63 protein-coding genes, 1 tRNA gene and 1 pseudogene are annotated in these 43,650 nt (G+C 56.4%); 57 read left to right on the top strand and 8 right to left on the bottom strand.

Features of this window, described 5'->3' with window-relative positions; translation table 11 throughout:
• Positions 1-71: 71 nt before the first annotated feature.
• From BMOU_RS11690 to BMOU_RS03755, 49 genes and pseudogenes are all read left to right on the top strand, one after another.
• Positions 72-601, top strand: a pseudogene (locus BMOU_RS11690) (DNA cytosine methyltransferase).
• Complete coding sequence (locus tag BMOU_RS03975) at positions 501-1,079, top strand: hypothetical protein (RefSeq protein ID WP_268744939.1); 579 nt, start codon at positions 501-503, stop codon at positions 1,077-1,079. The pseudogene BMOU_RS11690 and the gene BMOU_RS03975 overlap by 101 nt, the downstream one beginning before the upstream one ends.
• A 67-nt stretch (positions 1,080-1,146) precedes the next feature.
• A complete protein-coding gene (locus BMOU_RS03970) occupies positions 1,147-1,425 on the top strand; it encodes a DNA cytosine methyltransferase (protein ID WP_051428899.1) in 279 nt (92 codons plus the stop codon).
• Entirely contained in the window at positions 1,422-1,712 is a 291-nt protein-coding gene (locus tag BMOU_RS03965) for a hypothetical protein (protein WP_034875128.1), read from the top strand. The genes BMOU_RS03970 and BMOU_RS03965 overlap by 4 nt, the downstream gene beginning before the upstream one ends.
• Complete coding sequence (locus BMOU_RS10955) at positions 1,709-2,515, top strand: phage antirepressor KilAC domain-containing protein (RefSeq protein ID WP_081738485.1); 807 nt, start codon at positions 1,709-1,711, stop codon at positions 2,513-2,515. The genes BMOU_RS03965 and BMOU_RS10955 overlap by 4 nt, the downstream gene beginning before the upstream one ends.
• Complete coding sequence (locus BMOU_RS10950; RefSeq protein ID WP_034875127.1) at positions 2,505-2,723, top strand: helix-turn-helix transcriptional regulator; 219 nt, start codon at positions 2,505-2,507, stop codon at positions 2,721-2,723. The genes BMOU_RS10955 and BMOU_RS10950 overlap by 11 nt, the downstream gene beginning before the upstream one ends.
• Before the next feature lie 178 nt (positions 2,724-2,901).
• A complete protein-coding gene (locus BMOU_RS03945; protein WP_137648190.1) occupies positions 2,902-3,723 on the top strand; it encodes a helix-turn-helix domain-containing protein in 822 nt (273 codons plus the stop codon).
• On the top strand, positions 3,716-4,234 hold the full coding sequence (locus tag BMOU_RS03940; RefSeq protein ID WP_034875124.1) for a hypothetical protein: 519 nt from the start codon (positions 3,716-3,718) through the stop codon (positions 4,232-4,234). The genes BMOU_RS03945 and BMOU_RS03940 overlap by 8 nt, the downstream gene beginning before the upstream one ends.
• On the top strand, positions 4,224-5,138 hold the full coding sequence (bet, locus tag BMOU_RS10690; RefSeq protein WP_051428898.1) for a phage recombination protein Bet: 915 nt from the start codon (positions 4,224-4,226) through the stop codon (positions 5,136-5,138). The genes BMOU_RS03940 and bet overlap by 11 nt, the downstream gene beginning before the upstream one ends.
• Before the next feature lie 53 nt (positions 5,139-5,191).
• The gene (gene ssb, locus BMOU_RS03930) at positions 5,192-5,617 is read left to right on the top strand and encodes a single-stranded DNA-binding protein (RefSeq protein WP_371851381.1); all 426 of its coding nucleotides are present in this window, start codon (positions 5,192-5,194) and stop codon (positions 5,615-5,617) included.
• Entirely contained in the window at positions 5,617-6,117 is a 501-nt protein-coding gene (locus BMOU_RS10685) for a hypothetical protein (RefSeq protein WP_051428897.1), read from the top strand. The genes ssb and BMOU_RS10685 overlap by 1 nt, the downstream gene beginning before the upstream one ends.
• Before the next feature lie 2 nt (positions 6,118-6,119).
• Complete coding sequence (locus BMOU_RS03920; RefSeq protein ID WP_034875122.1) at positions 6,120-6,491, top strand: hypothetical protein; 372 nt, start codon at positions 6,120-6,122, stop codon at positions 6,489-6,491.
• Between the two features lie 51 nt (positions 6,492-6,542).
• The gene (locus BMOU_RS03915) at positions 6,543-6,926 is read left to right on the top strand and encodes a hypothetical protein (protein WP_161631970.1); all 384 of its coding nucleotides are present in this window, start codon (positions 6,543-6,545) and stop codon (positions 6,924-6,926) included.
• Positions 6,904-7,146 (top strand): hypothetical protein, encoded by a 243-nt coding sequence (locus BMOU_RS03910; RefSeq protein WP_137648189.1) that lies wholly within the window; start codon positions 6,904-6,906, stop codon positions 7,144-7,146. Before BMOU_RS03915 ends, BMOU_RS03910 begins: the two co-directional genes overlap by 23 nt.
• Before the next feature lies 1 nt (position 7,147).
• Positions 7,148-7,537 carry a DUF3310 domain-containing protein gene (locus tag BMOU_RS03905; RefSeq protein WP_034875116.1) on the top strand — a complete coding sequence of 130 codons (390 nt, stop codon included), beginning with the start codon at positions 7,148-7,150 and terminating at the stop codon, positions 7,535-7,537.
• Positions 7,534-7,752 carry a hypothetical protein gene (locus BMOU_RS11205; protein WP_137648188.1) on the top strand — a complete coding sequence of 73 codons (219 nt, stop codon included), beginning with the start codon at positions 7,534-7,536 and terminating at the stop codon, positions 7,750-7,752. Before BMOU_RS03905 ends, BMOU_RS11205 begins: the two co-directional genes overlap by 4 nt.
• Positions 7,736-7,906, top strand: coding sequence for a hypothetical protein (locus BMOU_RS11340; protein ID WP_162848712.1), 171 nt, complete (start codon positions 7,736-7,738; stop codon positions 7,904-7,906). The genes BMOU_RS11205 and BMOU_RS11340 overlap by 17 nt, the downstream gene beginning before the upstream one ends.
• An 18-nt stretch (positions 7,907-7,924) precedes the next feature.
• A complete protein-coding gene (locus BMOU_RS03900; RefSeq protein ID WP_235143692.1) occupies positions 7,925-8,704 on the top strand; it encodes a hypothetical protein in 780 nt (259 codons plus the stop codon).
• On the top strand, positions 8,701-9,168 hold the full coding sequence (locus BMOU_RS11525; protein WP_235143691.1) for a hypothetical protein: 468 nt from the start codon (positions 8,701-8,703) through the stop codon (positions 9,166-9,168). Before BMOU_RS03900 ends, BMOU_RS11525 begins: the two co-directional genes overlap by 4 nt.
• Positions 9,165-9,362: a hypothetical protein gene (locus BMOU_RS03890; RefSeq protein ID WP_034875113.1), complete on the top strand. Its 198-nt coding sequence runs from the start codon at positions 9,165-9,167 to the stop codon at positions 9,360-9,362. Before BMOU_RS11525 ends, BMOU_RS03890 begins: the two co-directional genes overlap by 4 nt.
• A gap of 420 nt (positions 9,363-9,782) precedes the next feature.
• Positions 9,783-10,475 carry a PhnA protein gene (locus tag BMOU_RS03885; RefSeq protein WP_235143690.1) on the top strand — a complete coding sequence of 231 codons (693 nt, stop codon included), beginning with the start codon at positions 9,783-9,785 and terminating at the stop codon, positions 10,473-10,475.
• Positions 10,476-10,759: 284 nt separating this feature from the next.
• Positions 10,760-10,933, top strand: coding sequence for a hypothetical protein (locus BMOU_RS11300; protein ID WP_160118295.1), 174 nt, complete (start codon positions 10,760-10,762; stop codon positions 10,931-10,933).
• Positions 10,861-11,286 (top strand): HNH endonuclease, encoded by a 426-nt coding sequence (locus tag BMOU_RS11795; protein WP_081738484.1) that lies wholly within the window; start codon positions 10,861-10,863, stop codon positions 11,284-11,286. Before BMOU_RS11300 ends, BMOU_RS11795 begins: the two co-directional genes overlap by 73 nt.
• 27 nt (positions 11,287-11,313) lie before the next feature.
• Positions 11,314-11,871: a phage terminase small subunit P27 family gene (locus BMOU_RS11685; protein WP_081738483.1), complete on the top strand. Its 558-nt coding sequence runs from the start codon at positions 11,314-11,316 to the stop codon at positions 11,869-11,871.
• Complete coding sequence (locus BMOU_RS03875) at positions 11,846-13,606, top strand: terminase large subunit (protein WP_034875111.1); 1,761 nt, start codon at positions 11,846-11,848, stop codon at positions 13,604-13,606. The genes BMOU_RS11685 and BMOU_RS03875 overlap by 26 nt, the downstream gene beginning before the upstream one ends.
• Positions 13,581-13,739, top strand: a complete 159-nt coding sequence (locus BMOU_RS11295; protein ID WP_160118293.1) for a hypothetical protein — start codon at positions 13,581-13,583, stop codon at positions 13,737-13,739. Before BMOU_RS03875 ends, BMOU_RS11295 begins: the two co-directional genes overlap by 26 nt.
• Positions 13,736-15,010: a phage portal protein gene (locus tag BMOU_RS03870; RefSeq protein WP_081738482.1), complete on the top strand. Its 1,275-nt coding sequence runs from the start codon at positions 13,736-13,738 to the stop codon at positions 15,008-15,010. Before BMOU_RS11295 ends, BMOU_RS03870 begins: the two co-directional genes overlap by 4 nt.
• Positions 15,003-17,006: an HK97 family phage prohead protease gene (locus BMOU_RS10680; RefSeq protein ID WP_160118292.1), complete on the top strand. Its 2,004-nt coding sequence runs from the start codon at positions 15,003-15,005 to the stop codon at positions 17,004-17,006. Before BMOU_RS03870 ends, BMOU_RS10680 begins: the two co-directional genes overlap by 8 nt.
• 13 nt (positions 17,007-17,019) lie before the next feature.
• Entirely contained in the window at positions 17,020-17,550 is a 531-nt protein-coding gene (locus tag BMOU_RS03855) for a hypothetical protein (protein WP_034875103.1), read from the top strand.
• Between the two features lies 1 nt (position 17,551).
• Positions 17,552-17,905, top strand: a complete 354-nt coding sequence (locus tag BMOU_RS03850; protein WP_034875101.1) for a hypothetical protein — start codon at positions 17,552-17,554, stop codon at positions 17,903-17,905.
• Positions 17,902-18,228: a hypothetical protein gene (locus tag BMOU_RS03845; protein ID WP_034875099.1), complete on the top strand. Its 327-nt coding sequence runs from the start codon at positions 17,902-17,904 to the stop codon at positions 18,226-18,228. Before BMOU_RS03850 ends, BMOU_RS03845 begins: the two co-directional genes overlap by 4 nt.
• A complete protein-coding gene (locus BMOU_RS03840; RefSeq protein WP_034875098.1) occupies positions 18,229-18,633 on the top strand; it encodes a hypothetical protein in 405 nt (134 codons plus the stop codon). It abuts the gene before it with no gap.
• 15 nt (positions 18,634-18,648) lie between these two features.
• On the top strand, positions 18,649-19,275 hold the full coding sequence (locus BMOU_RS10675) for a phage tail tube protein (protein ID WP_137648185.1): 627 nt from the start codon (positions 18,649-18,651) through the stop codon (positions 19,273-19,275).
• A gap of 179 nt (positions 19,276-19,454) precedes the next feature.
• Positions 19,455-19,790 (top strand): hypothetical protein, encoded by a 336-nt coding sequence (locus BMOU_RS03830; protein WP_034875096.1) that lies wholly within the window; start codon positions 19,455-19,457, stop codon positions 19,788-19,790.
• Between the two features lie 44 nt (positions 19,791-19,834).
• Positions 19,835-20,209, top strand: a complete 375-nt coding sequence (locus tag BMOU_RS03825; RefSeq protein WP_137648184.1) for a hypothetical protein — start codon at positions 19,835-19,837, stop codon at positions 20,207-20,209.
• Positions 20,210-20,229: 20 nt separating this feature from the next.
• A complete protein-coding gene (locus BMOU_RS10670; RefSeq protein WP_160118291.1) occupies positions 20,230-24,384 on the top strand; it encodes a tape measure protein in 4,155 nt (1,384 codons plus the stop codon).
• A gap of 15 nt (positions 24,385-24,399) precedes the next feature.
• The gene (locus BMOU_RS03815; protein ID WP_034875092.1) at positions 24,400-25,284 is read left to right on the top strand and encodes a hypothetical protein; all 885 of its coding nucleotides are present in this window, start codon (positions 24,400-24,402) and stop codon (positions 25,282-25,284) included.
• Between the two features lie 12 nt (positions 25,285-25,296).
• Positions 25,297-26,247, top strand: coding sequence for a hypothetical protein (locus tag BMOU_RS03810; RefSeq protein WP_034875089.1), 951 nt, complete (start codon positions 25,297-25,299; stop codon positions 26,245-26,247).
• Between the two features lie 11 nt (positions 26,248-26,258).
• Complete coding sequence (locus BMOU_RS03805) at positions 26,259-27,476, top strand: hypothetical protein (protein WP_034875086.1); 1,218 nt, start codon at positions 26,259-26,261, stop codon at positions 27,474-27,476.
• Between the two features lie 43 nt (positions 27,477-27,519).
• A complete protein-coding gene (locus BMOU_RS03800) occupies positions 27,520-29,085 on the top strand; it encodes a hypothetical protein (RefSeq protein WP_034875083.1) in 1,566 nt (521 codons plus the stop codon).
• A gap of 114 nt (positions 29,086-29,199) precedes the next feature.
• The gene (locus BMOU_RS03795; protein WP_235143689.1) at positions 29,200-30,471 is read left to right on the top strand and encodes an InlB B-repeat-containing protein; all 1,272 of its coding nucleotides are present in this window, start codon (positions 29,200-29,202) and stop codon (positions 30,469-30,471) included.
• A gap of 10 nt (positions 30,472-30,481) precedes the next feature.
• Positions 30,482-30,883 (top strand): carbohydrate-binding protein, encoded by a 402-nt coding sequence (locus BMOU_RS03790; protein ID WP_034875079.1) that lies wholly within the window; start codon positions 30,482-30,484, stop codon positions 30,881-30,883.
• A complete protein-coding gene (locus tag BMOU_RS03785) occupies positions 30,883-31,326 on the top strand; it encodes a hypothetical protein (RefSeq protein ID WP_034875077.1) in 444 nt (147 codons plus the stop codon). Before BMOU_RS03790 ends, BMOU_RS03785 begins: the two co-directional genes overlap by 1 nt.
• Before the next feature lie 83 nt (positions 31,327-31,409).
• A complete protein-coding gene (locus tag BMOU_RS03780) occupies positions 31,410-32,465 on the top strand; it encodes a collagen-like domain-containing protein (protein WP_200864821.1) in 1,056 nt (351 codons plus the stop codon).
• Positions 32,453-32,959, top strand: coding sequence for a hypothetical protein (locus tag BMOU_RS03775; RefSeq protein WP_137648416.1), 507 nt, complete (start codon positions 32,453-32,455; stop codon positions 32,957-32,959). The genes BMOU_RS03780 and BMOU_RS03775 overlap by 13 nt, the downstream gene beginning before the upstream one ends.
• A gap of 60 nt (positions 32,960-33,019) precedes the next feature.
• Entirely contained in the window at positions 33,020-33,520 is a 501-nt protein-coding gene (locus BMOU_RS03770) for a phage holin (RefSeq protein ID WP_034875071.1), read from the top strand.
• A complete protein-coding gene (locus BMOU_RS03765) occupies positions 33,520-34,419 on the top strand; it encodes a peptidoglycan recognition protein family protein (RefSeq protein WP_034875069.1) in 900 nt (299 codons plus the stop codon). The genes BMOU_RS03770 and BMOU_RS03765 overlap by 1 nt, the downstream gene beginning before the upstream one ends.
• 170 nt (positions 34,420-34,589) lie before the next feature.
• Positions 34,590-35,294: a DUF4417 domain-containing protein gene (locus tag BMOU_RS03760; RefSeq protein ID WP_051428893.1), complete on the top strand. Its 705-nt coding sequence runs from the start codon at positions 34,590-34,592 to the stop codon at positions 35,292-35,294.
• Between the two features lie 101 nt (positions 35,295-35,395).
• Positions 35,396-35,755, top strand: coding sequence for a hypothetical protein (locus BMOU_RS03755; protein WP_034875067.1), 360 nt, complete (start codon positions 35,396-35,398; stop codon positions 35,753-35,755).
• A gap of 215 nt (positions 35,756-35,970) precedes the next feature.
• Here the strand turns inward: BMOU_RS03755 and BMOU_RS10665 are convergent, their stop codons facing one another.
• From BMOU_RS10665 to BMOU_RS03740, 3 genes are all read right to left on the bottom strand, one after another.
• Complete coding sequence (locus BMOU_RS10665) at positions 35,971-36,384, bottom strand: hypothetical protein (protein WP_051428892.1); 414 nt, start codon at positions 36,382-36,384, stop codon at positions 35,971-35,973.
• Positions 36,385-36,459: 75 nt separating this feature from the next.
• Positions 36,460-36,681, bottom strand: a complete 222-nt coding sequence (locus tag BMOU_RS03745) for a helix-turn-helix transcriptional regulator (protein ID WP_051428891.1) — start codon at positions 36,679-36,681, stop codon at positions 36,460-36,462.
• Positions 36,682-36,741: 60 nt separating this feature from the next.
• Positions 36,742-36,996 carry a hypothetical protein gene (locus BMOU_RS03740; RefSeq protein WP_034875064.1) on the bottom strand — a complete coding sequence of 85 codons (255 nt, stop codon included), beginning with the start codon at positions 36,994-36,996 and terminating at the stop codon, positions 36,742-36,744.
• Positions 36,997-37,177: 181 nt separating this feature from the next.
• Between BMOU_RS03740 and BMOU_RS03735 the strand changes: the two genes are divergently transcribed.
• A complete protein-coding gene (locus BMOU_RS03735; RefSeq protein WP_051428890.1) occupies positions 37,178-38,350 on the top strand; it encodes a tyrosine-type recombinase/integrase in 1,173 nt (390 codons plus the stop codon).
• A gap of 173 nt (positions 38,351-38,523) precedes the next feature.
• On the opposite strand, the gene BMOU_RS03730 is transcribed toward BMOU_RS03735, so the two are convergent.
• The 5 genes from BMOU_RS03730 to BMOU_RS03710 form a co-directional block, all read right to left on the bottom strand.
• Complete coding sequence (locus tag BMOU_RS03730) at positions 38,524-39,012, bottom strand: hypothetical protein (RefSeq protein ID WP_034875131.1); 489 nt, start codon at positions 39,010-39,012, stop codon at positions 38,524-38,526.
• Positions 39,013-39,319: 307 nt separating this feature from the next.
• On the bottom strand, positions 39,320-39,889 hold the full coding sequence (locus BMOU_RS03725) for a hypothetical protein (RefSeq protein WP_137648192.1): 570 nt from the start codon (positions 39,887-39,889) through the stop codon (positions 39,320-39,322).
• Between the two features lie 11 nt (positions 39,890-39,900).
• Positions 39,901-40,728, bottom strand: coding sequence for a hypothetical protein (locus BMOU_RS03720; RefSeq protein WP_034875060.1), 828 nt, complete (start codon positions 40,726-40,728; stop codon positions 39,901-39,903).
• Between the two features lie 23 nt (positions 40,729-40,751).
• Positions 40,752-41,204 carry a M78 family metallopeptidase domain-containing protein gene (locus BMOU_RS03715; protein ID WP_235143688.1) on the bottom strand — a complete coding sequence of 151 codons (453 nt, stop codon included), beginning with the start codon at positions 41,202-41,204 and terminating at the stop codon, positions 40,752-40,754.
• Complete coding sequence (locus tag BMOU_RS03710; protein ID WP_051428889.1) at positions 41,167-41,538, bottom strand: helix-turn-helix domain-containing protein; 372 nt, start codon at positions 41,536-41,538, stop codon at positions 41,167-41,169. The genes BMOU_RS03715 and BMOU_RS03710 overlap by 38 nt, the downstream gene beginning before the upstream one ends.
• Positions 41,539-41,626: 88 nt before the next feature.
• On the opposite strand from BMOU_RS03710, the gene BMOU_RS03705 reads away from it, so the two are divergent.
• The 7 genes from BMOU_RS03705 to BMOU_RS11740 all read left to right on the top strand — a co-directional run bounded on the left by BMOU_RS03705 (position 41,627) and on the right by BMOU_RS11740 (position 43,520).
• Positions 41,627-41,896 (top strand): helix-turn-helix domain-containing protein, encoded by a 270-nt coding sequence (locus BMOU_RS03705; RefSeq protein ID WP_034875056.1) that lies wholly within the window; start codon positions 41,627-41,629, stop codon positions 41,894-41,896.
• A complete protein-coding gene (locus BMOU_RS03700; protein ID WP_034875054.1) occupies positions 41,893-42,126 on the top strand; it encodes a hypothetical protein in 234 nt (77 codons plus the stop codon). Before BMOU_RS03705 ends, BMOU_RS03700 begins: the two co-directional genes overlap by 4 nt.
• On the top strand, positions 42,123-42,320 hold the full coding sequence (locus BMOU_RS03695; RefSeq protein WP_034875052.1) for a hypothetical protein: 198 nt from the start codon (positions 42,123-42,125) through the stop codon (positions 42,318-42,320). The genes BMOU_RS03700 and BMOU_RS03695 overlap by 4 nt, the downstream gene beginning before the upstream one ends.
• Complete coding sequence (locus BMOU_RS03690; RefSeq protein WP_034875050.1) at positions 42,317-42,505, top strand: hypothetical protein; 189 nt, start codon at positions 42,317-42,319, stop codon at positions 42,503-42,505. Before BMOU_RS03695 ends, BMOU_RS03690 begins: the two co-directional genes overlap by 4 nt.
• Positions 42,506-42,576: 71 nt before the next feature.
• Positions 42,577-42,677, top strand: a tRNA-Leu gene (locus tag BMOU_RS11200).
• A gap of 140 nt (positions 42,678-42,817) precedes the next feature.
• Positions 42,818-43,348 (top strand): DNA cytosine methyltransferase, encoded by a 531-nt coding sequence (locus tag BMOU_RS10940; protein ID WP_268744938.1) that lies wholly within the window; start codon positions 42,818-42,820, stop codon positions 43,346-43,348.
• Positions 43,248-43,520: a hypothetical protein gene (locus BMOU_RS11740; RefSeq protein WP_326928888.1), complete on the top strand. Its 273-nt coding sequence runs from the start codon at positions 43,248-43,250 to the stop codon at positions 43,518-43,520. The genes BMOU_RS10940 and BMOU_RS11740 overlap by 101 nt, the downstream gene beginning before the upstream one ends.
• The last annotated feature ends 130 nt before the right edge of the window (positions 43,521-43,650 follow it).

The raw sequence follows: 43,650 nt of genomic DNA, 5'->3' as shown, positions 1-43,650 counted from the left end.
TAGCGGAAACGACAGCTCCGCCGCAGTGAGCCGATCTGCGCGAACGCCAACAACGTCGAAAGGAAGAGACCATGCGCTACATCAGCCTGTTCAGCGGCATCGAAGCGGCAACGGTCGCATGGGAGCCGCTCGGCTGGGAGCCGGTAGCCTACGCGGAAATCGAACCATTCCCCAAAGCCGTCCTGAAACACCATTATCCCAATGTTCCCGACTTGGGGGATATGACCAAAGTGGATTGGAGCAAATATCATCATGCAGCAGATGTCGTTGTTGGAGGAAGCCCTGCCAGGCATTCAGCGTTGCCGGACTCAGGAAGGCTCTGGCTGACCCGCGCGGCCAGCTCATGCTCGAATATCTCCGAGCTTGCGCAGAAATTGATCCGGAATGGATCGTATGGGAAAACGTACCCGGAGTATTGTCGGCTGAACACGGAAGGGCCTTCCAGTCGCTCCTTGAAGCCGTGGCCGAACTCTGGCCTGATGGGGGGGGCGGCTTGGAGAGTGTTGGACGCTCAATTCTACGGTGTGGCCCAAAGGCGCGAACGTGTGTTCCTTGTCGTCAATACTCGAGACTGGCGACGTGCCGCGCCGGTACTTTTTGAGCGCGAAAGCCTGTGCTGGGATCATTCGTCGAGCCGAGAGAAGAGGAAAAGCCTTACCGAAGGAACTGCTGAATGCACTGGAAACGCAGATCAGCGTGTTAAGTCATTCTCCTGGAATGCGGGATCAAAGGCCGGAAGCATCGCATATGGTGATGTCGCCCCGACATTGAAAACCGAACATAATCCTGCAATCCACAAAAGCGTGATGTTGGATTTCCATCAACAGGATGGACGGTTCAAGGTCAGTGACCATTCGGACGTGTCGAATACGCTCACCTCTCACATGGGGACTGGTGGCAACAACGTTCCGCTGATCCATCAGGTTGATGAAATCGAGAGAGAGTCGATGCCGCTCAAAATGATCTGCCGTGCGGACACCCAGGCAAATGCCGCACAAGGATTCGACCTTTCGCCGACATTGATGGCTCACGCGGGACAGGATGCGCCATTCATCTATCCTGCGCAGGTAACTGACTGATAGGAGAAGCTGGTGGCTTTCACTTTTAAGATTCGCGGCGGCAAATCAGGGGGGTAAGGGACTGCTTGTGCAGGATGAACTTTCCGCAACCCTCAGCACGCATTCGGATCAGCAATTATACAAGGAAGGAGATGGGGATATGGACGGTTTGACGGTACGTCGTTTGACACCGTTGGAATGCGAACGGCTTCAGGGATTCCCTGACGGGTGGACGGATATTCCTTGGAAAGGCAAGAAGCATGCGCCGGACAGCCCACGATATAAGGCTTTGGGCAATTCGATGGCAGTGCCGGTCATGAGGTGGATAGGCGAAGGCATCCAAATCGTAGAAAAGGAAACAACATGAACAACGTTCTCAGCATCGCTTGGAAGCTTGAATGGCTTCAAGTGCACGGATACGTGCGGGAAATCAACGGCGAGCAGACCCTCAGCACGAAGGCCCTCAGCCTGATTTCAAAAGTGCCTGTCGTAAGGCTTCGGCTCGCCGTAGCCAAGGGAATGCTGGAAGAGGGAAACACATTCCACATTCCAGAAGACATGTTGAGAGACATGCGCAGAGGAATCAAGGAACTTCAAGCCAAATACAACACCACCAGCATGATCGAGATTCTTTACGCGGAGGCAACCAAATGAGCAACGATATTGTTGAAATTCCATTCCACAACGATATGTTAATCGCCCACCAGTCCGAAGACGGAGACGTATTCGTCGCCCTCCGTCCGATTTGCAACAGCATGGGGATTGATTTCAGCGGACAGTTGCAAAAGATGAAACGACAGCCTTGGGCAACTGTGGGTGAATTACACACAGTTGGCGCGGATGGAAAAATCCGTGATATGACGGCTATCAATCGGAAAACGTTGACGATGTGGCTTGCGACCATCGACACGAGCCGCCTTAAGGACGAACAGGCCCGCCGTAACGTGATCGTCTACCAGCAGGAAGCCGCCGAAGCACTCGACAGGTATTTCAACGAAGGTGGTGCAATCCGCGTTTCCGATTCCGATAGCGATGCGGACATCATGGCTCGGGCCGTGCTTGTGGCGCAGAAGACCATCGAGCGGAAGAATGAGCAGATTCAAGCACAGTCCGATCGCATCAGGGAATTGGAGCCGAAGGCCTTGTTTGCGGACGCGGTTGCCGCTTCGGACGGCACGTGCCTGGTAGGCGAACTGGCGAAGATGCTCCGCCAGAACGGTTTGGACATCGGCCAGAACCGTCTTTTCAGACTGCTCCGTGATGACGGTTTCCTTGGCAAGTCCGGCGCGAACACGAACGTGCCGACGCAGAAGGCTATGGAACTGGGCCTGTTCCGTATCAAGGAGACGGCGGTAACGCATTCGGACGGCCACGTGACGATCAGCCGCACGCCGAAAGTCACAGGCAAGGGCCAACGGTATTTCATCAACCGTTATGGCCTGAACCATGATGCCTGAGCGCCTGCTGACTCCGCTTCAGGCCGCGAAGTTTCTTGGTGTGAGTCCTCGAACCCTTGCGAATTGGCGGAGTCGTGGCGGCGGGCCGAAGTACACGAAGCTCGGCAATCCGCCACCGCAGGGCAGGCAGGATAGGCGGCCAGTGCGATACCGGCTACACGACTTGGAAACCTACGGAAGCATCCTCACAAGGACGGAGACGAGATGAAAACCCACCTGCCAACCACAAGCTTCATTCCCGGCGCCCGACTCCGAAGCCAAGCCAAGCTGAAGGGTTCCCGGGTCAGCCATCACGAGCCGCCCACCCTAAGCGAGCAAGGCATCGACGTGGAACAGCTGATCACAGACCATGAGAAGGAAATACAGAGAATGCGAGGTGAAACACAGTGAGCGACAAAGAGCCAGAAGAGACCGATTGGACGGATTTCGCGGCTGACATCGCCAAGCTCCGTGCGCACAGTCCACGAGACCCAATGCCACGGCTCGACGGCAAACCACCAGCCGAACCGCCTGCCGAGCCAAGGAAGGAGAAGCCAGTGAGAGACATCATGCATCCGAGCGACAAGACCTGCGAAGCATGGTCGAAACTCACACCGAACCGGCTCACGCCGGAGCAGGCCAAAGCCGTCTCGGACTGGCAGGCGCGCCGACGCATTCTCGACTATTGGCTGCAATTCATGGGCCTGAACGGCCGTCAGCCGACAGTACGCGAAGCCAAGGCCGCATTGCACATCAGCAACGGCACCCTAACCCGCCATCTGGAAAAGCTCCGCAAAGAAAACAAGCTCCCCGCAGCCCGCAAACCGGGCGGCATGAAAACCACAGGAAAGGAAACCACCATGACCGACAAGAAACCAACCAGCACCGAAAACGACAAGGCCAACGAGAAGTTCGCCGAGCAGTCCACGTCCAGCGAGCTTGACAGGCTCAAAGCCTACGTCAGCCACGAGAAAAGGTGCGAAGTCAATGCTGGCGAAGACTACAAGGACTACGGCGATCCGATCCGTCAGCTCGAACGGTACCTCACCATCCTTGACGACTTCGCCAACGAAACCATCCGCATTCGCCGCGCCTCTTATGAGGCAATCAAGAATGACGATTGCTTCGTCTTCGCCGAACACGACTTCCTCAACGACATCCTGAAAACCCGCCGAAGCATGGCCGCACTACTCAAGGCACTCAAGGAAGGAGCCATCGACCATGAGTGAAGAATTCGATTTCAGCAACACGAGGCCGGACGAACTGCGAGCCATCATCATCGCCAGCACGATCATCGACAAGCGCAACAGCGCCCTGCTCAAGGCCGCGAAAGCCGCGTGGGCGGAAGACCATGACGGCGGCGACGTGGAGGACTGCACGTTCGCCGGCATGGATGCCGGCAGTATCACCCTCACCAAAGGCGGCAACGGCGGCTACACGGTCAAAGATCCGCTGGCCTATGCGGACTGCCTGCACGACATGAAGGAACCATTGGCCGGAGGGCGGAACTCGTGGGAGCAACGCAATTATCCGAAGCCAGAAGCCATGACCGACGAGTTCCTTGAAAACCTGATCCGCGCCCACGGTGGCGAACTGCCGCCCGGAGTCGAATATAAGCCGGGCCGACCGCAAACCGTGACCCTGCGCCTGCCGCGCGGATTCGTCAACAAGGCATTCCAAGCCAGCCAAATCGCCAACACACTCAATCTCTTGAAAGGAAACAACACTAATGAGCAGTGATCTCGTACTCACCAAAGACCAGAACAATTTCACCGAACAGCAGATGGCCGCATTGCAGGCGCTCGGCGTGGAAAACGCAGGTCAGGGCGACCTGATGCTGTTCCTCAATCAGGCGCAACGCACCGGCCTCGACCCGTTCTCGAAGCAGATCTACATGATTGGCCGGCGCACCAAGGTCAACGGCCAATGGGTGACCAAGCAGACCATTCAGGTCGGTATCGACGGTTTCCGTCTGATCGCCCGCCGTGCCGCCGATGCCAGCCACGAACGCTATTCCGCGCCGGACATTCTCTGGTGCGATCCTAAAGGCGGTTGGCATGATGCTTGGATTTGGGATACGCCACCGGTGGCCGCGAAGGCGACGATCGTACGCGGCGAAGGCCAATTCTCAGCCGTCGCCCTCTATCGTGAATATGTCGGCACTCGTCTTGACAAGACGACGGGCAAGCAGGTGCCGAACACTATGTGGGCGTCCAAACCGGCATTGATGCTCGGCAAGTGCGCTGAAGCATTGGCATTGCGCAAAGCTTTTCCGATGGAGTTGAGCGGCTTGTACACGTCGGACGAAATGAGTCAGGCCGACAACATGCAGACGGTACCGGCAACCGTCGTGGAAGAGCCACCGGCTCAGCCGACACAGCAGATGGCATCCAAGGCGCAAGCCGACGCGATCAACGGTCTGCTGCACGAGTGCGGTGTGGATTCTCCGGACATGGCGCAATTTGTATTCCATGCTCATACCGGATTGTCCGGCATCACGTCGGCTACACAGCTCAGCCGTATCGATGCCAAGAATCTGACTGCCAGCAAGGACGTGCTCAAACAGCGCACCTTGCAGGCAATCGAGGAATATCGCAAGCAACATCAGCCGGAAGAAGCGGCTGACGAAAAGAAGGAGGCATGATGGCAGGCGAGACCATTCTCACGATCATCGGCAATCTGACCGGCGAACCGGAAATGCGAACCACAAGCAATGGCGGCACGGTATGCAATTTCAGTATCGCCGCCACGCCCCGCACGTTCAACCGCCAGTCTAACCAGTGGGAGGACGGTGATGCCCTGTTCATGCGTTGCACGGCATGGCGGGACTTGGCCGCGCATTGCGCACAATCTTTGCATAAGGGCATGCGGGTGATCGCGCAGGGTCGTTTGCAACAGCGCACCTATCAGGCCAAGGACGGCACGAATCGTACTGTCGTGGAGTTGCAGGTGGATGAAATCGGCCCATCGCTGAAATATGCGACGGCTCAAGTGGCGAGAATCCAGCATGCGAACGGCGGCGGCCAGAACATGGCTCAGGCTCCGGCTCAACAGCCGGTAGCGGGTGGTTGGGGTGCGCCAGCCGACCCGTGGGGCGCACCAAGCGGAGAGGACGAATTCTAATGAGCAACCCGCCGAAACAGAAGGGCACGAAATTCGAGACCGCAACCGTCCGATACCTGCGCTGGGCGGTGCAGGACGAACGCATCGACCGCATGGCATTGCACGGCACCAACGACACCGGTGACATCACCGGCGTGCTCTTCTGGGGACATAAGGTGTGCGTGGAATGCAAGGATACGAAGAAGCCGGATTATGCGGCACACTATTCCGAACTCACGGATGAAATGAGCCACCTCGATACCGAATACGGTGTCCTGATTCAGCATCGCAAGGGCCTCGGACTGGAACACATGGACGGCCAAATGGTGATAATGACCCGAAGCATGCTCGACCGGTTCACTGCGCCATTCGCCACGTCGCCAGTGCCGGAGGTCGTGCAGATGATGGCAGAACCACTCAACGTCAAAGGCCCACAGCTCGTGTGGATTCCCTTGCGCCTGTTCGCCTTCCTCTTGAATGATCTGCTACCGCTCGGCCCAGACGAAAACGGGGAGGTGTGAAGATGGGCGCAATGTGTGGTTATCGCATTCAAGGGCACGTGTACACGGCCCCGCAGATGATCGCCCTACGGCTTATCGTCGCAGGCCATCAGATTGGCACCGGCAGCGGCCCACGACGCACCGCCAACATCCTGGAACGGCTCGGATGCATCAAGGAGACAGTGCCGGACACATTCCAGGCTACCGATTTCGGCAGGCAGGTTGCGGCCATCGCCAGCGAACGTGATGCCATGCCACCGCAGACACAGCTCGCCAACAAGGTCGTTGCCGACCATTTGAACGAATTTTGGGATTACCTCTACTCGCATCCGAAAACCTACCATTATCAGCCGTCCAAACTGAGGGTCGTGTGTGAAAGGAGCCGTAATGCCTGACGGAATCCGCCAATGTCCCGAATGCGGACACTATGCCATAGGCCCCGACCGGTGCCCACGAGCGCAGAACCCGCGCTTGGACTGCAAATACCGGAAACAACAAAACAAGCAACTATCCGAAATGCTCAAAAGAAAGATGGGACGATGACCAAAAAATATATCGGGAACTATCCGCTCACCATCCGCATCAGCGTCGGAGGTCTTGATCTCGGTAGTATCGACATCAAAGTGCCGACCTACATCAATCCGCATACGCCCCTCTACTACGATCGCGATCTCATCAACGGTTACGAAACCGTTGACCTGCATGGAAGCCTACCGCGCGATTTCCGCAAGAAGGTACGCGAAACGTTCATCGAAGCAATGAAGGCATTGGAAGAATCCCTCAACGAGGAGACGGAGGTGATCGCACATGAAAAAAGCAGTATGGCTTGAAAGCGATATGGCTTGGATGGAAGAAGCCGAACATGATCTTAAATTCCCTACGCCGGAACAAGGCGTAGTGCTTCAATGCCTATCCTGCGGCGGATGGTATGTGGCCGAATGGAACTCCAGCGCCGAACAATATGAGTGGGTGAAACACCACGAACTATTCATCCGCCTATTCCATCACAAGGACTGGAAAGCAATCAAAAACAACAGTAAGGAGAACTGAAATGAGCAACATCAGTCCAAATCATTACAAGGGTGGCCCTTTCGAATGCATCGAACTCAGCCGTCTGCTCAGCTCGGATTGGGGGCAGGTAGTCCAATACTGCTACCGCTGGAAGGACAAGAACGGTACGGAAGACCTTAGGAAGGCCGCATGGTTCGCGCAGGATGCAGTAATGCACGGCATTCCGATCATCACCGATGACACCTGCGCTCGTGAAATCGACTACCGCGTCAGCGAAATCCGCGCACTATTGACGACTCTCGCCAAGGCGGACTGGATGGAACTGGAAGAAATCTGGATAACCCTCGCAAACGGCACACCACAACACGTCCTCACACTGCTGATTCGCAAGATTACGGAAGTCGAAAACGAAAAGGAGAAAACAGAATGAGCGCAGATCAGGAAGCACGAGAACACTACACTCGAGTTGAGCAACGCTATTTCGACTACCTGAACCGCGAATACGGCGCATCGATCGCAAAATCGTTTCGACCGTCGGCGGCGCCTACGAACGCGGCATGCGAGACGGCTTCGACTCCGCACAAGCTGAATTGCGCCAATACTTCGACGTGCGCTACAAGGACAAGTGATGAAGGACTTGCTTGACCCTCAGCCGGACTTGGTGGAAATCGCGGAAGCATTGGACATCATGAGCAAACCGCATCGCGGCAGCGCATGGAAAAACATCACCGACGAGCCGTGCACCACCATACGGCAGGAAGCAATCTGGAAAACCTACGGGGACGGGAGACTTGGATAAATGGCTAGGCGCGGATACGTGCAATTGGTGAACGGCTTCTACACCAACGACAAGGTGCAGGAACTATCCCGCAGCGGCCATATGGACGCGATCGGCGTGTTCTGCATGGCGCTCACCTACTGTGGAGACCATCTCACGGACGGTTTCGTTCCGCGCCGAACCATGCTCTTCGTCATCGGAGCCACCGACGAACAGCTTCAAGCCCTCTGCGACGTGGAAATGCTCGAGGAAGTCGAGGAAGGGTGGATAATCCACGACTATCTCAAGCATAACCGCAGTATGGAACAGGTCATGCACGTCCGTAAGAAGACCGCAGACCGAGTGGCCAAATACCGCGACTCTACGGATGTAACGCCGTTACAGTCGGCATGTAACGCCGTTACATCGGGACAAACACCAGAACACCAGAACACCAGAACCCAAAAGAAAGAAAAAGAAGAATTTCATTCTTCTTTTCCAAAAGAAATCAACATCAACGACTTCGAACAAGCAAGGGAGAAAGCCCACGCCAACGGCGAGATCATCAAGGCCTATCCCGACCTTGACCTGCCGGAAGCCTGGAATGCTTTCACAGCCCGCCATTATGGCGAGACCCGCACCATCACGGACTGGACTCGTCAATGGAAGGGCTGGTGTCAGCGCCGCGCCAAAATGTCGGGCATTCCACCATCGAAGCCACATGTGCATTCCTGGCAATGCGACCACGTACTGCGACAACTTGGCCGCACGCTGGAGACCGCACAACCAGACCAAACCGCCTGCCAACTCGCAGACCAACTCAACAAGGAGCACCAATGAACGAACAGGACGAGAAGCCGACCATTGAGGAAGTGATCGACTACTGCACATTATGCATCAAAGGCGCACGGTATCAGATTCGCAAAGCCGAAACGGAAAACTGGCCGCACGACCTCTCCAGCTTCCACGGAGCTAGGCATGCATTTGAATCCGTCATCGACTTCTGCCACGGAAAAAAACGACTTCGACGTCTACCTGCACCAACTCAACAAGAAAGGAAACTAATCATGGCGACGAACGTGAGTGAGAAGGATAAGACCCTCAACGAAATCATCGAATACTGCGAGGCAAAAAGCAGGGAAGAACAGAATTACGCCCGCACTGTGCTTAACGACATTGCCAAAGGCTGGGCTCTAGCAGGAGCTCGCACATATGACCGCATAGCCAAGCATTGTGAATCCATGCTCGGCTATTCCGGTTCGATGCCAAGCGAAGTACCAAACCAAAGCGAGGACGCAAAATGATCTACCTCATCGTAGCCAATCAAATCATGGAAGTGCTCACCGATATGGACGAAGCACTCGAACAGGCCCGCCATTATGCGCCGGAAGTCGGCGACATCACAGTTGCAGACGTGGCGACCGGTAGAAAGCTGATAGTCACAGCCGATGGCAGAACCGAAACAATGGATGCGAACATAAGGGCGGTGAACCGATGAGCAAGTCTGACCGTGAATATCAGACCGACGTGTACAAAGACAAGGATTGTTGGATAGGTGGTACGCGAAGGGTATTCACCCCACACGCTCATCCAGTGTGCAAAGAAACTGGCTACGACTTTCCAGCACTCATGTACTGCCCTCAATGCCACCAATGGTACAAGGACACGAGCACCACGCTTGCAACAGTATTCCATTGGGAACCAATACCGGAATGGAAGGCAAGACTACTCCACCGCAAGACCTATCAGGCAATCATCAACAACAGGCCAATCACAGAATAGGAGCCAATCAGGTTGACTGGCACGACATCGCACGAATCCTCCAAATCCCGTATCCAATCATCGCAAACGAACTAGGAGAACAGCCTCGTGAAATGCCCCACCTGCGGAACACAAATCAAGCCAACCAACTGGATCTGTGGTAACTGCCAAAAAAAACTACTGGCAACTAATCTACCGGCTCGGCCACGAACAACTGCCAGCACTGCAACTGCTCAGCCTCAAACAAGCACGCATCGGCAGACGCCAACGCACGCCAAGCACCGGTTACGCACCACTACCACTCGACCAGCACGCACTCGACCTCATCGACGCAAGCAGTCAATGGCTAGCCGAAACCGCAGGCAAAATCAACACAGCATACGCCAACCTCCGCTGGGACAAAGCATGGAAGCGAATACTCGCCAACCGACACACCCTCCTCAACATGCCAACCATCGAAGACGACTACCATGCACTACAACGCATCATCCGACGCAACAACCAAGCCCTCACGCCAGCCGAAGACATGATACTCATAGGCACCTGCCCCCACTGCGCACGCCAACTGCAAGCCCCACCAGACGCACTCACAGCAACCTGCACGTGCGGCGGAGAATGGCCGGTACCAGCCATCAAAGCCGAACGCGACCGCAAACTCTGGGAACTGCAAATCACCGGCACACCAGCCGACGCCGCCAACGAACTCAAACGCTACGGCCTATCGGTATCACGCAACCTCATAAGCCAATGGCTCCGACGCGGCAACTTGCACGCCACGCCGACAAACCGTAAGAACGAGTACGTGTTCAACCTAGGCGAACTCGCCGCCCAGCTTGACTGTCACCAGTAAAATGGTATACTGACGTACGTCAGTACGAGATAATCGGAACTGAACTGAGAATTAGCAAGCCCTGAGCAACCAAGCTCAGGGCTTTACTATTAGCTGATCCACAAGCTGTGGGAACAGTCTCCGGGGTCGTCCAACCAAGGGCGGCCCCAGCAATAGTCCCCGCCCATTCAAACAGGGGCACCCGCTTCGGCCCGGCACGGCAAGTAGGGCTCTTCACCCTTGACTCTCTCCCTACCACTGGTTCGACCCCAGTGCGAAGCACCACACAAGAAAGCGATCACACCATGAACGAAACCCTCAAGGAAATCGCACACCAACTCACACGCATCGCAGACCAAGGTGAACAAGCCACCATGCGAATCACCCGGGCCGACGCACTTGAAGCATGGGGCATGCGAATCTACGAGGGGGAATACCTACAAGCCCTCACCAACCTCGGCATCCAGATCGTAGACTGACCAGCATGCCGACAAGACCACAAGCACGATGCACCTTCACAGGATGCAAAAACAAAGCAGTCAACCAAGGCCGATGCAACCAACACCAACGCAAACCATGGCAAAACCAATCAGCCCACACCCGCGAACGAGCACTGCATCGCGCCGAATGGAACCACATACGTAGTCTCCGACTCAAACTCGAACCAAACTGCCGAAGATGCAACAGTAAAGGCACAAACGTAGACCACATCACACCAGTCGGAGCAGGCGGAGCATTCCTCGACATCAACAATACTCAAACCCTCTGCAACCAATGCAAAACCATCAAAGACCAAGAAGACCGAAAGAACTACCCCCACATATTCCACTAAAGGGAGGGGCGTCCCGAAAGTTCAAAAGTGGATGCCAAAAGCGCGCCGCCGAAACTCTCTTTCGCGCGTCTGAGGTTTTCAGGGTCTAACCACACGACGGAAGGAGCAAGGTTATGGGACTTCGCGGCCCTCAAAAAAACGCCGCTCCAACTCAGGGTCATCAATGGTCGAGGCCCTGACCGTGATGCTGGCGGCAGGAAAATCTCTGACGATGACGCAGGATTCGAACATAAGGCGCCCACGGTTCCAAGCTGGCTGTGCGGCGAAGCACTGAACACGTGGCGGCGTTTGGTGCCGAGACTGGCGGCCTTGGGATTGTTGAAGCCGGAGGATAGGGATGCTCTCGTAGCCTACTGCACCGCCGTGGCCTCACTCAGGTCGGCGCAGGAGTGCATTAATGAGGAAGGCGTGCTGATCGAAACGGAGCGTGGCGCACGCAAGTTGAATCCGGCGTTTACGGTGCTTACCCAGTCGCAGAATACGATTCGTGCGTTCGCGCACGAGTTCGGGCTGACACCGGCAAGCGAATCGAATGTTGCGGGAAAGGCGGAGGGAAAGGATGAAGAATACAACCCATTCGCCTGAGCAATTGCCCGATGCCGAGACGTTGGAACGGTTGAAGATCAGCCCCGAGGTGGCTTGGTATTGCCTTGAGCGTGGCATGGAACTGCCGGAGGAATGGCAGGTGCCGAAGATCAAGACGCCCGAACCTCGTAATGTCGAGGGTGCCGTGTTTGACCCGGCGCGGGTCGATAAGGTGCTGCTGAGCTTCCACACACTCCGGCATACTCAAGGCAAGTGGGCTGGTAAGCCGCTTGACCCTGACCCTTGGCAGTTGGTATGGATATTGGCTCCGGTGTTTGGTTGGGTGCGGAAGAATGCCGATGGTCAGATGGTGCGCATCATCCGCGACTTGTATGTGGACGTGCCGCGTAAGAACGGCAAGTCCACGTTGTCTGGCGGCATTGCCGTGTATATGCTTGGCGCTGACGGTGAGCCGGGTGCGCAGGTCGTGTGCGCCGCTTCCACGGAACATCAGGCCGGTTTCGTGTTCCAGCCGATCAAACAGCTTGTGGAGAAGACGCCCGCCTTGAAGGGTGTGATGACGGCGCATCAGAAGCGTATCGTGCATAATCGCTCCGGCAGTTACATGGAAGTCATCAGCTCGGCGGCTGATGCGGCTCATGGCATGAACCTGCACTGCTTCATCGTTGACGAATTGCATGTGCATAAGACGCCTGATTTGGTGCGGACGTTGGAAACTGGTCGAGGCTCCCGTACGCAGCCTTTGGGTGTGCGTATCACCACGCCTGATGACGGCAAAAGCAACACCATCTACGACCAGACAAGAAAGTACGTCGAACAGCTCGCGGCTGGCACCATTACCGACGATACGTATTATGGCGTGGTCTGGGGTGCTGAGGAGACCGATGACCCGTTTTCTGTCGAAACGCAGATGAAGGCGAACCCGGGCTATGGGAAAAGCCCTTCTGCCGAGTATTTGGCGTCGCAGGCGAATCAGGCGAAGAACTCGCCGGCACAGCTCGCCAGCTACCTCCGCTTGCACTTAGGCATCCGTACGAAACAGTCCGAACGGTTCCTGACATTGGAATCCTGGGATCGCAATTGCGGTGCCGAATATGCGTCTGCCGACCAGATGGCCGAAGCCTACAAGGGCCGTACCTGCTATGGCGGCTGGGACTTAGGCGCAGTATCCGACTTGACCGCTTGGGCGTTGCTGTTTCCCGACGATTCGGACGGCTACGACGTTTTGGTGCGGTTCTGGGCGCCTGAGTCCGATCTGCCAGCCTTGGATAAGCGTACGGCTGGCATGGCATCCGTATGGGTGCGTGACGGGTGGTTGACCCTGACTCCGGGCGACGTCACCGACTATGGCTACGTGGAAAAGCGTATATTGCATGATCTTGACTGGTTTGATGTGCAGACCATCGGTTACGACCCTTGGAATGCGACGCAGGTGGCGAATGACTTGCAGGAGGCTGGTCTGGACGTTGACCGACTGACCATCGTAAGGCAGGGTACGAAGACGTTGAGTCCGGTGCTTAAGGAGATGCAACGGCTTCTGCTGACCGGCACCAAGGAAGCGCCCTTGTTCCGTCATCATGGCAATCCGGTGCTTCGCTGGAATGTGGACAATCTGGCCGTGAAAACCGATACGAACGGGAACGTTCAGCCGGATAAGCAGAATTCCGGCGACAAGATCGACGGCGTAGCCGCAGTGTTGAATGCGTTGAGTGAAGCCCTATCAAGGCCAGCGCCGAAAAGGAGCATTTATGAAGAGGAAAGCCTTTTTGCTTGACCTGATTCAGATGGTCTTGGAAGCCATCGGTCTCGTGTTCATTGTCGTTGGCTGTTTTCTGATCTGGACTCCGCTCGGCTGCATCGCCACCGGGGCGATTGTCTTGCGTTTGGCGAAGGTGGTACGTGAATGAGCTTGCTTTTTAAAGGGAGCGGTAGCGTCATCGACTTTTCGGGCAAGGCTGGGGCTACGGTTACCGGCCCTTGGCCTGTGGTCGATGCTGGCGCGCCGTTGACCAGTGGCCCCCGCGCCTTCGAGATTTATTCGACTCAGCCGAGCGTGCGCAAGGTCGTGGAATTCATCGCCCGGAATGTCGCCCGAGTGCACATTCAGGCGTTCGAGGGCGAACCGTACGGCAAACGTAAGATGCTCACCGACGGCGATTTGTACAAGATGCTGAACCACCCGAATCCAGCTAACGGCACGAGCATGTACCGGCTGATTCACGACATCGTAGCCGACCTGATGCTTTTCGACCGATTCTGCGTCCGATACTCACGTTCCGATGACACACTAATCCGACTTTCGACGGCACAATGGCGATTCCACAAGCAGCCTGGCACGATCGACGAAGTGGACGGCATCATCACCACCGACCTCACCAGCATGCCTGACGGATACGCCAAATTCTCCGAGGGTGCCGATTACGGCTTCTTCTGGGACAAGGGTTACGGCGGCTATGAGGGTGTCAGTCCGATGCTGACTTTGCAGCAGACTTTGGACGAGCATACCGAGGCCGTGAAATGGCGCCGCCAGCTCTGGAAGCATGGCCTGCGCATGCCTGGCTACTGGAGTCAGGACTTGACCGAGGCGGCGCTGAGTCCAGACGCTCGAAAACGCCTGCAAACCGAACTGGGCAATTGGATTGACGGTGGCGGCAAGGAAGGCGAAAGCCCTATCCTTCGCGGCATCACCTATCAGAAGGTCGGTGCGGAATTCACGCCGAAGGATGCGCAGGAAGTCGAAGGCCGCACCCTAAGCGACATCGAAGTGGCGTCAGCCTATCAGGTGCCGCCTGAAATGGTCGGCGCCCGTGAAGGCAAATACGCGACGCAACAGGCGTTCCGAGACGCCCTCTACCGTGAAACCCTCGGCCCCCTCTTCGAGCAGTTGCAGGGCGCTTTCAACGAGCAGATATGCTCACGTTTCTTCAAAGGCCAATTCATCGAATTCAACATCGAGAGCGCCTTGCGCGGCAGCTTCATCGATGATGCACAGGTGACGTCATCCGCTGTTGGCGGCCCTTGGATGAGCGTGAACGAGGCACGTGCCGATCATGGTCTCGCACCGAAGGGGCCGGACTATGACGAAATCCTAACCCAGCTCAATACCGTGCGCGGCGGCGGTACGCAGGCCAGTCCGCATGATAGCGGCTCTCAGAATCTTGGAGGTGCGAATGCGTAAGGAAGGCGAACAGCCCCCTGAGAAACAGCGCATGACCCTACGGACGAAATCGGAGGTCATGGGCTTAGGTGGCGATAAGTCGTTAGGTGAAGGCAAATTCACAGCCGTGGTATCCACGTTCGACGTGGTGGATTCTCAAGGCGACGTGATGAAACCGGGTGCCTTCGATGATTCCATTGCGAAATTCAAGGCTGGTACGGTGATACCGATTCTGTTCGCGCACAAGTGGAATGACCCTCAGGCGAACATCGGCACGATTACCGGCATGCGGCAGACTGCGACCTGCTTGGAGATTGACGGCCAGCTTGACTTGAGCAGTCCGAACGGCTTGCAGTGTTTCAAGATGCTCAAGGATGGCCGAGTGCATGAATTCTCGGTCGGCGGCGACGCCGTTTACGGCCCGTCGATCAGCAAGTCTGACGGCGGTTGCGTCTGGCCGATTGAAAAGTTTGACCTGTTCGAGGTCAGCCTGTGCTTGCGTGGTGCGAATCCCGAGACGCGATTGGTCAGCACCAAGAGCGATGACCCGCCGAACGATACCGGCCAGCAAGACATGAAACCTGATTCTACTGAAGGCTCCGAACCAGACGGTTCGGGGCCTTTTTCAATGCAATTCGACCGCGACGAACTGCGCAACCTCATTCGTGAGGTCATGCACGAAGAACAGTCGCAGGCCGAACCCGCCGAACCTGCCGAACCAGCCGATTCGGCGGAAATTGCAAGTTTGCCCGATTTGACCGCGTGGGCGGCGGAAATGGAAACACAGCTCATCAGCGAAGGAGATTCAGATATGAGCATGAAACAGGAATTGCAGGACGCCCTCACGCGCGTGAAGGCCATTGCGGCTACCGCGCAGGGCGAGGGCCGCGCATTCACCACGGAGGAAAACGATGAGATCATCGCCCTCCGTGCGAAGGCCGATGACCTGAAGGCACGCATCGCCAAGGAGCATGAGGCTTCCGAAGCGTTGAAGAGCATGCTTGCCAAGTCTGAACCGTCCGACGACGTGTCCGGCAAGGCCATCGTTGCCAAGAGCATCGGCGAAGCGTTCGTGAACACCGACGCCTACCGCGCCTTCAAGTCGGCTACTACGCCTGATCGTACGCCGGTGCGTATCGCCAAGAGTCAGATTCGCGTCAAGTCCGACCCGAATCCGATCAGCACCGCACTGCCGGGCGCCGTCAATCCGACCGTCCTGCCGGGCTACACTGACGTCACCTATCCGACGCCGAACGTGTTCCTCGGCCTTATCACCCGAGGCTCCACCAATAGCGGATACGTCAAGTATCGTCAGCTGATCTCCGTGACCAACAATGCGGCCGCCGTCAAGGAAAACGGCTCCAAGCCATTGTCCGATCTTGGCACTCAGATGGCCGAAGCGAAGGAATGGACTTGCGCCGACGGCTTCAAGGTCACCAATCAGGAACTGCACGATGACGGCATCATCTCGACCCTTATCAACCAGACCCTGATGCGCAACCTCAACGAATACCTTGAGAAGACCATTCTCAACGGCGATTCCAATACCGACGTCGCACAGAAGGGCATCCTGAACACCGACGGCACCCAGCAGGTCGCCTTCGATACCGACATTTTCACGACCGTACGCCATGCGAAGCGCGTCCTCTCCGCTATCGGCACGAACATTCAGGCCATCGTCCTGAATCCGGAGGATAACGAGAGCATCGACCTGATGCAGGACAAGCAGGGCCGCTACTTCGGTCAGGGGCCGTTCTCGATGGGGCCGAACATGCTGTGGGGCATTCCACGCATCGAATCTCAGGCACTGCCGAAGGGCACCGCAGTCATAGGTGATTTCAGCACCGTGCAGTTGCTCAACTACGTGCCGCTGACCATCGAAGCGTTCAACCAGAACGAGGACGATGCACGCCACAACCTGACCTACGTTCGCGCCGAGGAACGCAACATGCTGTTCATCCGCGAACCGAAGCGCCTCGCCGTGGTCAAGCTCGCCGCAGCATCCGCCTCTCACTGATTGGCGGTGAGTGATGGCCGGCAATGACGAGCTTGCGCCATTGGCTTCCATCGCCGATCTTGCCGTCAAGACCGGGGCCAGCACGGATGACGAGAAATTGAATCTCGCGCTCCGTCTGGCCTCCGGTCGTTTCCGTGAACAGACCAACAATCCGATCAGCCTGGTGACTGAAACCGTGGTCTTAGATTCGGACGGTGGCAGGGCGTTGACCTTGCCTTGTCTGCCGGTGCGGGACGTTTCCGAATTGCAGATCGACGGCGAAACCGTCTCGGATTTCGAATGGTCTGCAATTGGCGCGATTCGTCTCGACCGTCCGATTCCGAACCGTTGGCGGAGCGTGCAAGTCACCTACACGCACGGCTATGACCCAGTACCGAAAGGCGTGCAGGATGTCGTGCTCGAGCAGGCGGCGGCCATCTACCAGATGCTTCCCGGTGTGGTCTCGTACACGACAGGTGCGGAACAACGCACCTATTCCACCGCTCTAACGGTGGGCACGACTGCGCAATGGGCGGCGATGGTAGCCAGATACAAGGTGGACTGACATGACACCAGACGGTATCCACGGGCACACCTTGACGATCATCACGAAGGTTGTGGATGGCGAGACGGACGAATACGGCCAACCGCAGTACACGACCCGCAAAACCGTGCTGGAGGGCTGCAACGTGCAGCCGGTGGCGGTCACTGATCTGCCGCTGTTCGAGGACGCGAACCATTTGCCGCAATGGAAGTGCTTCAGCCACGAGGGCGACTTGGTGGCACGGCTCCTGACAGGCGATTCACGCATCGAATGGAACGGTCGAATCTTCCAACCGGCTTCCGCCGCCTACGACTATGTGACGGCGGACGGCATCGGCAATCATACGGAATGGTGGATGACGGAGGTGGCTTCATGACCTCGAAATTCACTGTTTCCGAGGATTGGATGCGCAAAAACGTGCTCGCCAATCCGACCGTTACCGCCGCGTTGAATGCGAAGGCTCGGCGGCTCGCGCCGATTGTGAAACGTATCGCCCTGAAGGAGGGCGATCAACGGTATGCGGCTTCCGTGCGGGTCATTCAAGGCCAACGTCCCGGTTCGAAGTCGCCGAGCCATATCCAGCGTCCCTATGCGCGTGTGATGATCGGCGACGAAAACGCGACAGCGAAGGAGTATGGCGACGGGAAACTGCCTAAAAAAGGCTTCCTGCGTCGTGCGATAGCGGAGATGGGGGACTGAATGCTTTTGCAAGGCCAATGGCCGCACGGCCTCCCATTGCTGATCGCATGGCTGAAGGACAAGGCCAATATCACGGCTGTTTCCAAGCTGCCGGATGACATGACCAACCGGTTGCCTTTGGTGATGGTGTCGCCTGCGCCGGGTGGCGGTCAAGGCGACGGCTACACGCGCATCCGGAGTCTCGACGTGGACGTGTTTGCGGCTGATTGGAAGTCGATGGCTGAAATTACTGGCGGTATCGAAGCCGCCGTCTTCCGCCTGTCGGGGGACGGCAACCAATACGGCTATGTCGATACGTCTTCTATCACGGAATTCTCGCAAACCGCTTACGAGCGTGCCGCGAACGTGCTTCGGTGCACAGCCACGGTCACCCTTAGCATGCGTCCGAAAACAAGTCTCAAATAGTGAAAATAAGGAGGAATGATGGCCGCAACAGACGTAGCCAGTATTCTCAACGATAACAACAAGAACGTCCGCAAGTGGGGCACTCAGCTGCTTGCCATTGCGGACTATTCCACCGAGATGCCGACCGCATTCTTCGACGAGACGACCGGCAAGCCGAACGCCCTGCCGGAAGGCTTCAAGGTGCTCGGCTACATCTCGACCGATGGTGCGAAAATGTCTCGTTCCACCGAATCCTCCGACGTGCAGGCCGTGCAGGATTTGGAGCCGGTACGTTCCGACATCACCAGCCGTAACCGTACTCTACAGCTTACCTTCTTGGAGATGAATGCGTGGGTGAAGGCATTGGCTCACGGCCTGCCGGTATCCCAGTGGCCAGCCAAGAATGACGAAGGTTTCGAGTACACGGACGGCGAAACCTCGGACTTCCCCTACTATCGGCTGATCTGGCTTGGTCAGGACGGCATCGGCACTGATGCGCATTATCGTGTCGAGGCGGGCTATCGTGTGAAGGTCACGAATCAGGGCGACAACACGAAGAATCGTTCCGATGCCGAGGGTGAAGACCAGACCTTCACCTTCTTCCGTGACCCGAAGACCAACAAGACCTTCTACGAGGGCGAGAAGATCGCCAAGACGGCTTAGGTAGCTGCCGTCGCTGAATCATCGTCCGACGTGACGGCGGATGGTGTGGAGACGGCTGAGCAACCAACGTCTGAATCTTCTCAATGATTCTTCCCGTGTGGGTGGCTTTCGGTTCCTTTCCCACCCATACGGGATTTTTACTGTCAATAAAGGAATTTTTCAGAAAGGCAATGATTTTTATGGCTAACAAGCAGTATTCTCTTCAGGCGGTCAAGGCGAAGTACCTGGAATCCCATCCGAACATTCCGGAATACGTCGAATTCACGATCGATGATGATTCCAAGACCGTCTACCGCTTCCATCTGCCGCTGTTCCAGACGAATGAGGAAAAGCGTGCTTTCAATGAGGCGCAGAAGGCCGATGATGAATTCCAGCTGGCCAAGGCGCTGTTGGGTGACCAGTATGAGCGGTTCGATGCCGAGGGCGGTACCGTGACCTTGCTGATGCTTTTGCTTCAGCAGGCCGCCGAGGATTTGACCGAGAAGGATTCCGAGGGAAACCCTACACAGCGGTAGAACTTCTTGAAGCGGGAGGGTATGCGGAGGAATTGGAGGCCGCCTTGTGCGCGGTCTACAGTCCCCGCGACCCGATTCAGGAGTTCTGGCAGGGGAAGATCAGCCTGCGTGCCTTGCATGCGCTGATCGTGCACATGCCGCCCGACAACGTGTTTTATCGGGCGTTGGTCGGTAGCGGTTGGAGTGAAACCGAGTGGATACTGCATGACTTGAGCGACATGCTGAGGGATGTGCAGTTGACGGTAAGCGCCTGCGCTCCGTTCGTAGAGCATCCGCTCGAGGACGAGGACATTCGGCCTCGATTGAAGCCTCCGGCCATGCTGGCGGAGGAATCAACGTCGGTGGAGCCGGTGGATGAACAAATTCAGGCGCAGGAGCGGGCCGAGCTATTGGCACTCGTACAGCCGTCTGGAAAATGATGATTGGTGAGGTGACGGAAATGGCCGGAACAGCCGCATGGATTGACGTACTGCCGAATCTGAGCGCATTCAGCACGAAACTGAATAGCGGCGTGAACGCGTCCGTCACCTCTGCCGGTCGTAATGCGGGCAAGAAGTTCGCGGACGCGATGAAGCAGGCGGCTGGCACGTCGAACCCTCTGTCCGATCAGGTCAAGGCGCTCGAGTCGGCGGAGAAGCGTGCCGCGACTACGGTGAATCAGTGCAAGTCGCAGATCGTGACCGCACGAGAGGCTGAGCGTACTGCGACGTTGAAGGTGCAGGCCGCCGAAGCGAAGCTGACGGAAACCACGGCGAAGTATGGTTCGTCCAGTTCTCAGGCGATCAGTGCGCAGTCTCGTTTGAATGATGCGCGGAGCAAGGCTCGGCAGAAGACCGAAGCCTACAAGAGCGCCGAAGAGCAGTTGAAGAGTGCTCAGAATGGGTTGAAGGAAACCCAATCGCAGTTGAAGAGTGCTCAGGATAATCTGAATTCCAGCACGTCCAAGTCGGCCGGATTCTTCCGCAGCGCCGCCGATAGTGCGCGTAATGCGGTCAATTCGTTCAAGAGTATGCAATCGTCGGTGAGTTCGTCGAGTGCAAGCGGTATCGCCGACTCAACCCGTTTCTTTTCGGCGTGGGGTGCGGCTAAGTTCGGTGCGATCGCTGGTTTTGCGCAGAGCGCGTTCAGCAAGGTCGCGTCCGTGATTTCGTCCAACGTGTCCGGCGCCATCACCCGTGCCGACACCATGAACAATTTTCCGAAGGTCATGAAGAACCTCGGCTACAACGCCGACGATGCGGCCGCTGCGATCAAGCGTATTTCGTCCAGTTTGGATGGTTTGCCGACTTCCACGGCTTCGATGGTCGGCATGGTACAGCAGCTGGCACCATTGACCAGTAATCTTGACGAGGCTACCAGCATCGCCCTCGCATTCAACAACGCCGTATTGGCTGGCGGTAAGGATACCACCTTGCAGGCGAACGCCATCGAGCAGTATAATCAGATGCTTTCCGCGAACAAGGTGGATGCGGCGGCTTGGCGTAGCGTGGTGAATGCCATGCCTGGCCAGATCAACCAGTTAGCGAAGAGCATGCTCGGCGCGAATGCCTCACAAAACGACCTTTACAGTGCTATGAAGGGCGGAAAAATCACCTTCAGTGATTTCAACAAGGCGCTGGTCAAGCTGAACACGGAAGGCTACGATCAGTACGCCTCTTTCACCGATCAGGCGAAGGATGCTACACAAGGCATCGGCACGGCATTGGAAAATGTGAAGAATCGTGTGCAGAAGGCCGTCCAGAAGGTAATCGAGGCGTTCGGTACGTCGAACATTTCCAACGCCATCAACAAATTCTCCGGTAGCTTCAGTAAAGCCGGTGATATTGCGGCGACAGCCGTTACTAATATAAAGACCAAGGTTTCGGCTGTTGTCAGTTATCTCAAGACAGGTGAATTGTCTGACGAATGGAAGAAAGCTTTCGGTACCGCTTCTTGGGCACCACAGCTTCAGGCCACTTTAGATGGTATCCGTTCGACTTGCGGCAAAGTGTTTGACAGCATCAAGGAATCGGCGGCCAAACTAGCCGCCTCATGGTCAAACCTGCTCCCGCCTGAAGACGTCAAGGCCGGTATCGAAGCGTTCGCCAATGGTGCGATCAAGACGATTGGCAACATCGTCGAAGGCATTGCGGTCAGCATGGCGAACGTGGTCGGCTGGATAAGCCAATTCATGCAGACGTTAAGCGAATCCGGTGCCGTGCAGACCTTCGCAGAGGGATGCGGCGCTCTGGCCTCCGCCTTCGGCGACCTGTTCAAGGCTCTGACGCCGGACAACGCGGAAACCGTGAACAAGATTTCCACGAATTTCGACAGTGCGAAGGATTCCGCGAAAACGTTCGCTGACATCATCAGCGCTCTTGGTGAGGGTGTGTCAAAGGCCGCGCAGGGATTGAAAGACATTTCCAAGTGGATAAGCACCTTCAAGAAAGACTTGGAATCTTTCGGAGTGCTCGATACCATCAAGGAGACTTTCAGCACGATCGGCGAAAGCATGTCGAAGTGGGCTTCGGCCATCAAGAAGCTCGGACGTGCTATCAGCAGTCTGATCGACGCGTTCACGCCTTTGAAATCGAAGGCCGATGATGCGAAGAAGAGCCTTACGCCGTCCGATGCGGCGTGGGGTATGAAAAGTCTAGCTGACTGGTGGCTCAAGGTTGCCAAGACGATTTCCAAGGTCATTGACGGCATCACGCATGGCGTGCATGTCGTGGCCGACGCGATCGACAAGATCACCGGACTGTTCAATAAGGTTCCTGATCTGAGCAAGGCTTTCGGCACCGCTACGAACGTGTTCTCCGGGCCGGGCGGTCTCAGCCTTAACGGTATCGGCACTTTCAGCAGTCTGATTGATGATAGTGGCGCCGTTGAGATTCTTGGCCAGAAGTGGAACGATTTTACTTCGCAACTATCCGACAGTTGGAGTCAGGTCACGCAGGACATGCAAGGCGTGTTCGGTGATCTAGGTGCGGCCATTCAGGAGAAGTGGCAGGCCGTCGTTGACTGGCTAGGGCTTACACCGACTACAATCATCGACTTCTTCACCGGAATTCCTGACGCGATCAGCGGTTTCTTTAGCTCGGCTGGTGAGTGGATTCAGGAGAAGTGGCAAGAACTGGTCGATTGGCTGGGATTGACGCCAACCTCAATCATCGACTTCTTCACCGGAATTCCGGGTGATTTCAACGACCTTTTCCAGTCGGCTAAGGACAAGATTACCGGGATCTTCGGTACTGTCGGTGACTGGTTCGACCAGCATGTCAAGACTCCGATTAAGAACGTGCTGGACGCGATCGGCAATACCTTCCAGTCTACGAAGGATTGGATTAAGGAAAGCTGGGATAAGGTCAAGGAAGCGGCTAAAAGCCCTGTGAAATTCATCGTTGATACCGTTTATACGAACGGTATCAAGAAGGTGTGGAACAGTGTTGCTGGCGCGGTTGGTTTGAAGCTCAGTCTGCCGGACGTGAAGTTCGCTAACGGTGGTATCAATCCCGGTTACGCTCCGGGTAAGGATACCATTCTGGCGATGACTTCGCCGGGTGAGGCGTGGATGGTGCCGGAATGGGTGAAGGCCGTAGGCGCGTCCAATATCTATCGTTGGAATGCGATGGCCCGGAATCAGGGTGTTGGCGCCGTCCGTGAGGATATGGGACTCACTCCGCATTTTGCTAAGGGTGGTGTCGTTTCCAAGGTGACGAGCGCGGTTTCCGGCGCGACCTCTTCCGTGAAGAAGTGGCTGGAAGACCTGACCGAAGAGGCACAATCCTTCGTGAAAAACCCGGGTAGTTGGGTCACGTCGAAGATTCTCGACCCCGTGAAATCGCAGGTCATGAAGATTTCGGGCGGTCAGTTCGGACAGATGGTCGGCAAGCTCCCGGTCAGCGTGGCCAGTGCTTTGGTGGATAAGGCGAAGGCTTCGGCTTCCGAACTTGCGGCCAAATGGGTGAGCAAGACCACGGCAAGCGACGACAGTAGTGATGGCGGCCAATATCAGGGTGCCGTTTCCGCTGGTGTCGAGCAGTGGCGTAGCCTTGTGGTGCGGGTGTTGAAGGAATTGGGCCAGTCCGAAAGCTGGGCCAATACCGTCCTGCGCCGCATGAACCAGGAATCCGGCGGCAATCCGAACGCGATCAACAATTGGGATTCGAACGCGGCGGCTGGCCATCCGTCGAAGGGTCTGATGCAGACCATTCCAAGCACCTTCGCCGCCTACGCAGGCCCATACGCAAGCAGGGGCATCTACGACCCGCTCGCCAACATTTACGCTGGCGTGAATTATGCTTTGCACCGGTATGGTAGCCTGTCGGCCTTGAATCGGGCTGGCGGCTATGCGCTTGGTGGCATCGTGGGCGACAATCGGCCAACCCTCTATGATCGTGGTGGCATTCTTCCTCCGGGCCGTCATCTCGTGGCGAACGAGACGAAACAGCCGGAACTCGTGCTCACCCGCGACCAGATTCTGAAGGTGTTCGGCGGCACTGCGGAAGGCGGCGATCGCACCGTCAACATGAACATCAGCATCCCGGAACGTACCGACCCTTGGAGTGAAGCCGCCGTGTATGTCCAGACGGCACGGCATCAGTTGCGCGGCTAAAGGAGGCTACACATAATGGACTCGTATTATGCCGAGCTAAGCGCCAATGGCCTTGAGACGGTACGTTTCGAAGGGTTGGGCGACTTGGATTGCCTGTGCATCGGCAAGGATGGCATCGAAGGCTGGCATTCCACGCCTACGCCGAAGGTTTCGGCGACGGCGCGAGGGCAGGGTGACGGCGGACATGACGTGAGCGAGGATGACATCATCTACGCCTCACGCACCGTCACCCTGCACTGGAATGCGAACGCTTCAAGTCGCCAGTCATTGATCGACTTGACGAACAAGGTGCGCAGGTTCGTGCATCGGCACGTGAAACTGCGTGTGGTTGACGGCATCGAGGACACCTACTGTGAGCAGGGCTATCTGAGTATGAGTCAGGAGCCGAAGTATCGTGAGGGCAAGATCGATGATTCCGAAATCACCATCGTTTTCGAGCGTCCTGAGCGTTTGTCGTCTAGGTCTCATGATGGTGAGGCTCGTGCGGCGACGATTCAGTCTGGCGGTTTGAGCTACGGTAGCGCGAATGCGGGTTTGGCGTATCCGTTGTCGTATGGTGTGGTGTCCGGTGGTGCGACCTTGTGCCGGTTGCCTAATGATGGTACGAGCCGTGCTTATCCGACGTTCACGATCAATGGTGACTGGCCGAGTGGTGTGAGCTTGTATTTGAATTGCGAGGGCAGGCGTACTGAGTTGCGTTATGATTCCGCGATTCATTTCGGTACGCCTGTCCTGTTGGATACGAGGACTCGTACGGCGACGTTGGGTGGGGTTGATGTTTCCCGGCATCTTTCCTCTCGTGGTTGGCGGACTATTCCGGCTGGCAAGGCATTGACGGTACTGCTTGGCACGGCTGGTAGCGGCTGGGTTTCGTGTTCCAGCCACGACACATACATGTAAAAAGGAGACAATATGGCTACTACGGCTCTCGGTATCAGGCCGGACGGGGATAATCAGGGCGTCAGTCCATCCGTGCACCGGCATATCATCAGCGCACAATGGAATAACGACGGCATCATCCAAGGTTTGGGCGTTACCGGGCGCTCCGACTTGGCGTATGATGTCGGTGCGGGTACGGCGCTTATCCAGCCGGACGGCCAGTCCGGTGAAGCGGTGCTCGCCTATTGGCCGGGCGGCCAGACCGAAGCCGTCGCCGCCGGCAATGCGGGCCTGCCGCGATATGATGTGATCTGGCTCCGCGCTCACGACTTGGATAAGGGCGATTCCGATAATCATGTGGTCGTTGGCGTGACGCAGGGTACGCCTGCGGCTGACCCTGACCTGCCGCTCGATCAGGTACCGTCCGACGTGGTGCGCTTGACGGCCATGTATGTGCCTGCGGGCATGACGCAGACCAGCTCGTGCACGACCACGGGTGCGGAACGGTGGGCCATGCCATACGGTGCTTCCAAGGGACTGCTCGGACGCAATGTGCGCAATTACGAGGGGCCCGCCAACATGGGCGACGGGGGTAAGGATTATTATGAGCAGGATACTACGTTCTTCCTGCCTACCGACCGTCTGATCGAACTGCGCTTCACAGCCACGGCTTGCGCGTGCATGCACAGTAACCCTTCTAAGCCGACCGAGAACGCGACGGAGATGGCGTGTTGGTATGCGGGCTTCCAATTGGATGGCAAGGACGTCGAGGGTGGCGGCGGCCAGTTCCAAGTCTCGCGTGCTTGGCAGCAACTGCATCTTAACGCGCTGGTTTCGGTGCCGTCCGGCTGGCATACGGTACGCATGCGCAACCATCGTATCGGGTGGGGCGAGAACGTGTATTTCATCGCCCGAACCGACAGTCAGCAAACCTACCCGGGCCGCACGTTGGAAATCTGGGACAGGGGCGTAAGCATCGGATAAGGGGGCTGGTTATGGCTTGGCGCGCGTACATTGTGGATACGATCACTGGCAAGATTCTCGCTCCGATTGACCTGCCAAGCTTCAGCTGGAGCGTGAGCGTGTCCGATTCCTCACTGGCTACCACTAAGGATAAGGGTGTCGGTGAGAATGAGGTGAGCGGTCTCACGCTCCCGTGGAGCGCGATTCCGGCGCAGTCGGCGGGAGAGCGTAATTACATGCTCGCACCCGACCGGCGTTCCATCGCCTTGTGTTGGCATTCCAGCCTTGATGATGAATGGTCGTATGGCATGCCGGTATTGTGCGGCATGATCGGCCAACGTAAGGATTCCGCGCTTGACACGGATTTCTCACTTTCAAGCATCATGGGCTTGTTGGAAAACCGGTATGTGGTGCGTGAGGGCAAGTATGGTACGGCGGCGGGCAGTACGTCGAGCGATGAAATCAGCTTCAAGAACATGAGTTTGCGTGGTATTGCGGCTGAGGTCGGATGGCTTGCCACGAACGTCAAGCCGGGCGGACAACTGCCCATCGATTGGGCCTACCGTGGCGAGAAAGGCAGTCACGAGCGCACGTACAGCTCGTGGGATATTCAGAATCTGAAAGCCAGTGACGTGTTGACGAAGATTGCGAATGTGGATGGCGGCCCGGACATGCAGTTCAGGCCGAAACTGTCCGGCGACTACGTACGCTTCGACTTCACCGCAGGGTCTGACGGCGACGTATATTTAGGCCAGAAGACCGTGCATCGGCTGACATACAGTCCCTATGGCGGCACGTTGGAGAATCTGACCATCGACCATCTCGGCCCGATCATGCGCGAATACGGCTCAGGCTCCGGTACGGATAAGGCGCAAATATGCCACTTGTCCGAAGATTTGAGCCTTGTGAATGGCAATCACGAGCCTTGGCCCCTCAAGGAAAACGCCTACTCGGATTCCGATACGGACAAGGCCGATCTGCTCAAACAGCACACGGACGGCGTATTGAATGCGAACAGTCGCCCATTGGTGCAATTCAAGGGCGAGCTACACGCAAACGACACGGACGAAAACGGTACGCCCCTTCACCCGCTCGGCAGTTTTTGGCCGGGCGAAATCATGGAATTGGACATCAACGGATTCCCCTCGCTTACGGACGGCTTGTACGAATGCCGTCTGATGCAAATGTCCGGCGACGAGACGGACAAGGTAAGTCTGATCTTCGATGCGATGGAAGACCCAATGGCCTAAGCCGAGGGGTTTCCGTCGCCCTTCATTTTAAGGCGGTTATATTATGGCCCAGCACGTGGAAATCAATCCGGACGATTCAGCAATCCCGTTTTCCCTCGGCCTTAAGGCATTGCGTTCCGCGTCAACGCAGAAGACCCACAAGACCGGTACTGTGCGGATTCCTACCTCGACCGGCAAGGATTTCATTGCTGGTGAGGGTGCCGAGGATGGTGCGAACTGGATTGACGAGGACGGCAATCAGACTCCGCTTGTCGATACGGATGCGATCGATAAGGCCGTGGATGAAATCTCACAGAAGGCCGATGCCGCCAGTGCGAATGCTGATAAGGCGTATGAGGAGGCGAAGAAGACCGGCCAGCTGGCGGTCACCGCGAGTAAGACGGAGTATGCGACTTCGACGGATGCGACGGCTACACCATCCGATGGCTGGTCGGAAACACCGCCGGAATACGTTGACGGCCAGTATACGTGGCTGCGAATCACCGTCACGTATGGTGATGGCCGGACGGAGCTTTCCAATCCAGTCCTGATGACCGGACCGAAAGGCGCTAAGGGCGAGAAAGGTGATACCGGCGACACCGGTACTGCTGGTGCGGCTGGCGTTTCGGTCACGTCGTTGACGACGTTCTGGCAGTTGGCGACGGACACTCCGGCGCCTCCAACCGGTGCCGGGAATCCGTCCGGATGGAGCATAACGGAGCCAACCATTCCAGACGGCTACGACGGCAAGCTGTATAGGACGATTCGCACGATCATGTCTGACGGCACGGCCACATGGACTACACCGGGCGTGGACAGCATGTTCGCATATATGGCCCGCACGTATAAGACCGCGAGTGGTGCGGTCACGGTTTCCAATGAAGCGAAGCAGACCGCCGAGGGTAATGCGGAGACGATCAAGCAGGTCAGCGCCACCGCCAATGATGCACTGTCGAAGGCCACCACGGTGGAGACGAATTTCGACGGTTTCAAGACCGAAGTCAGCCAGACGTATCAAACCAAGGCCGATATGAGTACGTACAGTACCAAGTCGTATGTGGATGAAACGTCGAAGTCGGTAGCCTTAGGGGTCGTGCAGGATTACAAGGGCGCGGACGGTAGCGGCTTGGCTACGAAGTCCGAAGTGAGTGCCACCAAGGACAGTATCGCATTGGCTGTCCAAGGCACGTATACGGGTGATGACGATAGTCTGAAAAGCCTGCAATCCTCATTGGATATTACGAGGGATAAGGTGACTATCGCCTTTAGCAATGCTGAAGCGGCGGCAGGCGTAGGCACGCAGTTGAGCGAATATCAGACGGCCAATGATACGAACGTCACTGACCTTACGGAACGGTTGAATGCCGAAATCGCGGCACGCCAATCCTACATCACGTTCGGTCAGGATAGTGACAATCCGGTCATGGAGATGGGTGCGGCATCGAGCACTGCGAAAATGCGTTTGACCAACACGCAAATGCAGTTTTTGATAGGCAGTGTCATCGCCGCCTATATCTCCAACGACCGCCTGAATATCAATAATGCTGACATTCTACAGACCTTGCGTATCGGAAAATATGCGTTCGTCCCCCGTTCGGACGGGCACATGAGCCTGAAATACGTGGGTTAAGGAGGAAAAATGGCAGACGCATACGGTGCGCAACAATATAATTGGCGTTGTTGGCTCGGCTCATGGATAAAGTCGGAAGACAATAATGGTGTGACCATTCGTGCGGAATGCCGCATGCAAACCTTGAACGGCTGGAACTATGCCGGCCTGAAGGGTCATGTTGGTGCTGGCGCGAACGGCCAGTGGGCGGACGCCGACCCAACCAATATTACGATTGGTGCGAACGCTTCGCAGGTCATGTGCGCCAAGGAAGTGTACGTCGCCAAGACGCACTCCCAGCAGTCGATCGATACGCGAGCCAATATCCGTATCAATGGCGCGTATGCGGGCTTGTCCGAAGCCATATTGGCGCTTACCGTGGCCGCGAAACCCTCGCACACGGTCAGCTTCAATGCGAACGGCGGCAGTGGTGCGCCCGGCAATGTCACCAAATGGTGGGGAGAATCCCTCGCCATTCCAAGCACGAAGCCAACCCGCGCCAATTATACGTTCCTCGGCTGGTCAACCTCGGCTACCGGCAGTGCGCAATACCAGCCCGGCCAATCATATGTCGGCACGTCCGATAGCAATTACACTCTGTATGCCGTCTGGAAGCTTGACTCGTTGCCGCCGACCATCGACAGCTACTACGCCTACCGATGCGACGCAAGCGGCAACGCACAAGACGACGGCACATACGTCAAACACGTCGCAGTATGGCGTGTGGATACGGCACATGATACGTCGAACCAGTGCGTAAGCCTGAAATTCGGCTGGAAGGACGGTAGCGGCTGGCATGATTACGATGCTTCCGTAACATCCGGCACCGGCACGACAACCACAGTCATCAAAAGCGGATACGACTCGAGTACGACCTATCCGCTCCGATGCACGCTCACCGACAAGTATGCGACCAGAACCTCATACACCACGGTCGGCCCGGCAACATACATCCTCGACTTCTCCGCGGACGGCAAAGGCATCGGCATCGGACAAGCCGCACCAAGCGCAGGTACGAACATTTACGGCAACCATTTGAACCTGAACGGTACCGTGAACATCAACGGCATGCGAGCATCCAACTACATCGATGTCAAACAATCCCAAAAATGGGACAACATCGAACTGTCGGCCACTTGCGTGAATCGCACCGTCACGGTGAACGTGATGCACTCATTCGCCTCGTCTGCAACGGTAGGCAATACGAGCAATCAGGTCGAAATCGGCTATATCAAGGAAGGCTATCGACCTTCCAAGATGCTTGGCATGATCGCAGGGCATCAGGGCAGTGCGGCGGTGTTCGTGGAGATTGAGACTACTGGCAAGGTGAAATGCTGGCAGTATGGCGGGTCGAGCAGTTATGCGTCGTTTGACTATTTTGCATGTTCGATTTCCTACCAGATTTAAGGAGATTCTTATGATTACCGGTTTTTTGAAGGATGGCGTGGTCACGTTGTCCGATGATGGCTATCCGATTGTGGAATCGGAGAAGCCGGAGATACCGGCCTACTGCAAGGCTACACCTTCGTACACCATGAGTGACGGCCAGATCATCCAATCATGGACTATCACACCGGAACTAGGCCGTAACGAAGCGTTCGAGCATTATCTGACCGAGCAGATTCTCTCACTGGACGATGACAAGGCGCTACGGTATGTTGTCCTGTTCCCGGTCTGGGATTCCAACGGCAAGGAATACAAGCAGGGAGACCGAATCACGTATGAGATGACCATGTACCGGTGTCTCGTTGACCATACTTCACGTCCTGACTGCAATCCGAAGGAAAAGACGGACTACTGGCAGAAAGTCGTGAAATAGTGCCGCCGTTTCAGGATTTAGTCAACAGTACCGATTTTTGGAGCGCGGTAATCATCGCCCTGCTGTCCGGCGGTGGTATCGTCGGTGCGATCATCACCGCCATCAGCAACCGTGAATCCAAGGCTCAGGAAGACCGTGAGAATGCGGAAGCTGACAAGCTCGCGGCGGAAGCGGCGGAAGCGGCGGTACGCATTCTGACCGATTCGGTGATACAACCATTGCGCGAGCAGGTGGAATCGCAAGGCGGTCAGATCGCGCACTTGGAGGAGAAGCAACGCAAGTATTTCGCCTTGACCGCTTACACGCGAAGCCTTTTCCATTGGCTCCAACAGTTTTGCGAAATCGTCGAACCTGAGTTTCTGGTACGGCATCCAAAGCCACGGTTGCCGGACGAGCTACGGCCGGATATTGCGCCGGAAACCTTGGTTAAGGAGGACGATTGATCTACCTTCTTGGCTTCATCATCATCACGGTTCTCATGCTCTTGTTCAACCATGGCGCGCACAAACATTAAGGAGGGGTGTAAGTGACTAAGGTTCATATTGACTTGCAGGCACCTGCAAGTACGGGTCATGCGGCGGAAAAGGGTGTCGTGTTCTTTCGGCCTACCCGACGGCTCACCATCGAGGATGGCAAGGCCATTCTGACACCGCGAGCATTCTGCGCGAAACTGGCCGACGACGGTACGGTGACGGTCGAGCTCATGCCGTCGGGCGATGACTGGTGTTGGGAAGTGAGGGAGGAACTCACGTCCTACACTTTCACCCGTCGTGTGACCGTGCCTGATTCCACGGACGTGCTGGAATATGCGGAATTGGCCGATGCCGAACTCGTACCGGCATCATCCTACAGCACTTTGGTGCATTCCATGCGCGTGATCGACGCACAATTGACGGCCGGAGCCACCATCGCCATCACCGACCTGCGACCGTCCGATCATGTCGGCGTGGGCGATACGGTGCTCGATTCCACGGGCGAAGTCTACATGCTCACCTCCGTCTCCGGCCAGACCGCCATCGTGGGCGATACCGGCGTGAGCCTGAAAGGTGCGGATGGCATCCAAGGCAAGGATGGTACCGGCATCAGCATCAAAGGCACCTTTGATAGCGAGGAAGCCTTGAAAGCGGCCCACCCCACCGGCGAGAGCGGCGATGCCTACCTTATCCAAGGCCATATCTGGCTGTGGGATGAATCCTCTTGGCAGGATGCCGGCAGTCTCCAAGGGCCGAAAGGCGATAAGGGAGACCCGGGCCCGCAAGGCGAGCCCGGTGCCGACGGCAAGGACGGCACCAACGGCACCAACGGCAAGGACGGCGAGAAAGGCGAAAAGGGAGACCCGGGCGAGAAAGGCGACCCCGGCAAGGACGGTGCCGACGGCGAGAAAGGCGAGAAAGGCGACCCCGGCGAAAAAGGCGACCCGGGCACTCCGGGCGAAAAGGGCGCGGACGGCAAGGATGGCGAGCAAGGCCCCGCCGGCAAGGACGGCAAGGACGGCATCCAAGCCATCCAAGCATCGGACGAAGCCGACGCCACCACCAAAAGCGCCGCCGACAGTGCGAATTTGTACTGGTGGACGACATGAGTGCGGGGGCGATGATCGGCGGGAAAACCGTCGCAGGCATGGCATTCGGTGGTGTCAGCATCGCCGGACTGTGCAAGGCCGGAACCGTCATCTGGCGCAAGCCAAAACCGGAATGGACAGACCAAACCGACAAGATTTTCGCAGTCTCCACCCTCACGTCCGGTATGACCCTCACCAAGGCCGGTGACGGCGACTATCTGCTGGCCGTCAGTGAAACCATCGCCAACGGCACGAGAATCATCGGCTCCGATTGGATTCCGAAGTTAGGCGACATGAGCGCCGACTGGCCGACGGAAGGCACCGTGCGACTCACCTATGAGTCCACAGTGAAAGTCGGGCTCAACGGCGGCCTTGGCTGGGGCGAAGGTACCTCATTCCAGGTCGAAACCGCCACCAAGGCAGAGAAAGATGTTTGGTGGGGCTTCTGGACACAACAGGAACTTTCACCGGGCACCTATCATCTGCACGTCAAATTCGAGACTAAATCGGCATAACAGCCGAAACCATTTTCAAGGCCACTCCAACATGGGGTGGCTTTTTTGTTAGGAGGAAACATGGCAGACCATGCCAACAAGACCACCAAAACCAACAATAATCTGCCCGGCATGACCACGGAGAGGGTGAAGGCCATCGTCACCATCGTGGTCACGCTTTACGCCCTGCTTAATGCGGGCCTGAATCTCGCGGGCATCAACACGCTCCCGTTCACCAACGATCAGGTGAGTGCAACCCTTTTCGCCGTCATCGGCGTGATTGGAACCGTGTACGGCTGGTGGAAGAACCAGAACATTACCAGCGCTTCGCTCGCGGGTCAGCAGCTCGTGGACGCCCTGAAGAAGGAAGGCGTGGTGAATGGTGTGACCGCAGCGAAGAACGCCGCCATGAGCGCCGCAAGTGCGGTAGCCAAGACCGCACCGGCAGAGGAAACGGCAGAGGATGCAACCGAAACCGTCGAAGCGGAAACCGAAACCGCCGAAGCTGCCGAGACCGCTACTGAGTCGGCGACCGTCGAAACCACCGACGAAGCCCAGTACGAGCCGGGCGGTGCTCTCTGATGGTTGGTGCAAGTTTCGCCGTTTGGCGGGGCAGCCCAAACCATTACAGCGGACGGCTTGGGCAGTCCGTCAACCACATCACCCTACACATCATGGTCGGCAGGCTCGCAGGCACCGATAGTTGCTTCCAACGTTCCAGCTTCGGAGCCGCATCGCATTACGGCGTAGGCGGCGACGGCACGATCTACCAGTGGGTGGACGAAAACAACGGCTCGTGGGCCGATGCCAACTGGCAATCCGATTGCTCCGGCGTCACCATCGAACATGAGGGCGGCATGGACGGTATCCCGGTCACCGATGCGGAAGTGGAGGCTTCGGCTCAACTTTGTGCCGACATCGCCAAACGATACGGCTGGAACAGTCTCAACCATGACGCAAGCGGCAACCGCACCGGCAACATCGTCCTACACCGCGAAGTACCCGGCACCGACCACTACGGATGCCCCGACAGATGCACGAACGCATTGCCGGTGGAACGAATCATCAATCGAGCAAACGAACTATTAGGAGGAGACAACATGAATGCGGAAGACGTTTGGAATTTCGACCAGAACGGCGTAAAGGTACGTGACCGGCTGCAAGGCACCGATGCTGCGGCGAACGCGACAAGGACCGAACTGTTCCGACTTTCCCAATGGAACAAGGACACGCACGCTTCGCCGCTCGGCAATCTGGTGGCCGAAATGCCGATTCAAGGCGGCGCCAAATTGGGTGACCGCGTAGCCGGTATCGACAGCAAGACCAGTCAGCTCATCACGCAAGTATCCGCCTTGTCCGAAGCGGTCAAGGCATTGGCCTCCGCACAAGGCGCAGACCCAGACCAAATCGCCAAGACTGTCGAAACCGCCGTCAAGGACAAGCTCGACAAGCTGAAGATCACCGTCACCGACAACGAGTGACCTTGATTAATTTTCGGGCGTGAGAATCAAACTAGCATCCAAAAATTAACTTCGCGTGTAAAAAAATCACGCATTCGGGTGCCTGTGGAAAATCTTGCACCCATTTTTTTAACGCCCCTCTCCCGGCTTCGGCTGGGGGGAGGGGGCGTTTTCGTGGTAGGAGGTGTTTTATGACAAGGAACGGAAGAAATCGCACGATCGGCTACTATAATCTTGATCTGCTTCCCGATGATTGTCTTACTGCGAATGGCATGCCGATTATATGGCCCTGCAAGACAATTCCACCAGATGATCTGATTGGCTTCAACTATGCTAAAGGTACGACCACGAAGCAGGCTACACGGCTTGGATGTCACTTCTACCTCGATGACTACCAATTCGAGCGATGCTGGCAAAACCCCATCAAATACGGACAAATGCTATCCAAGTTCCAGTGCGTTCTCACTCCTGATTTCAGCCTCTACCGCGACATGCCACTACCGATGCAACGCTGGAACTGCTACCGGAGTAGACTTATCGGCATGGTCTGGCAACGAATGGGCTTGTCTGTTATCCCGTCTGCGCAATGGTCTAGCCCCGACAGCTATGATTTTGCGTTCGACGGTTTGCCAAGTCGTTCCGTTATCAGCGTGAGTAGTGTCGGCGTACTGGGTGATCGGGAGGCTACACGACTATGGAAACACGGATTTCGCGTCATGGAAGATCTGATAAGCCCATCACTCATACTCCTATACGGGAAAATCCCAGACGGATTTAAAATCACCACAAAACACATCCAATACACAAACCACAACACAAGGAGGTTGAAACAATGGGAGGCAGAGGCGCAGGCAGCTCAAGGGGAAAATCAGGATCAGGAGGTGGCGCAGCGTTAGCATCCGCCAAATCTTGGTCGCCGGATAAACTACCAGCACTGGACGGTTCACCGAAACAAGTCAGCTGGGCAGAAAGTATCAGGGATAAGGAACTATCCCTAGTGGATAAGCATATCGATAGAATACTTACGGAAGCGGAATACAACCTGGCTGACGCTAAAACATTGGAAAAGGCAGCCAAACACCCCAATGAGTACGGCAATGTAACGTATACAACGGCACGCGGCGCACAAGGCGGTATGGGACAGGCTTATGTGTCGGAACGGGTGGCCCAGCTCAGGCAGAACGCGAACAATCTAGGTAAGGTTGCAAAAGACATTCAACAGGTGAGGGATGGTCTTGGCAAGCGTTACAGGTCGGCAAGCCAATGGATTGATATAAAGAAGAGCGGACAGCATTTCGCTGATGCTCTGCCAATCAGTTCGTTGCTGGAGCGGCACGGAGCCGCGTTCAGGCTTTAGCCATGTCGATTCTGATAAAAAATATATGGCCCCTCGGTTTCCTGAGGGGCCATCGCATTGCTGGAAGCAATGATATTAGTGTGATTCGGATTCTAATACCCGCACATCAAACACCATTTCAATCCACGTATCTCAGATTGAGCTGAGAATATTTCAACCGGACGCTCGACATTCCGGTACGACATGAGTAAGCATATCGCGTAACTGTCTGCATGTCAATCTGCCTGTTTAGATACCTCGCGTTTCGCCATCGCCATCTTAGCGAATTCCGGTTCGAGCCTATCCCTGTTGTCGATCCACCATGCGGCGGATGTCTGCTCGTTTATAGAGTCTTTGACGAGGTTCAGTAGCTCATTGGCGGCTTCGGCGGCCTGCGGGTTGGTAAGGATGACGTGACCTAACTGGGATTCGGTTTGGTCGAGGAAGGTTCGGCGAATGCGTGCGGCCCAAGCGGTCTGCTTTTCGGTGCCGGAGAGTTTCGGAAGCCCTTCGGAGTCCTGGGCGGCTTTGCACGCGCGGCACATTTGAGTTTCGAGCCATTCGATGCGGCTTTCACGTCCGCTGACCTTGCCGAACAGTTCAATGCGTTCTTCGTGGCCGCACGAGTAAGTGATATTGTAGTGTGCCATTTTGATCGTGTCCTTTCTTGTTTGCTGACATATTCATATTATCTCAGGCGGGATAATAACGCAAGTCGGCGTGTCTTATAGTGCGTTATAGAAATCGTCTAACGTCACGCCAAGCACGTCGGCCAATGCTTTTGCGGTTTCGATGCTCATGCGCTTGGGGTCTCGCGCCCAATTGGGCCTTGGCGTCCTATCCCACGCCTCCCAGCTCCAGATGCGGCTGATCGCATTGAGTCCCGCCTTCCTCTGCAAATCCTGCTGTGACAGTCCGGCCTTCTCCCGCAATGCTTTAATGCTCATGGTCTTCCTTTCCGCAAAAGTAAGGCCCCGCTTGGTTGGGGCGGGGCTGTCTGCTGTTTTTTACCAGGTCTGCGCGTAGGTTTCGATGTCTTCGGCGGCGTAGGTGCGTTCGGGGATGCGCACGTCGTCGCCTTCCTTGCCGAAGAAGTATTCGGCGTAGTACGCCTTGCCGTCTTCGCTGACGGCCTGGTCGCGGTCGATCGTCTCCCATGCGCCGTTTTCCTCGTGTGCTTCGAGGTAGTATTCACTGCCGTTCCAGCAGTGGTCGATGTCGGCGTAGGCGGCGGTCTTGGTGTAATCGGTTGCGGTGAACATTTTGGTTTTCCTTTCTTGTTTGCTGACATATTCATATTATCTCAGGCGGGATAATAACGCAAGTCGGCGTGTCGCACCTGTATACTGAGACATGTCTTGTTTGCTGACACTTTCAAGGCGAGGGCGGTCTGCACGGTCAGGCCGCCTTCTTTATACTGGTCTTGTCAGCAAAGGAGACCACATGGCCTACACGATTCGCCCTTACGACACCAAAGGCGGCAGAAGGTACGAGGTGCGCTACCGCAAGCCGGACGGCACGGCCACCGGCAAACGCGGCTTCCGTCGCAAAATGGATGCCGATGCTTGGGGTGCCGCCAATGTGACCACGGCAAAGACCACGGGAGCCTACATCGACCCACAAGCCGGACGCCGACGCCTCGAAGACTTCTGGGAGCCGTGGATAGCCGCAAAAAAGACCAGATGCAAGCCGAGCTATATCAAGTCTCTGGAAGACACTTGGCGCCCTCATGTCGAGCCAAAATGGGGTATGCGCGAAGTGCAATCCATCACGCACGACGAAGTGCAGGAATGGGTTACGGCACTGTCTGGCGAGCGAAGTGCTAGCGTCGTGCTCCGCGCCGAAGGAATCCTCAAGGCCCTGCTCGAAGCGGCCAGACGAGCCAAATGCATTCACGACAATCCATGCGACGGACTCAGTCTGCCGCGCAAGACCGGCAGAAAGCATGTCTACCTCACCGCCAGTGAGCTGGGACGGCTGGCCGATCAATGCGAGTGGCGGCGGCTGATAATCCTCACCCTCGGCCTTTGCGGGCTGAGATGGGGTGAGCTTGTCGCCTTGCGGGTCGAGGACGTTGACTTGCAAAGGGATAGACTGACCGTCGCCAAGAGCATCACGAGGGTCGGTAGCCGGATGGTCGAGACCGACCCTAAAACGCACGAGAAGAGGGTGGTAATGTTTCCGGCTGTCCTGCTCCCGGCGCTCAAGGCGCAATGCGCAGGCAGAAGGCCGACTGACTTCCTTTTCACGGCACCGGACATGCCGTTTGACAAGCCGATGGGCAACGGTTGGAATCCAACCCGCAAAGATGGTTGGTTCGCGTCCGCCCTGCGCAAGGCCGGCATAGGCGGGAAGATGACCTTGCATGATCTGCGGCATACTGCGGCTTCCTTGATGGTGCAGTCCGGCGCCAACGTCAAGACGGTGCAACGGCAGTTGGGGCACAAGTCGGCGGCCATGACCTTGGATACCTATGCCGACCTGTTCGATGCGGACTTGGATGATCTGTCGGCTCGGATGGGTGAACTGCTGTTTGCCGGGGGCGTGGGCAAAATGTGGGCACGGCAGGTGGAGTCAACGTCTGCCGACGTTGCGGATGCCGGGGTTTCGGCCTGACTTGCGAGGGGGTTCGAGTCCCACTGGAGGCACTTTCGTCCGGGTGTCAGAATCGGCGGTTTTCCTTGGTTTTCCAATGGTTCCCCGCCTATTCGTCAACCGTGGTAATTCACTGTAATTACCGCTAATTCACGGCTTTTACCTCACAGACGTGGGCAAAATGTGGGCACGAATCACCAGATCATCGGTAGGTGTAGGCATTGTCGCGCCCACTGTTCCACGGCCTTGTTTTCCTTATCGTCACCAAGCAGCAGGAGGAACCCGGCATTCTTGCCAAGTGAAGCCGATTCCAGCTTCTTGATTATGCCGCGCTCCTGCAACCAGACCGCGGCGTCACTGAACTGCTTCTTGGCATTCAATTCTCGCTTGCGCATGATTTTGTCAGCATCCTCACTCATGGCCTGCTCCGGCGTGAGCAGCACCATTCCGTGGTCTTCCGCAAATCCGCTCCAGCCGAGCGTGTAATAGCGGCATGGCGCGTTGGCCTTGCGCAGTTTTTCGGGCGGCTGGTTGCGGTCTCTGTCCCAATCGTAGGTCTGGTCACACATGTAGGCGAGCACAAGTTGAGCCATCGCGTAGATGCCGAGGTTGTCGCCGCGACGGTAGGCAAGACGACCCTCATGTGCGAGCTCGTAGAAGGCGTCGGTGTTCTTGTATCCCATCGGTTTCATCTGCTTTCCCTCCATGCCTTGCCGTATGCTGGTGCATGGAGAATCGTCCTAGGTTTTCCATACCCGTGTGGTTCTGACCAACCGCACGGGTTTTTTATTTAATGCTATGAACTATACTACCACACGAGAGTATAAGCAAATTTATACAGTATGTATAAGGAAGATTACCAAAACCGCGTAAATCGGTATAACCGACGTTATACATATATAAGTCTCTATACAATACTTAACATTTTTTTTACTAGGGAAATCGCGACGAAAAAAGGCCCCGCCGAAGCAGGGCCAAAAGGAAGAATCATCACTCGAGTCTCGCATCACCATCGGCAGGACACGTGGCGACTTCCTCGCCATCGACGTTCAAGGCGACATTCCATTCCAGCGCATCCTTGCCCTGCCGGATCATCGTATCTGGAATGCTGGTCTCGAATCTCGATGAATCCGTTGAATCATTCCAGCCGGGATACGTGTTCTCGACGTTGGTGCTTAGATTCGTGACACTGCGCTTCGTCTCGCCAGAGGCAACATAGTCGGCCAGATTGACCTGATACCACGTCTCGGCGGCATGATTCTTGACAGTCACCGTATAGACATAGGATTGATCCGCATGCACCTTGTCGAAGCCGTCGATGCCGATGGCGAGATACTGGCCGGCGGTTCCCAGGCTGACGGACGACAACCGTTCGTCATCGCCCGTGCAACTGCCGGATAAGCCGGATTCGAGCGGCAACGCGCCAGCCTCCTCCAAGGCCGCCTGCCTATCCTTTTCCTGCTCCGCGGCCTTCTGCCCGGCATTCTGGCCGCAGGACGCCAGCCCAAGCGGCAACAGCACGGCGCAGAATAGTGCCGCAAGTCTTGTACTTCTTCTCATTCTCATACCTTTCAGTAGGCATTCCAGCCGGTGACGGTCTGACTGTCGTCATTGCCGGTCGTGGTGCATTCCACTGTCACTTCCTGCTTTGCATCGTATTCGTTAGTGACGGTGGCCTTGACCTTGTAAAAGTAGCTGCCGTCATCCTGCCTCGTAACGTCCTGAATCACACCAAGAATGTCATGCTCCTTATAGCCGTAAGGAAACCGATTCTCGCCCTCGTTCTGACATGCGGTCATAACGGCAGGGGCGGCATCATCCCCGGCTTTCTCATTCTCAGCAGTCTTCTTCGCCGCATCGAGATTCTCCTGTGAATCGACCATGCATGTAACAGTCTTATCGGATTGCGTGGCACTGACTACTTTCCAATCATCCCAACCGTCGATCTTGGAGCCGTCAGCATTGTAGAAGTTTTCGGTGATGTCCGTCTTTGCCACGTCGCCATCACTGACGGCCTTGAATGTGAGTCCCGCCTTGACGATCAGATCATGCGCCTCATACACGGTTTTGCCGTCAAGAGAGCCGATGTCGAACGATTCCGTGGTCTTGGACGGTTTCGGACTGCTCTTCGCACTGGAGCCGTTATCATCCTTCCTCACGTCCGATGATGTGGTGCTGGAAGAACCAGCCTCACTGCTACCGTCATCGCCGTGGAAGACGCCACCGCAGGCCACGGCTCCGAAGAGGACGCATCCGACCAGCATGCCGACCAGACCGATTCGTGAGAACGTGACTGGACGGCTCCAGAATCCAATCTTGGGTTCCTGCGAATAGTATGGCGAGATCGGCTTCTGCGGCTGTGGGCGCCCTTGTTGCGGTTGTGGATTGTTGGTGGTCATTGGATTTTCCTTTCTTCTCTGAATCAATGACTTAATGGTACGTCCGTTAATGTCTTCCGATAGTCAAGCAATACGTCCTTGGTGATGTTCAGGCCGCTTGCCATGTGCCATAGGTCGCCGTCGTACATGCGTTCCAAGGTGGCGCATTCGGTTGGGTCTACCAAGAGCAGGGCGGTTTGGCGGCGGGTGCGGCATTCGCTCTTCGCGCGGCTTCTCATGTCGCATGCGCAGTCGCCATGCCACCAGTGCACCAGCTCGTGCACGAGGGTACAGCGCTTGCCGGTGTAGGTGAGCCGCCGATCTATGAGGATGGCTTGCAGTCGAGCATCGTAGGCTCCGTACAGGCCGTCCGGGAGGATGGCGCTTGCCACGGTCACCGGCAGAACGGTGATGGCCCGGCGCATGTCACCATAGGTCATGCGCCGGTCGATGGGCAGGTCAGGCAGGCTCGTCGTAGTCCGGCCCTGCCTCTCCATCAATATCCGCCTGTTTGCTGTCGCTCATGTAGGCGGCCAATGCTAGCGGGTCTTCCTGCAATTTGCGCAAGGCGGCGCGGATTATCCGTTCTTCGTCGGTAGGCTCCTGCGCGGCCTCCTTCAAGAGCAGGAGCGCGTCACAGCCGAGAGCCTTCGCAACCGCGTCGATCTCTTCGGTATTGAAACATCGTTCTCCGCGCGCCTTGGCGTAATAGGAGTTGCGGCCTATTCCCGCCAGTTCGCATAGCCGGTCGATGGTCATGTGCTTGTCGTGTCGCTTCTTCTCTATGGTCTCTATGACCCTTTGAGTGAAGTCTGATTCATATTTACTCATACCTATATTGTACCGTTTTCTGGTACGTTCGCAACACACATACCGAATCCGGTTGCAAAAACGTACCGAATGCGGTACAGTATGAAGCATGAAGAAGAACACAGAACTCTCCGAGACATCGGTCAGACTGATCCGCGCGGTACGCGCCGAAGCCGCAAGAGCCGGCGTATCGACACCGGAACTTGCAAAACGAATCGGTCGAGACCGCAAATTCCTCTACGACCGTTTCGCCATGAAACTGCCATTCAGCACCGACGACCTATCGGACATCGCAAAGGCGCTCAACGTCACTCCCGAAACGTTGATTCGGTCAGCCAGTCTCGATGCTCAAGCGGGCAGGCAGGAGCAGGCGGCATGACGGATATTCTTAATCCTCCCGCCCCGCCAGCACGAAACCGGCTGACTGACCCGGGCGACATCCACTTCATCTCGAAGGACGGCTGGCTGATCGACTTCTACGCCGGCAACCTCGGCAGTCTCAACATGTACGTGACCATCGGAGACAGGCCAATCGGCATCACCCTCACGCCAGCACAGTTCGAGACCCTCGCGCACTGGATGCAGGAAAGAGTAGGAGCCACACGATGACCGAAGAAGCCCTGCTGGAAGATTTGAAAGCCCTCGTGAAAGGCATGAGCTTCTTCCGCGCGCACCTCGCCAACACGAAATGTGATGACGACTTTCAAAATGGCGTCGTGGTCGGCGGCAAGGCGGCAACCGGATCATGTATCAAACGACTCAACGACATCATCCAAAAATACGAAAAGGAGAACCAGTCATGAAGTCGAATACCGGCATTTTGGTGGCTACCGCATTGGCCTGCATCACCGGAACGCTACTGCTTTCTTGGGCTACAGCTGAATCGCTCGGTTGGACTATCACGGCGGCGGTAATCCTCCTCGGCTCGGTCATGTACCTGGCCGCACAAGCCAATCACGACGAGTCGTACGATCCGTCCACGGATTGAAAAATTCAAGATTTGCGGTCGGCTCCGGACACAACCTAGGGCCTTTCGATTGTTCCAGCCGACCGCACCTTGCTCTGCTGGCGGAATGGTATACGCGGCGGTCTTAAAAACCGACAAAACCCCACAGCTTTTAAATGGCGGGGTGATACGGGTTCGAGTCCCGTGCAGAGCACTAGGTGTTCGCGTCAACGCCACTTGACCGTGGTTTTCAGGATTCACCACAGCCAAGAACGAAGACGGTTAGCGGAAACGACAGCTCCGCCGCAGTGAGCCGATCTGCGCGAACGCCAACAACGTCGAAAGGAAGAGACCATGCGCTACATCAGCCTGTTCAGCGGCATCGAAGCGGCAACGGTCGCATGGGAGCCGCTCGGCTGGGAGCCGGTAGCCTACGCGGAAATCGAACCATTCCCCAAAGCCGTCCTGAAACACCATTATCCCAATGTTCCCGACTTGGGGGATATGACCAAAGTGGATTGGAGCAAATATCATCATGCAGCAGATGTCGTTGTTGGAGGAAGCCCCTGCCAGGCATTCAGCGTTGCCGGACTCAGGAAGGCTCTGGCTGACCCGCGCGGCCAGCTCATGCTCGAATATCTCCGAGCTTGCGCAGAAATTGATCCGGAATGGATCGTATGGGAAAACGTACCCGGAGTATTGTCGGCTGAACACGGAAGGGCCTTCCAGTCGCTCCTTGAAGCCGTGGCCGAACTCTGGCCTGATGGGGGGGGCGGCTTGGAGAGTGTTGGACGCTCAATTCTACGGTGTGGCCCAAAGGCGCGAACGTGTGTTCCTTGTCGTCAATACTCGAGACTGGCGACGTGCCGCGCCGGTACTTTTTGAGCGCGAAAGCCTGTGCTGGGATCATTCGTCGAGCCGAGAGAAGAGGAAAAGCCTTACCGAAGGAACTGCTGAATGCACTGGAAACGCAGATCAGCGTGTTAAGTCATTCTCCTGGAATGCGGGATCAAAGGCCGGAAGCATCGCATATGGTGACTGTCGCCCCGAACATTGAAAACCGAACATAATCCTGCAATCCACAAAAGCGTGATGTTGGATTTCCATCAACAGGATGGACGGTTCAAGGTCAGTGACCATTCGGACGTGTCGAATACGCTCACCTCTCACATGGGGACTGGTGGCAA

The sequence above is a fragment of the Bifidobacterium moukalabense DSM 27321 genome (genome assembly GCF_000522505.1).
In the GTDB taxonomy this organism is placed as follows: domain Bacteria; phylum Actinomycetota; class Actinomycetes; order Actinomycetales; family Bifidobacteriaceae; genus Bifidobacterium; species Bifidobacterium moukalabense.
The sequence above is the reverse complement of the archived record's forward strand: the minus strand, read 5'-3'. Positions and strand labels throughout refer to the sequence as shown.

Coding starts and splice junctions, on each gene's coding strand:
- BMOU_RS03965 (WP_034875128.1), top strand. CDS start 1,422: ATGAACAACGTTCTCAGCATCGCTTGGAAGCTTGAATGGCTTCAAGTG.
- BMOU_RS10955 (WP_081738485.1), top strand. CDS start 1,709: ATGAGCAACGATATTGTTGAAATTCCATTCCACAACGATATGTTAATC.
- BMOU_RS10950 (WP_034875127.1), top strand. CDS start 2,505: ATGATGCCTGAGCGCCTGCTGACTCCGCTTCAGGCCGCGAAGTTTCTT.
- BMOU_RS03940 (WP_034875124.1), top strand. CDS start 3,716: ATGAGTGAAGAATTCGATTTCAGCAACACGAGGCCGGACGAACTGCGA.
- bet (WP_051428898.1), top strand. CDS start 4,224: ATGAGCAGTGATCTCGTACTCACCAAAGACCAGAACAATTTCACCGAA.
- ssb (WP_371851381.1), top strand. CDS start 5,192: ATGCGAACCACAAGCAATGGCGGCACGGTATGCAATTTCAGTATCGCC.
- BMOU_RS10685 (WP_051428897.1), top strand. CDS start 5,617: ATGAGCAACCCGCCGAAACAGAAGGGCACGAAATTCGAGACCGCAACC.
- BMOU_RS03920 (WP_034875122.1), top strand. CDS start 6,120: ATGGGCGCAATGTGTGGTTATCGCATTCAAGGGCACGTGTACACGGCC.
- BMOU_RS03910 (WP_137648189.1), top strand. CDS start 6,904: ATGAAAAAAGCAGTATGGCTTGAAAGCGATATGGCTTGGATGGAAGAA.
- BMOU_RS03905 (WP_034875116.1), top strand. CDS start 7,148: ATGAGCAACATCAGTCCAAATCATTACAAGGGTGGCCCTTTCGAATGC.
- BMOU_RS11205 (WP_137648188.1), top strand. CDS start 7,534: ATGAGCGCAGATCAGGAAGCACGAGAACACTACACTCGAGTTGAGCAA.
- BMOU_RS11340 (WP_162848712.1), top strand. CDS start 7,736: ATGAAGGACTTGCTTGACCCTCAGCCGGACTTGGTGGAAATCGCGGAA.
- BMOU_RS11525 (WP_235143691.1), top strand. CDS start 8,701: ATGAACGAACAGGACGAGAAGCCGACCATTGAGGAAGTGATCGACTAC.
- BMOU_RS03890 (WP_034875113.1), top strand. CDS start 9,165: ATGATCTACCTCATCGTAGCCAATCAAATCATGGAAGTGCTCACCGAT.
- BMOU_RS11300 (WP_160118295.1), top strand. CDS start 10,760: ATGAACGAAACCCTCAAGGAAATCGCACACCAACTCACACGCATCGCA.
- BMOU_RS11795 (WP_081738484.1), top strand. CDS start 10,861: ATGGGGCATGCGAATCTACGAGGGGGAATACCTACAAGCCCTCACCAA.
- BMOU_RS03875 (WP_034875111.1), top strand. CDS start 11,846: ATGAAGAATACAACCCATTCGCCTGAGCAATTGCCCGATGCCGAGACG.
- BMOU_RS11295 (WP_160118293.1), top strand. CDS start 13,581: ATGAAGAGGAAAGCCTTTTTGCTTGACCTGATTCAGATGGTCTTGGAA.
- BMOU_RS03870 (WP_081738482.1), top strand. CDS start 13,736: ATGAGCTTGCTTTTTAAAGGGAGCGGTAGCGTCATCGACTTTTCGGGC.
- BMOU_RS10680 (WP_160118292.1), top strand. CDS start 15,003: ATGCGTAAGGAAGGCGAACAGCCCCCTGAGAAACAGCGCATGACCCTA.
- BMOU_RS03855 (WP_034875103.1), top strand. CDS start 17,020: ATGGCCGGCAATGACGAGCTTGCGCCATTGGCTTCCATCGCCGATCTT.
- BMOU_RS03850 (WP_034875101.1), top strand. CDS start 17,552: ATGACACCAGACGGTATCCACGGGCACACCTTGACGATCATCACGAAG.
- BMOU_RS03845 (WP_034875099.1), top strand. CDS start 17,902: ATGACCTCGAAATTCACTGTTTCCGAGGATTGGATGCGCAAAAACGTG.
- BMOU_RS03840 (WP_034875098.1), top strand. CDS start 18,229: ATGCTTTTGCAAGGCCAATGGCCGCACGGCCTCCCATTGCTGATCGCA.
- BMOU_RS10675 (WP_137648185.1), top strand. CDS start 18,649: ATGATGGCCGCAACAGACGTAGCCAGTATTCTCAACGATAACAACAAG.
- BMOU_RS03830 (WP_034875096.1), top strand. CDS start 19,455: ATGGCTAACAAGCAGTATTCTCTTCAGGCGGTCAAGGCGAAGTACCTG.
- BMOU_RS10670 (WP_160118291.1), top strand. CDS start 20,230: ATGGCCGGAACAGCCGCATGGATTGACGTACTGCCGAATCTGAGCGCA.
- BMOU_RS03815 (WP_034875092.1), top strand. CDS start 24,400: ATGGACTCGTATTATGCCGAGCTAAGCGCCAATGGCCTTGAGACGGTA.
- BMOU_RS03810 (WP_034875089.1), top strand. CDS start 25,297: ATGGCTACTACGGCTCTCGGTATCAGGCCGGACGGGGATAATCAGGGC.
- BMOU_RS03805 (WP_034875086.1), top strand. CDS start 26,259: ATGGCTTGGCGCGCGTACATTGTGGATACGATCACTGGCAAGATTCTC.
- BMOU_RS03800 (WP_034875083.1), top strand. CDS start 27,520: ATGGCCCAGCACGTGGAAATCAATCCGGACGATTCAGCAATCCCGTTT.
- BMOU_RS03795 (WP_235143689.1), top strand. CDS start 29,200: ATGCAAACCTTGAACGGCTGGAACTATGCCGGCCTGAAGGGTCATGTT.
- BMOU_RS03790 (WP_034875079.1), top strand. CDS start 30,482: ATGATTACCGGTTTTTTGAAGGATGGCGTGGTCACGTTGTCCGATGAT.
- BMOU_RS03770 (WP_034875071.1), top strand. CDS start 33,020: ATGGCAGACCATGCCAACAAGACCACCAAAACCAACAATAATCTGCCC.
- BMOU_RS03765 (WP_034875069.1), top strand. CDS start 33,520: ATGGTTGGTGCAAGTTTCGCCGTTTGGCGGGGCAGCCCAAACCATTAC.
- BMOU_RS03760 (WP_051428893.1), top strand. CDS start 34,590: ATGACAAGGAACGGAAGAAATCGCACGATCGGCTACTATAATCTTGAT.
- BMOU_RS10665 (WP_051428892.1), bottom strand. CDS start 36,384: ATGGCACACTACAATATCACTTACTCGTGCGGCCACGAAGAACGCATT.
- BMOU_RS03745 (WP_051428891.1), bottom strand. CDS start 36,681: ATGAGCATTAAAGCATTGCGGGAGAAGGCCGGACTGTCACAGCAGGAT.
- BMOU_RS03740 (WP_034875064.1), bottom strand. CDS start 36,996: ATGTTCACCGCAACCGATTACACCAAGACCGCCGCCTACGCCGACATC.
- BMOU_RS03735 (WP_051428890.1), top strand. CDS start 37,178: ATGGCCTACACGATTCGCCCTTACGACACCAAAGGCGGCAGAAGGTAC.
- BMOU_RS03730 (WP_034875131.1), bottom strand. CDS start 39,012: ATGGGATACAAGAACACCGACGCCTTCTACGAGCTCGCACATGAGGGT.
- BMOU_RS03725 (WP_137648192.1), bottom strand. CDS start 39,889: ATGAGAAGAAGTACAAGACTTGCGGCACTATTCTGCGCCGTGCTGTTG.
- BMOU_RS03720 (WP_034875060.1), bottom strand. CDS start 40,728: ATGACCACCAACAATCCACAACCGCAACAAGGGCGCCCACAGCCGCAG.
- BMOU_RS03715 (WP_235143688.1), bottom strand. CDS start 41,204: ATGGAGAGGCAGGGCCGGACTACGACGAGCCTGCCTGACCTGCCCATC.
- BMOU_RS03710 (WP_051428889.1), bottom strand. CDS start 41,538: ATGAGTAAATATGAATCAGACTTCACTCAAAGGGTCATAGAGACCATA.
- BMOU_RS03705 (WP_034875056.1), top strand. CDS start 41,627: ATGAAGAAGAACACAGAACTCTCCGAGACATCGGTCAGACTGATCCGC.
- BMOU_RS03700 (WP_034875054.1), top strand. CDS start 41,893: ATGACGGATATTCTTAATCCTCCCGCCCCGCCAGCACGAAACCGGCTG.
- BMOU_RS03695 (WP_034875052.1), top strand. CDS start 42,123: ATGACCGAAGAAGCCCTGCTGGAAGATTTGAAAGCCCTCGTGAAAGGC.
- BMOU_RS03690 (WP_034875050.1), top strand. CDS start 42,317: ATGAAGTCGAATACCGGCATTTTGGTGGCTACCGCATTGGCCTGCATC.
- BMOU_RS10940 (WP_268744938.1), top strand. CDS start 42,818: ATGCGCTACATCAGCCTGTTCAGCGGCATCGAAGCGGCAACGGTCGCA.